This window comes from Pseudomonas sp. TE12234 (assembly GCF_054061835.1).
Genome location: NZ_JBSSEP010000014.1, coordinates 57,672 through 115,342 on the forward strand (window position 1 = coordinate 57,672; position 57,671 = coordinate 115,342).

Below are 57,671 nucleotides of genomic sequence, written 5' to 3' on the forward strand. Positions count from 1 at the left end.
ACTTGCGTGGGGTCATCAGCACCTTCAATGCCGGCGCCGAACAGATGCTCGGCTACCGCGCCGCCGAAGTGGTGGGGCACATGACCCTGGAAAACCTGCACTTGCCCCGGGAGCTGGAAGCACGTTCGGCGGAGTTGAGTGCACGTTATGGCAAACCGGTGCCAACCTGCCACGCGATGCTGGTCGAGGGCAGCGTGGAAGGCAATGTAGAGGGCGGCCACGAAGCGCAGGAATGGACGCTGGTACGGGGCGATGGCAGCCATCTGATGGTCAACATGCTGGCGACCCCGGTGCTGGATGAGCAGGGGTTGTGGGTCGGACACCTGGCGGTTTGCATCGACATCACCGAGCGCAAACGCGTGCATGAAGCGCTGGCGGCACGGGACGTCTTGCTGAAGAAGCTCAGCGCCCATGTGCCCGGCGGGATCTACCAGTTCAAGATGGAATTCGACGGTCGCTTCAGCGTGATCTACGCCAGCGACGGCATCCGCGAGATCTACGAACTTGATCCGGACGTGCTGCTGCTCAACGCCGAGGCGATCTTCACGCGAATTCATCCCCAGGACACCACCCGGGTCCGCGCTTCGATCCGGGCCTCTGCCGAGACCCTCAGCCACTGGCGCGAGGAGTACCGCGTACAGCTTCCCCAGCGCGGCCTGCGTTGGGTGCGCGGCGAGGCGACCCCCGAGGAGCTGCCCGGCGGCGGTGTGCTCTGGCATGGTTATATCTCGGACATCTCCGATTTGAAGCGGGTGGAAGAAGAGCTGCGCGCGCTGTCTGTCACCGATTCCCTGACCGGCATTCACAACCGTCGCTATTTCCAGGAACGCCTGACCAGCGAAATGGCCCGGGTCGAGCGCGGTGGTGGCGAACTCTCGGTGATCATGCTCGATATCGACCACTTCAAGCGCATCAATGACCAGTATGGCCATGCCGTCGGCGATCGGGTGTTGAAGGCGGTGTGCGAGCGCATCGGCCTGCGGTTGCGCCGCACGGACGTGTTCTGTCGTCTGGGTGGCGAAGAGTTCATGGTGCTTTGCCCGGACATTGGCGGCGAACAGGCTTATCTGCTGGCGCTGGAATTGTGGCAAAGCTTGCGCAGTGCACCGATCGACGAAGTGGGGGTGGTTACCGCGAGTTTCGGGATTGCCAGTTGGCGGGCCGGCGAGGGCGCCGATGCGCTGTTGCTGCGGGCGGACTCGGGGGTTTATGTGGCGAAACAGGAGGGGAGGGATCGAGTGCAGGGCGAGGCGGACTGACCCGACGCAATCCCTGTAGGAGCGAGCCCGCTCGCGATGGTGCATCAGCTACAGAGTTGTCGACTGACACACCATCGCGACCAGGCTCGCTCCTGCACTGGGTTTCGCGGCGTATTACAGCGCCGAGGCGGTCTGCGCCAGTTTTGGCTGGCGATACAGGTCCAGCAGCACCTGATCAAGCACCGACGAGGCGCCAAACGGTGCCTTGTCGTTGAGGATCGCCACCACGGCCCAGGTATTGCCGTTGACGTCGCGGCTGAAGCCGGCGATTGCGCGCACGGTATTCAGGGTACCGGTCTTGACGTGGGCTTCACCGCGCATTGCCGTGGTTTTCAGGCGTTTGCGCATGGTGCCGTCAGTGCCGGCAATCGGCATCGAGCTGATGTATTCGGCGGCGTAAGGGCTGTGCCACGCGGCTTGCAGCATCGAGGCCATTTCCCGGGCGCTGACGCGTTCGGAGCGGGACAGGCCGGAACCGTTTTCCATCACCAGGTGCGGTGCGGTGATGCCTTTCTTCGCCAGCCACTGACGCACCACACGCTGGGCGGCCTTGGCGTCGTCGGCATCGGCGTCGGTACGGAATTTCTGGCCCAGGCTCAGGAACAGCTGTTGAGCCATGGTGTTGTTACTGTATTTGTTGATGTCGCGGATGATTTCCGCCAGGTCCGGCGAGAACGCCCGCGCCAGTACCTTGGCGTCTTTGGGCGTTGGCGCCAGGACATCTTTGCCCTGGATGCTGCCGCCCAGTTCCTTCCAGATCGCGCGCACAGCGCCGGCGGTGTAGGTCGCATGGTCAAGCAGCGACAGGTAGGTCTGCGAACTGCAGCCTTCTCCCAACTGGCCACCCACGGTCACGGTCACGCTGCCATCGGCCTGGGGCACCGGGTTGTAGCGCACACCGCCGGTGCATTGTTTGGAGTTGATGGCCTTGACCTGATTGTCGATGCGGATGGTGGCAATCGGCGGCTCCACCGAAACCAATACCTTGCCCGAGTCGTTACGCGCAACGAATCGCAGGGCCTTGAGGTTGACCAGCAACGCATCGGGCTTGACCAGGAACGGTTTGTTTTCGTCGTTGCCGTCGTCATTGAACTCCGGCAGTTGCGGTTGCACGAAGAAGCTCTTGTCCAGCACCAGATCGCCGGTGACCTGGGTCACGCCATTGGCCCGCAGGTCGCGCATCAGCAGCCAGAGTTTCTCCATGTTCAGCTTCGGATCGCCGCCACCCTTGAGGTAGAGGTTGCCGTTGAGGATGCCGCCACTGAGGGTGCCATCGGTGTAGAACTCGGTTTTCCACTGATGGTTCGGGCCGAGCATTTCCAGGGCCGCGTAGGTGGTCACCAGTTTCATGGTCGAGGCCGGGTTGACCGACACATCAGCGTTGAAAACAGTCGGGGTGCCGGGGCCGGTGAGTGGAATCATCACCAGCGACAGGGCGTTGTCCTGCAATTTGCTGGCCTTGAGGGCTTTCTCAACGTTGGGCGATAACGCGGTGTTGATCGGATCAGCGTAGACGGGGAGGGCCAGGGGAAGGAGAAGACCGGCCAGGAGCAATGGACGCAACGATTTGATCATGTGAAATAAAACCCTACAGCCGAGGGGGAAAAGACGAGGGCATGAAAACAAATTCCCTCAGTGGTCATGAAAGTGTCGGCATTATGCCCCAAGGTGTTGTGGCTTGTGCCGTGCCTTGGCCCTCTAATCCGCTATTTTTTACCAATGGCAGGCCTGGCGCCGTTCAGAGGCGGGCAATCGGCGGCTTAAACTGCTAAAGTGCCGCCCGTTATTACTTAAGAGGATTGTTCCAATGGCGACTAACCGTTCCCAGCGTCTGCGCAAAAAACTGTGCGTCGATGAATTTCAAGAGCTGGGTTTCGAGCTGAACCTGGATTTCAAAGAAGATTTGGCTGATGAAGCCATTGATGCTTTCCTCGACGCGTTCCTGAAAGAAGCCATGGAAGCCAACGGTCTGGGCTATGTGGGCGGCGACGACTTCGGTCTGGTTTGCCTGCAGAAGCGTGGTTCGGTGACTGAAGCTCAGCGCGCCGCTGTTGAAGCCTGGCTCAAGGGCCGTAGCGAACTGACCGAAGCAACTGTCAGCCCGCTGATCGACGTTTGGTACCCGGAAAAGCCGATCAATCCGGTAGCTTGATGTTCTGAAAAGCGGCGACCCATGGGTCGCCGTTTTTTTGTAAGCGTCGCGATGAACCTCAAAGCGCTGCGAGGCGTCATGTGTCCAGCGTTATCGTTGACGACCATCGCGAGCAAGCTCGCTCCTACAAGGCTTTGCGCCAGTTCAGAATCAGCAGCGTCACCACCCCCGCGACAATCCCCCAAAACGCCGAACCAATGGAAAACAGCGTCAGCCCCGATGCCGTGACCATGAAGGTGATCAGCGCCGCTTCACGTTCCTTCACCTCGCTCATGGCAATGCTCAAGCCGTTGATGATCGAGCCGAACAGCGCCAGCGCGGCAATCGACAGCACCAGTTCCTTGGGCAGTGCGGCAAACAGGGCCGCCAGCGTCGCACCGAACACCCCGGCGATCCCGTAGAAAATCCCGCACCAGACAGCCGCCGTGTAGCGCTTGTTGCGGTCTTCATGGGCGTGCGGCCCGGTGCAAATGGCAGCGCTGATGGCGGCGAGGTTGATCCCGTGGGAGCCGAACGGCGCCAGCAGCAGCGAGGCGATGCCGGTGGTGGTGATCAGCGGTGAGGCCGGCACCGTGTAACCGTCGGCGCGCAGTACGGCAATGCCGGGCATGTTCTGCGAGGTCATTGCCACGACGAACAGTGGAATGCCAATGCTGATGGTCGCGGCCAGGGAGAAGTGCGGGGTGGTCCAGACCGGTGTCGCCGCTTCCAGGTGGAATCCACTGAAGTCCAGCAGCCCCATCAGTCCCGACAAGGCCGTACCGATCAGCAACGCGCCCAATACCGCATAGCGGGGGGACAGCCGTTTAACCACCAGGTAGGTGAAGAACATGCCCAGCACCAGCGCGGTGCGATGCTGGGCGGCGACGAAAATTTCACTGCCGATCTTGAACAGGATTCCCGCCAGTAATGCAGCCGCCAAGGACGCCGGGATTTTTTTCATCAGGCGTTCGAAGCTGCCGGTCAGCCCGCAGATCGTCACCAGCACGGCGCAGGTAATGTAGGCACCAATGGCCTCGCCGTAGCTCACGCCGCCAAGGCTGGTGATCAGCAGGGCGGCGCCAGGGGTCGACCAGGCAATGGTGATCGGCGTGCGATAGCGCAGCGACAGGCCGATGGAGCACACCGCCATGCCGATGGAGATCGCCCAGATCCACGACGAAATCTGCCCGCTGCTCAGGCCCGCTGCTTGCCCGGCCTGGAACATCAGCACCAGGGAGCTGGTGTAGCCGGTCATCATGGCGATGAAGCCGGCGACGATGGCGGAAGGCGATGTATCGGCCCATGGGCGCAGTTGCGTGTGCGTGGCGTCGCTCATGACGGTGATGTTCCTTGTTCTGATAAAGATGTCCGCCACACCACAATTCCATTGTGGGAACGGGCTCGCTCCCACAGGGATTCTGTGCAAAGGCGGATTCTGCGATTAAGCCTAAACTCAAACGTAACCAATCGTTGCGATACAGCGGAAGCGACAAACAGCCATACAGTCGTGTTGCCACCATTCATTGTGTACAATTGCAGTGTTTTTTACGCGATACTTGCCAGCGACCCACTGTGCCGTATTACAGTCACGGTCAATTCGCCGCAGTTCTCCCGACTCGAGTGCCCATGAACGAACAGTTGCAGCCCCTCAAGAAACAACCGCGAGCAGGCAAAGCCGGCCGCAGCGGTACCCAGGACGATATTGTCTATGCGCATATCTTCGAGGCGATCCTCGAACAGCGCCTGGCGCCCGGCACCAAGCTGAGTGAAGAAGCGCTGGGGGAAATTTTCGGGGTCAGCCGCACCATCATTCGTCGTGCACTGTCGCGCCTGGCTCATGAAGGCGTGGTACTGCTGCGTCCGAATCGCGGCGCGGTGGTGGCCAGCCCGAGTGTCGAAGAGGCCCGCCAGGTGTTCATGGCACGGCGTCTGGTAGAGCGCGCCATCACCGAACTGGCGGTGCAACACGCTACCGCCGAACAGATTGCCGAGTTGCGCCAGATGGTCAACGACGAGCGCGACAGCTTCTCCCGCGGCGATCGCGGTGCGGGCATCCGCCTGTCGGGCGAATTCCACCTGAAACTGGCTGAAGCGGCGAAAAACGCCCCGTTGATCAGCTTCCAGCGCAGCCTGGTGTCCCAGACTTCGCTGATCATCGCCCAGTATGAAAGCGGCAACCGTTCCCACTGTTCCTACGACGAACACACCCAGTTGATCGACGCCATCGAGGCGCGCAACGGTGAACTGGCAGTGGACCTGATGATGCATCACATGGATCACATCGACAGCAAACTCAACCTCGACGAAGAAAGCGCGTCAGATGATTTGCATGCGGTGTTTTCACATTTGTTGCAGACCAAGAAGCCTGGGCGTTCCACCGCAAAGCTCTGAAATACCGAGGCGGTCTCAAGGACACAAAAAATCCCCCGGTATCTGACGATCACGGGGGATTTTTTTATGCCTGTGAAACCTAGCGCTGATGCACCAGATTCCCCGCCGCATACGTCTGCAGCACGGTCCGGTCATCCCCCAGGGTCATCAACACAAACAGCGTCTCGGCGATGTTATTGGCCTGCTTCAGGCGATAGCCCAGCAGTGGCGTGGCGTTGTAGTCCAGCACCAGGAAGTCGGCGTCCGTGCCCGGCTGCAGGGTGCCGATCTTGTCTTCCAGGCGCAGGGCGCGGGCGCCGCCGAGGGTCGCCAGGTACAGCGATTTGAACGGGCTCAGACGCGCACCTTGCAGTTGCATGACCTTGTACGCTTCGTTAAGGGTTTGCAGCAGCGAGAAACTGGTGCCGCCACCGACATCGGTACCGATGCCGACATTGAGCTTGTGCTTCTCGGCCATCGGCAGATTGAACAGGCCGCTGCCGAGGAAGAAGTTCGAAGTCGGACAGAACGAAATGGCCGAGCCGGTTTCTGCCAGGCGCGCGCACTCGTCATCGCACAGGTGCACGCCGTGGGCAAACACCGAGCGCTTGCCCAGCAACTGGTAGTGATCATAGACGTCCAGGTAGCCCTTGCGCTCCGGGAACAGTTCCTTTACCCACTCGATTTCCTTGAGGTTCTCGCTGATGTGGGTCTGCATGTACAGATCGGGGTATTCGGTCAGCAACTGGCCAGCGAGGGTCAATTGTTCCGGGGTGCTGGTCGGCGCGAAGCGCGGGGTCACCGCGTAGTGCAGGCGGCCCTTGCCGTGCCAGCGCTCGATCAGCGCCTTGCTTTCGACGTAGCTGGACTCGGCGGTGTCGGTCAGGTAATCCGGGGCATTGCGGTCCATCATCACCTTGCCGGCGATCATCCGCAGGTCCAGCTGTTCGGCGGCTTCGAAGAACGAGTTCACCGATTGCGGATGCACGCTGCCGAACACCAGTGCGGTGGTGGTGCCGTTGCGCAGCAGTTCCTTGATGAAGATGTCCGCGACCTCATCGGCGTGGGCCTTGTTCGCGAATTGGCTCTCGCACGGGAAGGTGTAGGTGTTGAGCCAGTCCAGCAGTTGCTCGCCATAGGCGCCGACCATGCCGGTTTGCGGCAGGTGGATGTGGGTGTCGATGAAGCCCGGGGTGATCAGGGCATCCTGGTAATGGGTGATCTCGATGTCCGCCGGCAGGGTCGGCAGCAAGTCGCTGGCGTGGCCAAGGGCGCTGATCTGGCCGTTATCCACCACCAGCAGGCCGTCCTCGAAATACTCGTAGGAGGCTTCGATCCCGACTTCGGCGGGGTCGGCAATGCTGTGCAGAATGGCGGCGCGGTAGGCTTTGCGAGTCAAAGGCATGGTCATTCTCTATTTATGAAGCTCATCAGTTTGAGGCTTTCAGTTTTGTGGCCTGACTGCGGCGCGACACGGGCAGCAGTTTGGCAATCGGTTCGGCGTTGGCGGTCTGTTGGCCGAAATTGGCGTTATAGGTGGCGATGATTTCGCCGGCGATGGAGATGGCGATTTCCACAGGCAACTTGCCTTTGACTTCGCCGATGCCCATCGGGCAGCGCATGCGTTGCACGACGCTGCTGTCGAATCCGCGGTCGCGCAGGCGATGTTCGAACTTCACGCGCTTGGTCTTCGAGCCGATCAGACCGAAGTAAGCGAAGTCATTGCGCTTGAGGATCGCGGCGGTGAGTTCCAGGTCGAGCTGATGGTTGTGGGTCATGACGATGCAGTAGCTGCCGGCGGGCAGGTCGTCGATTTCGTCCACCGGTTCTTCGCTGACAATCTTGCGCACGCCGTGGGGGATCTGCTCGGGGAACTCCGCATCCCGCGAGTCGATCCAGCGCACCCGGCAGGGCAGGCTGGCCAGCAGCGGCACCAGTGCGCGGCCGACATGGCCGGCGCCGAACACGGCGATCTGCGCCTGGACCTGGCCCATCGGTTCGAACAGCAATACGGTGGCGCCACCGCAGCACTGGCCCAGGCTCGCGCCGAGGCTGAAGCGCTCCAGATGGGTGTCCTGCTTGCCGCTGGCGAGCATCTCGCGGGCGATCTGCATGGCCTTGTATTCCAGGTGCCCGCCACCGATGGTGTCGAACGTCTGGCTGGCACTGATGACCATCTTCGAACCGGCATTGCGTGGCGTCGAGCCGAGCTCTTCGATGATGGTCACCAACACGCAGGGTTCACCGCGGTTTTGCAGGTCGGCGAGGGCGTCGATCCAGTTGTACATGTTCACCTCGACATCTTCGTTGTCTGTTCGGGCCTCTTCGCTGGCAAGCCAGCTCCCACAGGGTTTGCGTCGATCGCATAAGCGCGATTCAGCGCCTGTCTGTGGGAGCTGGCTTGCCAGCGATGGCAGCGCCTCGGGCTTAGAGCGGAGCCAACTCGGTTTCAGCCTCGACAGCCTTCGCCACCTTCAACTGGCGCATCTGCTCACAGCCCCACAACACGCGTTCCGGGGTCGCCGGTGCATCGATTTTCGGTTGATGCTTGTAGTCGCCCAGGCTTGCCACGGCGTCCTTGATTGCACACCACGCGGCGATACCGAGCATGAAGGGCGGTTCGCCCACGGCCTTGGAGTGGAACACCGTGTCTTCCGGGTTCTTGCGGTTTTCCACCAGCTTCACCCGCAGGTCCAGCGGCATGTCCGCCACGGCCGGGATCTTGTAGCTGGCCGGGCCGTTGGTCATCAGCTTGCCTTTGTTGTTCCAGACCAGCTCTTCCATGGTCAGCCAGCCCATGCCCTGGATGAAACCGCCTTCGACCTGGCCGATGTCGATCGCCGGGTTCAGCGAGGCGCCGACGTCGTGCAGGATGTCGGTGCGCAGCATCTTGTATTCGCCGGTCAGGGTATCGACCAGCACTTCGCAGCACGCCGCGCCGAAGGCGAAGTAGTAGAACGGACGACCACGGGCCTGGCTGCGGTCGTAGTAGATTTTCGGGGTCTTGTAGAACCCGGTGCTCGACAGCGACACCTGGGCGAAATACGCCTGCTGGATCAGGGCCTCGAAGGTCAGGATGTGATCGCGAACCCGCACGTGGCCGTTGTGGAATTCCACGTCTTCTTCGCTGACCTTGTATTGCCGCGCGGCGAATTCCACCAGGCGCTGCTTGATGGTTTCGGCGGCGTTCTGCGCCGCCTTGCCGTTCAGGTCGGCGCCACTGGAGGCGGCAGTCGGTGAGGTGTTCGGCACTTTATCGGTGTTGGTCGCGGTGATCTGCACGCGGTCCATTTCCACCTGGAACACTTCGGCCACGACTTGCGCGACTTTGGTGTTCAGGCCCTGGCCCATTTCTGTGCCGCCGTGGTTCAGGTGAATGCTGCCGTCGGTGTAGACATGCACCAGCGCGCCGGCCTGGTTGAGGAAGCTGGCAGTGAAGGAAATGCCGAATTTCACCGGGGTCAGCGCCAGGCCTTTTTTCAGGATCGGGCTGTTGGCGTTGTAGCGGCGGATCGCTTCGCGGCGCTCGGCGTACTGGCTGCTTTCTTCCAGTTCGGCGGTCATTTCCTCGAGCATGTTGTGCTCGACGGTCTGGTAGTAGTGGGTGACGTTGCGCTCGGTCTTGCCGTAGTAGTTGGCCTTGCGCACGGCCAGCGGATCGAGGGCCAGATGACGGGCGATGGCGTCCATCACTTCTTCGATGGCGACCATGCCTTGCGGACCGCCGAAACCACGGTAGGCGGTGTTCGACGCGGTGTTGGTCTTGCAGCGGTGACCGTTGATGGTCGCGTCGCCCAGGTAATACGAGTTGTCGGAGTGAAACATCGCCCGGTCGACGATCGAGGCCGACAGGTCCGGTGAGCAGCCACAGTTGCCGGCCAGTTCCAGGGCGATGCCGTGCAGGCGGCCGGTGCTGTCGAAGCCGACGTCGTACTCGACATAGAAGGGGTGACGCTTGCCGGTCATCAGCATGTCTTCGACGCGCGGCAGGCGCATCTTGGTGGGCTGTCCGGTCAGGTGCGCGATCACCGCGCACAGGCACGCCGGGCTCGCTGCCTGGGTTTCCTTGCCACCGAAACCGCCACCCATGCGGCGCATGTCGACGACGATTTTATTCATCGACACATCCAGCACTTCGGCCACCAGTTTCTGCACTTCGGTGGGGTTCTGGGTCGAGCAGTAGACGATCATGCCGCCGTCTTCGGTCGGCATCACCGAAGAGATCTGGGTTTCCAGATAGAAATGCTCCTGGCCGCCGATGTGCAGCGTGCCCTGGATTCGATGTTCGGCGGTGGCCAGCGCAGTGGCTGAATCACCGCGTTGATGGGTGTGGCTGTCGAGTACGAAGTGACGCTTGCGCAGGGCTTCGACCACATCCAGCACCGGCTCCAGATCTTCGTATTCAATGATCGCGGCCATCGCCGCCTTGCGCGCGGTTTCCAGGTCTTTCGCGGCAACCGCGACCACCGGTTGACCGACGAACTGCACCGTATCGATTGCCAGCAGCGGGTCGCCCGGCAACAGTGGGCCAATGTCTTTCAGGCCCGGCAGGTCTTCGTGGGTGATGGCGATGCGCACGCCTTCAAAGGCGTAGCACGGCGCGGTGTCGATACTGATGATCCGGGCGTGGGCACGGTCCGACAGGCGGGCGTATACGTGCAACTGGTTCGGAAATTCCAGGCGATCGTCGATGTACTGCGCTTCACCGGACACGTGCTTGGCGGCGCTGTCATGCTTGACGCTGCGGCCGACACCGGTGGTCAGGTCCTTGGCGAACAGTTCAGCCAGTTCGGCCTGGGTCTTCTCTACGGCGTGATGATTAGACATAAGCGGTCACCCGAGTCTCGATGTGCGGTGTTTGCAGTTCGATGAAGTATTTGCGCAGCAGGTTCTGCGCGCTGAGCAGGCGATATTCCTTGCTGGCGCGGAAGTCCGAGAGCGGTGTGAAATCTTCGGCCAGGGCCGCGCAGGCACGTTCGACCGTGGCGCTATTGAAAGGCGCGCCAAGCAACGCGGCTTCACAGGCTACGGCACGTTTCGGAATGGCTGCCATGCCGCCGAAGGCCACGCGGGCGTCTGCGACCACTCCATTTTCCAGGCGAATGTTGAAGGCGGCACACACTGCCGAGATGTCATCGTCCAGGCGCTTGGAGACTTTGTAGGCGCGGAACAGTTTTTCAGCGCTGGCGCGCGGCACGATGATCTTCTCGATGAACTCGCTTTCCTGGCGGGCGGTGACGCGGTAATCGATGAAGTAATCCTCCAGCGCCAGGGTGCGGCGGGTTTCGCCCTTGCACAGAACGATTTGCGCGCCGAGGGCGATCAGCAGGGGTGGCGAGTCACCGATGGGCGAGGCGTTGCCGATGTTGCCGCCCAGGGTGCCCTGGTTGCGGATCTGCAAGGAGGCAAAACGTTGCAGCAATTCGCCGAAGTCCGGGTACTCGGCTTTCAAGGCGTCGTAGCAGTCGGAAAGGGCTGTGGCGGCGCCGATTTCCAGGCGATCCTCGAAGCGCTCGATGCGTTTCATTTCGGCGACGTTGCCGACGTAAATCATCACCGGCAGCGTGCGGTGGAACTGGGTGACTTCCAGCGCCAGGTCCGTGCCGCCGGCCAGCAGGCGGGCCTGTGGATAAGCGTCGTAGAGGTCGGCCAGGTCAGCCACGGTCAGCGGCACCAGGCAACGTTTGTCGCCACTGTTGAGTTCTCCGATAGCGGTCGGGGCAATGGCTTTGAGGCGGGCGATGGTTTCGGCTTCACGGGCGTCGAACTGGTCGGGCTGTTTAGCGCAGCAGGACTGTTGGGCCGCTTCCAGAATGGGGCGATAACCGGTGCAGCGGCAGAGGTTGCCGGCCAGGGCTTCGTGGGCTTTATGGGTGTCGGGTTCGTCGCTGTTCTTTTGCAGGGCGAACAGCGACATGACGAAGCCCGGCGTACAAAAACCACACTGTGAGCCGTGGCACTCGACCATGGCTTTCTGCACGCTGTGCAGCTCGCCTTTGTGCTTGAGGTCTTCGACGCTGATCAATTGCTTGCCGTGCAGGGACGACACGAAGGTCAGGCACGAGTTGAGGCTGCGATAACGGATGTGTTGGCGACCCTCGTCATCCGTTTGCAATTCGCCGACCACCACGGTGCAGGCGCCGCAGTCACCGCTGGCGCAGCCTTCTTTGGTGCCGGGTTTGCCCACATGGTCGCGCAGATAGTTGAGCACGGTCAGGTTCGGGTCCAGGGCGTGCTCGCTACGGAGTTCCTGGTTTAGTAAAAACTGGATCACGGAAGGCCTCGCAGACTCATTATTGTTGTTAACCGACTTGAACCGAATTTAGCAGGTCTGACTTTTCGGTCAATGATTTTCTGACTTAAAGGTCAGGAAATCGCATTTTGTCGATCGACAACCGGTTTCTTCATTATTGACCCTTGCGGGATAGCCTGCTTTTTTGCGCGAATCGTGCCAAAAACCACCGGGCGGGCCCTGCGCCATGTCGTATCAATTGCGCTACACTGCGCCGCCTGTACAGATCGAAGAGTTTGAAGGGACAACCATGACGTTCAAGGCGCCGGACAGCCTCGCCGAGCAAATCGCTCACCACCTCGCCGAACGCATCATTCGCGGCGAAATGAAGCCCGGAGAGCGCATCCAGGAGCAGAAGGTCACGCTGGCACTCAATGTCAGCCGCGGCTCGGTTCGCGAGGCCCTGCTGATCCTTGAACGCCGACACCTGATCGCGATCCTGCCGCGACGTGGCGCCCATGTCACCGAACTCACCGCGCACAAGGTGCAGAGCCTGTGCACGCTGATGAGCGAGATGTACATCCTGCTGGGCAATGCCGTGGCCAATGGCTGGCAAGTCCAGGCCGACCTGGCGCCGTTCGTGCAGATCCAGCAGCGCCTGAGCAGCGATTTCGAGCGCCAGGACATTCGCAGCTTCGTCGATGACAGTTTCAGCGTGATGCGCGCCGCGTATCCGTTTGCCAACAACCCGTACCTGCAGGAAACCGTCGAGAACCTGCAGCCGGCCATGAGTCGGGCGTATTTTCTCGCCCTGGACCAGCGCAAAGCGTCGATGAGCGAGTTTCTGGAGCTGTTCGAACGCTTGCTTGCCGCCGTGATCGCCCGTGACTTTGCGCAGATTCGCCTGGTGCTGACGGCTTACGCCCAGCGCAGTTGCGATCTGGTGGTCTCTGCCCTGACGGACGCTTAAGCGTGCGGCTCAAGTGCATCAAGCTGGCGGGGTTCAAATCCTTCGTCGATCCGACCACGGTGAACTTCCCCAGTAACATGGCGGCGGTGGTCGGGCCCAATGGTTGCGGCAAGTCGAACATCATCGACGCCGTGCGTTGGGTCATGGGCGAGAGCTCGGCCAAGAACCTGCGCGGCGAGTCGATGACCGACGTCATCTTCAACGGCTCCACCAGCCGCAAGCCGGTGAGCCAGGCGAGCATCGAACTGGTGTTCGATAACTCCGACGGCACGCTGCTCGGTGAATACGCTGCTTACGCGGAAATTTCCATTCGGCGCAAAGTCACCCGCGACAGCCAGACCACCTATTACCTCAACGGCACCAAATGCCGGCGCCGTGACATCACCGATATTTTCCTCGGCACCGGCCTCGGCCCGCGCAGCTACTCGATCATCGAGCAGGGGATGATCTCCAAGCTGATCGAATCCAAGCCCGAAGACCTGCGTAACTTCATTGAGGAAGCGGCGGGCATCTCCAAGTACAAGGAGCGCCGGCGCGAGACTGAAAACCGCATCCGCCGCACCCACGAAAACCTGGAGCGCCTGACCGACCTGCGCGAAGAGCTCGAACGCCAGCTCGAACGCTTGCACCGTCAGGCCGAGGCCGCCAAGAAGTATCAGGAGCTCAAAGGCGAAGAGCGGCAGCTCAAGGCCCAGCTGTCGGCCCTGCGTTGGCAGGATCTGAACGCTCAGGTCGGCCAGCGCGAAGCGGTCATCGGCACCCAGGAGATCAGTTTCGAGGCGCTGGTGGCCGAGCAGCGTAACGCCGATGCCAGCATCGAGCGTCTGCGCGACGGGCACCATGATCTTTCCGAGCGCTTCAATCTGGTGCAGGGGCGCTTCTATTCGGTCGGTGGCGACATCGCCCGGGTCGAGCAGAGCATCCAGCATGGTCAACAGCGCTTGCGCCAGTTGCAGGATGATTTGAAGGAAGCCGAGCGCGCGCGTCTGGAAACCGAGTCTCACCTGGGCCACGACCGCACCTTGCTGCTGACCCTCGGCGAAGAGCTGGACATGCTCACCCCCGAGCAGGAAGTCACCAGCGCTGCCGCCGAAGAAGCCGCCGCCGCGCTGGAAGAGTCCGAAACCACCATGCGCGGCTGGCAGGAGCAGTGGGACACCTTCAACCTGACTGCCGCCGAACCGCGACGTCAGGCCGAAGTCCAGCAGTCGCGAATCCAGCAACTGGAAACCAGCCTTGAGCGTCTGGCTGATCGCCAAAAGCGTCTTGGCGAAGAGCGCGCCTTGTTGTCGGCGGACCCGGAAGACGCGGCGATCATGGAACTCAGCGAGCAACTCGCTGAATCCGAGGCGACCCTTGAGGATTTGCAGACCAGCGAAGAAGCTCAGGTCGAGAAGCTAGAGCAGTTGCGTCAGCAATTGCAGCAAGCGCTGACGGCGCAGCAGCAGGCCCAGGGCGATTTGCAGCGCCTCAACGGTCGACTGGCCTCCCTGGAAGCCTTGCAGCAAGCCGCCCTCGATCCGGGCACCGGCACCGCCGAATGGTTGCGTGAGCAGAACCTGGCCGATCGCCCGCGTCTGGCCGAAGGGCTGAAGGTCGAAGCGGGTTGGGAGCTGGCGGTGGAAACCGTGCTCGGTGCCGACCTGCAAGCCGTGCTGGTGGATGATTTCAACGATTTCGATCTGTCCGGATTTGCCCAGGGTGATCTGCGTTTGCTCAGTCCCGCGACCGATGGCGTGCGCGTGCCCGGCAGTTTGCTCGACAAGGTCGAGGCGCAGATCGATCTGTCGCCGTGGCTGGGGCAGGTCAAACCGGTGGACAGCCTCGAACAGGCATTGGCCTTGCGTGGTCAGTTGGCGGTCGGCCAGAGTCTGATCAGCCGCGACGGGTACTGGGTCGGTCGGCACTTTTTGCGGGTGCGCCGCGCCAGCGAAGCGGAAAGCGGCATGCTGGCCCGAGGGCAGGAAATCCAGAAGCTGGGCCTTGAGCGCGAAGAGCGCGAAGCCGCGGTTGAAACCCTGGAAACCGAATTGCAAAACCTGCGGGCGCAGCAGCGTCAGCAGGAAAACGGACGCGAACACTTGCGTCGTTTGCTGCAGGACGAGGCTCGTCAACAAGGCGAATTGAAAGCCCAGTTGTCGGCCGGAAAAGCCAAGGCCGAGCAGTTGACCTTGCGCCGCACGCGTCTTGATGAAGAAATCGAGGAGTTGGGCGAGCAACGGGCCCAGGAGCACGAAAACATCGGTGAAGCGCGCATCCAGTTGCAGGAAGCCCTCGACGCCATGGCGCTGGACACTGAGCAGCGTGAGTTGCTGCTGGCCCAGCGCGACAGCTTGCGTGAGCGTCTTGACCGGGTGCGGCAGGAAGCGCGGCAGCACAAGGATCACGCTCATCAATTGGCGGTACGCCTCGGATCGCTCAAGGCGCAGCACGATTCGACGCGCCAGGCACTGGAGCGTCTGGAGATGCAGTCCGAGCGCCTGACCGAAAAGCGCGAGCAATTGAGCCTCAATCTGGAGGAGGGCGAGGCGCCACTGGAGGAGCTGCGCCTGAAGCTTGAAGAGCTGCTCGACAAGCGCATGACCGTCGACGAAGAACTCAAGACCGCGCAGATCGCTCTCGAGGATGCCGACCGCGAGCTGCGCGAGGCCGAGAAGCGCCGTACCCAGGCCGAGCAACAATCCCAGCTGATTCGCAGCCAGCTGGAAACCCAGCGCATGGAATGGCAAGCCCTGACCGTGCGGCGCAAGGCATTGCAGGACCAGTTGCTGGAAGACGGTTACGACCTGCACGGCGTACTCGCCACGCTGACACCTGAAGCCAACGAGAAAGACGCCGAGGAAGAACTGGAACGCATCGCGGCGCGGATTCAGCGCCTGGGTGCCATCAACCTCGCGGCCATCGACGAATACCAGCAACAATCCGAGCGTAAACGTTACCTGGATGCGCAGAACGACGATCTGGTCGAAGCGCTCGACACCCTGGAGAACGTGATTCGCAAGATCGACAAGGAGACCCGTAACCGCTTCAAGGATACCTTTGATCAGATCAATGGCGGTTTACAGGCACTTTTCCCAAAAGTTTTCGGTGGAGGCCGCGCGTATTTGGAACTGACGGGCGAAGATCTACTCGATACAGGGGTGACGATCATGGCGCAGCCGCCAGGAAAGAAGAACAGCACCATCCATTTGCTCTCAGGTGGCGAAAAAGCCCTGACCGCATTGGCCCTGGTTTTTGCGATCTTCAAGTTGAATCCGGCGCCGTTCTGCATGCTCGACGAAGTTGACGCACCACTGGATGACGCTAACGTTGGACGCTACGCACGATTGGTCAAAGAAATGTCGCAGACCGTGCAGTTCATCTATATCACCCACAACAAGATCGCCATGGAAATGGCCGAGCAATTGATGGGGGTGACGATGCATGAGCCTGGTTGTTCGCGACTGGTAGCGGTGGATGTCGAGGAGGCGATGGCGATGGTGGACGCCTGATGACGGCGTGTATCAGGGTAGACAAGACGTTTTACTGGCCTGGACTTGCTGGCCAATCGACATAATCGCTGAAGCCAGCGTGACAAGCGGTGTAAAGTTACCTTTGGTCGTGCTAGTTTAATGTCAATTTTTCGTATACGTGGGCAAAACGCCTGTCAGAACATAGAGTTGGCGCCACGTTTTAAAGCGGTTTACAGGTTGTAAACCCCTTATTTTTCAGCATTTTTTATAGAGGCACGGGATTACATGGAAATCGGTCTGCGCGAGTGGCTGATCGTCATCGGCATTATTGTCATTGCCGGTATTCTTTTCGATGGCTGGCGCCGTATGCGCGGCGGCAAGGGAAAACTGAAATTCCGTCTTGACCGAAGCCTGTCCAACCTGCCGGACGAGGACACCAGCGCCGAGCTCTTGGGCCCGCCTCGGGTGCTGGACACCCACAAGGAACCGCAACTGGACGAGCAGGATCTGCCGTCGGTGAGCATGCCGGCCCGCGAACCGCGTGAATCGGGTTCCAAGCGCGGCAAGCGTGGTCATGGCGAACCTTCGCAAGGTGACATGAACCTCAGCCTGGACCTGGATGGCGGCCCGAGCTTCAGCAGTCGCGACGACGATTTCGTCGAAGATGCCAAGGCAGCCCCTGCGGTCAGCGACAAGGATCATCCACAAGCCGAAGAAGTGCTGGTCATCAGTGTGATCTGCCGTGACGCAGCCGGCTTCAAGGGCCCGGCCCTGTTGCAGAACATTCTGGAAAGCGGCCTGCGGTTTGGCGAAATGGACATCTTCCACCGTCACGAAAGCATGGCGGGCAACGGTGAAGTCCTGTTCTCCATGGCCAACGCGGTGAAGCCGGGTGTCTTTGATCTGGACGACATCGATCACTTCAGCACGCCGGCGGTGAGCTTCTTCCTGGGTCTGCCAGGTCCGCGCCATCCGAAGCAAGCCTTCGACGTGATGGTGGCGGCGGCACGCAAATTGTCCCAGGAGCTGAACGGCGAGCTCAAGGATGACCAGCGCAGCGTGCTGACGGCCCAGACCATCGAGCACTACCGTCAGCGTATCGTCGAGTTCGAACGTCGCGCCCTGACCCAGAAACGCTAGGATCGCTGTTGTGGCGAGGGAGCTTGCTCCCGCTCGGCGGCGTAGCCGTCGTAAATCCTGCAAACTCGTCGTACCTGGCACAATGAGGCGGATGGCCTTGGGGCCGCTTCGCGGCCCAGCGGGAGCAAGCTCCCTCGCCATCTCCATTGCCTTGAGCGAGTGTGATTAAGAATATTGAGCAGCCTCGGCTGCTCTTTTGCTTTATGAGAGAACACCCATGACTGCCGCCAAAAACCGCATTCTAGAGCTGCGCGCCGAGCTGGATCAGCACAACTATCGCTATCACGTGCTGGACGAGCCGAGCATTCCGGACGCCGAATACGATCGGTTGTTCAACGAGCTCAAGGCGCTCGAAGCCGCCAACCCGGAACTGATCACCAGTGACTCGCCAACTCAGCGAGTGGGCAGCGCGGCGCTGTCGGCGTTCACTCAGGTGCGCCACGAAGTGCCGATGCTCAGCCTCGGCAACGCCTTCGAAGAAACCGACATGCGTGAATTCGACCGCCGGGTGACCGAAGGGCTGGATCTGCCGGCCGGTGATCTGTTCGGTGGCGGCGCGGCGGTCGAGTACAGTTGCGAGCCGAAGCTTGATGGTCTGGCGGTCAGTTTGCTGTATCAGAACGGCGTACTGGTGCGTGGCGCAACGCGCGGCGACGGCACCACCGGCGAAGACATCAGCGTCAATGTGCGCACCGTGCGCAACATTCCCCTCAAGCTGCACGGCACCGGCTGGCCGGCCACGCTGGAAGTGCGCGGCGAAGTGTTCATGTCCAAGGCTGGTTTCGAGCGGCTCAACGCCACGCAACTGGAAGTGGGTGGCAAGACCTTCGCCAACCCGCGTAATGCGGCGGCGGGTAGCCTGCGTCAGCTGGATTCGAAGATCACCGCCAATCGCCCGCTGGAATTCTGCTGCTACGGCATCGGCCAGGTGTCCGCCGATATCGCCGATACGCACATCGGTAACCTGCAGCAGCTCAAGGCCTGGGGCATGCCGATCAGTCATGAGCTCAAGCTGGCGAACGGCATCGACGCATGTCTGGATTACTACCGTGACATCGGTGAGCGGCGCAATGCACTGCCTTACGAAATCGACGGCGTGGTGTTCAAGGTCAACAGCATTGCCTCCCAGCGCGAACTGGGTTTCCGCGCTCGCGAACCGCGTTGGGCCATCGCCCATAAATTTCCGGCCATGGAAGAGTTGACCGAGCTGCTCGACGTCGAATTCCAGGTCGGACGCACCGGCGCCGTCACGCCCGTGGCCCGCCTGAGGCCAGTCAAGGTGGCGGGTGTCACCGTGGCCAACGCGACGTTGCACAACATGGACGAAGTTGCGCGCCTGGGGCTGATGATCGGCGACACCGTGATCATCCGCCGTGCTGGCGACGTGATTCCGCAAGTGGTTCAAGTCGTGCTTGAGCGTCGTCCGGACGATGCGCGGCCGGTTCATATTCCCCAGCAATGCCCGGTGTGCGGCTCCCATGTCGAGCGCACGCAACTGATCAAGCGCAGCAAAGGCCGCGAGACCGTCAGCGAAGGTGCGGTGTATCGCTGTGTCGGTCGACTGGCCTGTGGCGCGCAACTGAAGCAGGCGATCATTCACTTCGTTTCCCGTCGCGCGATGGACATCGAAGGCCTGGGCGAGAAGAGTGTCGAGCAACTGGTGGACGAAGGTCTGGTGAGTTCGCCGGCCGATCTGTACGCCCTGACGTTCGAGCAGATCGTGGATCTGGAAGGCTTTGCCGAGCTGTCGAGCAGGAACCTGCTTGGCGCCATCGAAGACAGCAAGAAGCCGGGTCTGGCACGGTTCATCTATGCCCTGGGGATTCCCGATGTCGGCGAGGAGACAGCCAAGGTGCTGGCGCGCTCCCTGGGTTCGCTGGAGCGGGTACAACAGGCTCTGCCGCAAGTGCTGACGTACTTGCCGGATGTCGGGCTGGAAGTCGCCCACGAGATTCACAGCTTCTTCGAAGACGAGCATAACCGGCAGGTGATCGCCAATTTGCTCAAGCACGGTTTGCAAATACAGGATCAGGGCGAACTGGGCGCCGAATTTGCCGCCAGCACGACATTGGGCGGCTTTCTCGACAAGCTGAACATTCCTTCGGTCGGGCCGGGCGGTGCACAAAAGCTCGCCGACAAGTTTGGTTCGCTGCAAGCGGTCATGAGTGCCGACTGGCTGGATATGCGTCAGGCGTTGCCGGAGAAGCAGGCCAGCTCGGTCCGCGAATTTTTCGCGATCGAGGAACATCGCCAATTGGCCGAGTCTGCCGAAAAACAACTGGCCGACTTCGGCATGCATTGGCACAGCGAGAAGAAGGTCGTCGAAGGCTTGCCGCTGGCCGGTCAGACCTGGGTGCTGACCGGCTCGCTGGAGCTGATGAGCCGCGATGTGGCCAAGGACAAGCTGGAAAGCCTTGGCGCCAAAGTGGCGGGCTCGGTGTCGGCCAAGACCCATTGCGTGGTCGCCGGGCCGGGCGCCGGGTCGAAATTGACCAAGGCCAATGAGCTGGGGCTGAAGGTGCTGGATGAAGAAGCGTTTGTCGGATTCCTGAGCGGGCACGGTATTTCGGTCTGACGCCATTCGCTGGCAAGCCGGCTCCTGCAAGGACGACGCAGTTCATTGCAGGCGCGGGCTTGCCAGCGAAATCGGTATCAGCCCCTTTGAAAGTCACGGGAACGATCGACGGCCAATCATGATCTAGTCTTGGCAAGCCCCAGGGAGAGATCGTCATGTACCGCTACTTCGACCAGCTCAGCTCGCGCATCGCTGCGCCTGTCATCGGCGAAAGCTCACGCAATAGCAAGGTCTGGCCGTGTCGTTGCGGGCAGTCATTGTTCTTTCGCAACAGCCAGTGCCTGGCCTGTTCGGCGGCGTTGGGTTATCACCCTCGGCTCAGTCGTGTCTCTTCATTGCAACCGGGCGCGATAACTGACACCTGGTCGCTGGATGCCGCCCCTGCCGCCGGCGTGTTCCGTCGGTGTGCCAATCTCGACTCCCCGGCGGCCTGTAACTGGCTGCTGCCCGCCAATGATCACGATGCCTTGTGCATGGCCTGTAGCCTGAATCGCACCATCCCTGATCTGTCATTGGCCGAAAACCATGAACGCTGGTGCAAAGTCGAAACTGCCAAGCGGCGCCTGATCGCGCAGTTGGTCAGCCTCGGATTGCAGGTCATCCCGAAAACCGTCGACGAGGACACCGGCCTGGCCTTTGACTTTATCGGCGTGAACCTCGAGGGCAAGCCACCGACCACGGGCCATGCCAACGGCTTGATCACGCTGGATATCAATGAGGCCGACGACGCCCATCGCGAACGGGTACGCGTGCAAATGCACGAGCCCTATCGCACCCTGCTCGGGCATTTTCGTCACGAAGTCGGGCATTACTACTGGGACCGGTTGATCGCCGGCAGCGATTGGCTCGAAGCCTTTCGCGGCCTGTTCGGTGACGAGCGCGCCAGCTATGCCGAGGCCCTGGAGCAGCATTATCAGCAGGGTGCACCGCTCGACTGGCAGCAGTTTTACGTCAGCGCCTACGCCACCATGCATCCCTGGGAAGACTGGGCGGAAACCTGGGCTCACTACCTGCATATGATGGACGCGGTGGATACCGCGCTGGGGTTTGGCATGAGTGCCCGGGAAATGGATTTCGACTACCAGCCGTTCCCTTCAAGCACCCTTTATGATCCGCAGCATCCCGGTGCCGAGGCGTTCCTGTCCTTCGTCAATGCCTGGATCGAGCTGGCCGGCATGCTCAATGAACTGTCGCGCAGCATGGGGCAGCCGGATTTTTACCCTTTTGTATTGCCGCCGGCGGTGATCACCAAACTTCATTTCATTCACCTGGTCATCCAGCGCGAGGGCGGCAGGGCAGACGAGGTGCTGCAGGACCTGTAGGAGCGAGCTCGCTCGCGTAGAACGTGAACGCGACGCTTACCTTCAGGCAACACACGTCACCGCCAACGTCTATCGCAAGCAAGCTCGCTCTTGCACGGGCTGATTTTTATCGTTGGCGCATGTCCTTGACCGGACTGATATTTTTTATCCGAAACCAACGGTTGTAACTTCGCCGCAGATAGGTACAATGGCGCGGCTCGCCGTCAGGTGAGCGTCGTTATGGTGACCCCATCGGTCCCCCCGCAACGATCAGCCGTGAACCCGGTCAGGCCTGGAAGGGAGCAGCCGCAGCGGTGACATTGTGTGCCGGGGTGTGGCTGGTGGGGTTGCCTCCATAACGCACCGCGAGCCCTCTCTCGCGTTATCTATTCGAATACCCTCTTTATTGCGCTGCCATGGATTTTGTCCATCGCGGCTTGTCATCGTTCGTGATTGACAGATCAGGCATAAATAAAAAGGAGGCCGACCTGTCGTACCAGACAAGTCGGCCTCCTTTTTTATTTTTCTGCCACTAAGGCTTGGACAAGGCCTGGTCAACCGCTGCAATCAGCTTTCCCAGGTCCTTTGGGGTGGCTTTATGAATGACTTCGAACAAATACGCCCGCTGTTCGTCTTCATCGCCCAAATCTGCGAAAAAGGCTTTCAGCTTCACGCCCAGCACGTCGGCTAACTGGAACAGGACATCCACGCTGGGGGTATAGGTGCCGGTTTCGAAGCGGCTGATGGTTTTGGGGTCAAAACCGGTTCTTTCGCCAAGTTCAGCCTGAGTAAGCCCCGCGACCTTGCGGTAGCGCCGAATGGCTGGACCCAAACTTGAAATTTGCATTACTTAATTCCCATTTAGAATCAAGAACTTAACGATAGATTTTTGCATTAGGCAACTGCATGATCCATCACCTTGCTTTGCAAAATGTGATGTGTTTCGTAGAATTGCCGGTCAGTTAGGGCTTTCAGTGACCGGTTTTCAGAAGTTTGAATAATGTGAAAAAGCCAGCATGGCACGCGCTCGCACGGTTGCGTACGCGTTAAACCGGCTCTGAAAACCTGCCGAATTTACCATTGTTGACGTTGCTCCCTTAAGCGGGTTCCATCGCCAGCAACAGCGAGTCTGACTCATGGATGAGAAGTACCGCAGGGCGGTCGATGCCGCTGCTATTTTTTCCGAGACCGATCTCTCCGGCCGGATTACCCACGTCAACGATCAGTTCTGCGCAGTCTCCGGCTACAGCCGTGAGGAACTGCTCGGGCAGAACCACCGCATGCTCAATTCGGGCATGCACTCCACGGAGTTTTTTGCCGGCATGTGGCGCACCATCGCCCTGGGTAACGTGTGGAAGGGCGAAATCTGCAATCGCGCCAAGGACGGCAGCCTGTATTGGGTCGAAAGCACCATGGTGCCTTTGCTCGATAGCGCCACCGGGCGGGTCGAGCGTTATGTCTCCATTCGTTTCGACATCAGTGAAAAGCATAAATTGCTGCATTCGCTGCAATGGCGGGTCGGGCACGATGTGCTGACCGGATTGCCCAATCGCGCGTATCTCTCGGACATGCTGGACCAGGCGCTGGAGTTCTCGCGCCAGGAGAGTATTCCGCTGGCGGTGTGCATGCTCGATCTCGATGGCTTCAAGGCCGTCAACGATAGCTACGGGCATGCCAGTGGCGATCTGTTGCTGGTGGAAGTGGCCCGGCGCCTGCGCGGCATCGTGCGTGGCGAGGATGTGGTGGCGCGGCTGGCAGGTGACGAATTCGTGCTGATACTGCGTTATGTGCGCGACTTGCCGGACCTGCGTGCGGCGTTGAACCGGGTGCTGGGGATCATCTCGGCGCCGTACTCGCTGCATGGCAAGGACGTCAACGTGTATGCCAGCATCGGCGTCACTCTGTTCCCCCACGACAACGCAGATGCCGAAACCCTGTTGCGCCACGCGGATCAAGCCATGTATGTGGCCAAGCAGAGCGGGCGCAAGCGCTTTCATTTGTTCGACGTATCACGGGACCGGGAGGGCAGGGCCAAGCACCAGACCGTCGAGCGGGTGCGCCAGGCACTGGCCGCCAACGAATTGCGTCTGCATTTCCAGCCCAAGGTCAACATGCGCCGTGGCGAGGTCGTCGGTTTCGAAGCACTGCTGCGCTGGGAGCATCCGCAGGACGGCCTGGTGGCGGCGAAGGAGTTTCTGGCGCTGGTTGAAGAGACGGACCTGATCATCGATATCGGTGAATGGGTGATGGATCAGGTGCTGTCGCAACTGGATCGTTGGCAACAGGCCGGGCATGACTGGCCGGTGAGCATCAACATTGCCGCGCGGCATTTCCAGCGGGTGGATTTTGTCGAACGGCTCGCCAGCCTGCTGGCGAGACATGCGCAGGTCGCACCGCAAAGGCTGGACCTGGAAATCGTCGAGTCGGTCGCCATCGAGAACATTCAACACGTCAGCGATTGTTTGCGCGCCTGCCAGGCGCTGGGGGTGCAGTTCTCACTGGGCGATTTCGGTACCGGTTATTCATCCCTGAGCTACCTCAAGCGCCTGCGCACCCAAACCATCAAGATCGACAAGTCTTTTGTGCGCGACATCCTGCATGACCGCGACGACCTGGCCCTGACCACCGCGGTGATAGGCCTGGCGCGGGCGTTTGGTCGGCAGGTGATCGCCGAAGGGCTCGAAAGCGCCGAGCACGGTGAGTTGTTGCTGCAACTGGGCTGTGAAGTGGCGCAGGGCTATTACATTGCCCGGCCGATGCCGCCTGCAGACATACCGGACTGGGTCGCCGGTTTTGTCGTGCCAGCACAATGGCGGGCTCTGGAAGTCAGTCGCTGAATTCTGTGAGAACGAAGGTGCCCGCTGCCACAGGTTATGGGGCGAGTTCGGATCTACCGCCGATGTAGAGGCGAATGATGTCGTCGATCTCGCCGGACATTTTCATGCGCAGCAAGGTGCGCAGAATCCTTTGCACCGGCACCTCGGGGGCGTTGCGCACGTAGCAGCCCACATGCTGGACCTGCAGCACCGCGACACTCTGCAGTTGTTGCTCCGGCATCAGGCGCTGATTGAACCATTCCAGCGACCATTGATTGCTGACGGCATACCGGTTGCGGCCCGCCTGGAGCTTTTCCAGCACCTGTTCCTGGTTGCGCGCGTCGTCGCGGTGCAACTGGTTGTTATCGAACAGCGGTTGCAGGGTCGGGTAGCTATAGCCGAGCACGGTGCCGATGGACTGGTGCGATAAATTCGCCGGCGTCACCGAAGCGGGGCCAGGAGGGCGACTGACCAGGATGTCGGGCTGGGTCCAGAGCGGGATGCTCCAGATATAGTCGCCGGACTGGTTTGGCATCCAGGACTGCGCGGCATAGCAGCGGATATCGACTTCGCCCTGTTCCATGGCGCTCTGAACCCGGGTCCGGGGCAATACATGAAACTCCGCCGGGACGCCGACCTGGGTCGCGAGGCTGAGCATGACGTCGTACAGAATGCCCTGGGTCGGCCGCCCACGGTCCAGTTGCAGCATCGGCATCGCCCAACTGTCGGGCACCACAAAACGCAACGGCGCATCGGCGGCCGCTCCGTTCAGGCTGATCAACAGCAGTGCCCCCAAGGCCAGCCGCATAAATGCTCCGATGAATCTTTGAAACAAAAAGCCCCCAAAGTGCAGCTTAGCCAGATTAGACGAGCGCACCGGATGCAATTTTGGCCTTGCTCCGCTAGCATTAGCCGCTTCAGCTTCCTTCGTTGCGACGGTTTTCGATGAGTTATCAGGTTCTTGCACGTAAATGGCGTCCGCGCTCGTTCCGCGAAATGGTCGGCCAGACCCATGTGCTCAAGGCTCTGATCAATGCCTTGGACAGCCAGCGGCTGCACCACGCCTACCTGTTCACCGGTACGCGCGGGGTCGGCAAGACCACCATCGCGCGAATCATTGCCAAATGTCTGAACTGTGAAACAGGTATCACTTCAACGCCTTGCGGCGAATGCTCGGTGTGTCGCGAAATCGATGAGGGCCGTTTCGTCGACCTGATCGAGATCGACGCCGCGAGCCGCACCAAGGTCGAGGACACCCGCGAACTGCTCGATAACGTGCAGTACGCGCCGAGCCGTGGACGCTTCAAGGTCTACCTGATCGACGAAGTGCACATGCTCTCCAGCCATTCCTTCAATGCGCTGTTGAAAACCCTCGAAGAGCCGCCACCCTACGTCAAGTTCATCCTGGCGACCACTGACCCGCAGAAACTTCCTGCAACGATTCTCTCGCGGTGCCTGCAGTTCTCCCTGAAGAACATGACCCCGGAGCGTGTTGTCGAGCATTTGACCCATGTGCTGAGCGTCGAGAACGTGCCGTTCGAAGACGATGCACTGTGGCTGCTGGGCCGCGCCGCCGATGGGTCGATGCGTGACGCCATGAGCCTGACCGATCAGGCGATTGCCTTCGGTGAAGGCAAGGTCATGGCCGCCGATGTGCGGGCGATGCTCGGGACCCTCGATCATGGGCAGGTCTACGACGTCCTGCATGCCCTGATTGAGGGTGATGCCAAGGCCTTGCTCGAGGCCGTTCGTCACCTGGCCGAACAAGGCCCGGACTGGAATGGCGTGCTCTCGGAAATTCTCAATGTGCTGCACCGTGTCGCCATCGCCCAGGCCTTGCCTGAAGGCGTCGACAACGGCCATGGCGACCGGGACAGAGTGCTGGCACTGGCCCAGGCGTTGCCGGCCGAAGACGTGCAGTTCTATTACCAGATGGGACTGATCGGCCGTCGCGACCTGCCCCTGGCGCCGGACCCCCGAGGCGGCTTCGAAATGGTGCTGCTGCGAATGCTCGCCTTCCGGCCCGCCGACACCGCGGATGCCCCGAGGCAAACGCTAAAGCCAGTGGGGATCAGCCAGGCCACAGTTGATTCCGCCAAATCCGTGGCTGCCGCGCCCGTTGTTGCGCCGGTAGTCGCTGCGGCAGTTGCACCTCTGGCGCCCGCGCCTGTCGTCACTCCGGTAGCGCCGCCTGAGCCGGTCGCGGTGCCCGAGCCCGAGCCGGTGGTTGAGGCGGTCGTGGTCGAAGAAGTGGTCGACCTGCCGTGGAATGATCCGGTCGAGCCGGCAGACGTTCAGCAGCCTGCCGTCGAGCCGGTACTGGAAACCGCCAGCGAGCAACCGGAATTGCCGCCGATGCCGTTGCCGACGCCCGACAGCGTGGTGCCGGATGCGCCGGAGTGGGTCGCCGCACCGATTCCGGAGCCTTCGGTGGCCGAGGTCGATGCCGCCACACCCGGCATGGATCTGGACGACGAGCCGCCGCTGGATGAGGATTACATCGAGCCGGACATGGATTCCGCCTACAGTTACCTCGACGAACTGGCCAGTGAGCATGCCGCCGAGCCTGCTGCCGAACCTGAGCCCGAGCCTGCCGCCGCGCCGGCCACGGGACTGGCCCTGCAATGGCTGGAACTGTTCCCGAACCTGCCGATCTCCGGCATGACCGGCAGCATCGCCGCCAACTGCACGCTGATCGCCGTTGATGGCGACCATTGGCTGTTGCACCTGGACCCGGCCCACAGCGCCCTGTTCAACGCTACCCAGCAACGCCGCCTCAACGATGCGTTGAATCAGTACCACGGGCGTACGTTGACCCTGACCATGGAACTGATCAAGCCCGAGCAGGAAACCCCGGCCCAGGCCGCGTCGCGCCGGCGTGCCGATCGTCAGCGCGAGGCCGAGGAGTCGATCCATGGCGATCCGTTCATCCAGCAAATGATGCAGCAGTTCGGTGCGGTGATCCGTAACGATACTATTGAACCTGTCGAAGCTCTGGTCAGTCAGGGCTAATAACTGAGGGCGTTCGGTCAGCAAGGCCGGGCGCTGTTTTTATCCAAGTACTTTTGAGGTGATTCCCATGATGAAAGGTGGCATGGCCGGCCTGATGAAGCAGGCACAGCAGATGCAGGAAAAAATGGCCAAGATGCAGGAAGAGCTGGCCAATGCCGAAGTCACCGGTAAGGCTGGTGGCGATATGGTCACCGTGGTGATGACCGGTCGTCACGATGTCAAGCGCGTGACCATCGACCCAAGCCTGGTCGAAGGCCTGAGCGAAGATGACAAGGAAATGCTGGAAGCGGTGTTCGCCGCAGCCGTCAACGACGCTGTGCGCAAAATCGAAGCCAACAGCCAGGACAAAATGTCCGGTATGACCGCTGGCATGCAACTGCCACCGGGCATGAAACTGCCGTTCTGATTTCGTCTTCGGGCGTCAGATGAGCGACAAGAAATGCCAGGCATCGAGCCTGGCATTTTTGTTTCCGGCTTCCCGGGATGGCGTCGACCCGGTAAAACTGAACAATCATCGAACGCGCCACCGCCACAAAGGTCTTCTCCCTAACCACTGAATTCAACGATCAAGGAGACGCTGCCATGTCTGACCCCATGACCCTCAACCAACGTATCGTCCTGGCCTCGCGCCCTGTCGGCGCGCCAACGCCGGAGAATTTCCGCCTGGAGCGGGTCGCGCTGCCCGAGCTGGCTGACGGACAGGTGCTGCTCAAGACCCTTTATCTGTCGCTGGACCCTTACATGCGCGGGCGCATGAGTGACGCGCCGTCCTACGCCGCGCCGGTGGAAATCGGTGGCGTGATGACTGGCGGAGCTGTCAGCCGCGTCGAGCGCTCGCTCAATCCGAAGTTTCAGGAGGGCGATCTGGTGGTCGGCGCCACGGGTTGGCAGAGCCACAGCATCAACGACGGTCGTAGCATCATGCCTCTGCCGGCGGGTCTGCCGAGCCCGTCGATGGCCCTGGGCGTCCTCGGCATGCCGGGCATGACCGCATACATGGGATTGATGGACATCGGCCAGCCCAAGTCCGGCGAGACGCTGGTGGTCGCGGCCGCGTCGGGTGCGGTCGGCTCGGTGGTCGGGCAGGTGGCGAAGATCAAGGGCCTGCGCGTGGTGGGCGTGGCCGGTGGCGCCGAAAAGTGCCGCTATGTAGTCGAAGAGTTGGGCTTCGATGCCTGTATCGATCACAAGAGCCCGACCTTCGCCGAGGAGCTGGCCCAGGCCTGCCCCAACGGCATCGATATCTATTATGAAAACGTCGGCGGCAAGGTGTTCGACGCGGTCGTGCCACTGCTCAATCCCAAGGCGCGGATTCCGCTGTGTGGGCTGATTGCGTCGTACAACGCCAGCGAGGCGCCGAGCGGTCCGGATCGCCTGCCGCAATTGCAGCGCACACTGCTGACCAAGCGCGTGCGAATTCAAGGTTTCATCGTCTTCGACGATTACGGTGACCGTCAGCCGGAATTTGTCAGCGCCATGGTGCCGTGGGTGCGCGATGGCAAGATCAAGTTCCGCGAAGACGTGGTCGATGGTCTGGAGCAAGCGCCCGAGGCATTTATCGGTCTGCTGGAAGGACGCAACTTCGGCAAGCTGGTGGTTCGGGTCGCCAAAGACTGACGCCGCAATTTGACGCTAATCAGAGGCGCGGGTATAAACCGCGTCTCGTTGTTTTGTCGGATTTTTCCCCCATGAGCTTCAGCCCTTTGATTCGCCAACTGATCGATGCCCTGCGAATTTTGCCAGGTGTCGGTCAGAAAACCGCCCAGCGCATGGCGTTGCAGTTGCTCGAACGTGATCGCAGCGGCGGCTCGCGCCTGGCACTGGCCTTGAGTCAGGCCATGGAAGGCGTCGGTCATTGCCGTTTGTGCCGCACCCTGACTGAAGATGACCTCTGCCCGCAATGCGCGGACACCCGCCGTGACGACACCTTGCTCTGCGTGGTGGAAGGGCCGATGGATGTCTATGCCGTGGAGCAGACCGGGTTTCGCGGTCGCTACTTCGTGCTCAAGGGCCACCTGTCGCCACTCGACGGGTTGGGGCCTGAGGCCATCGGCATTCCGCAGTTGATGGCGCGGATCGAGGAGGCGGGCACGTTTACCGAAGTCATTCTCGCCACCAACCCGACGGTGGAAGGCGAAGCGACCGCCCATTACATCGCCCAGTTGCTCAGCAGCAAAGGCCTGATCGCCTCGCGCATCGCCCATGGCGTGCCGTTGGGTGGCGAGCTGGAGCTGGTGGATGGCGGGACGCTGGCGCATTCGTTTGCCGGGCGTAAGCCAATCAGCTTGTAATGTGTGTCGTTTGGGGTGACGTCATCGCGAGCAGGCTCGTTCCCACAGTGATTTGGGTACGCCGCGAATCCAATGTGGGCGTCGCCTCGGTCCCCTTGATTCACACAATCCTGTTGAAAACCAAGCAAGCGCTCGGTTAACGTCGGCGAACCCTTCAGTGGAGTTCGCCGATGTCTGCCTTTCAGGAATACTTCGACCCCAGCCACCAATTGGTCCGCGACAGCGTCAGACGTTTCGTCGAGCGCGAGATTCTTCCGGACATTGACCAGTGGGAAGAAGCTGAAAGCTTCCCCCGCGAGCTCTACCTCAAGGCCGGTGCGGCGGGCATCCTAGGCATCGGTTACCCCGAGAGCCTGGGAGGTAGCCACGAAGGCGATCTGTTCGCCAAGGTCGCCGCCAGCGAAGAGTTGATGCGCTGTGGTTCGGGTGGCCTGGTGGCGGGGCTTGGCTCGCTGGACATCGGCCTGCCACCGATTCTCAAGTGGGCCAGGCCTGACGTCCGTGATCGGGTTGTGCCACAGGTGTTGTCCGGCGAGAAAATCTGCGCCCTGGCCGTCACCGAACCCGGTGGCGGTTCCGATGTTGCCAACCTGCAAACCCGTGCCGTGCGTGACGGCGACGTTTACCGGGTCAGCGGCAGTAAAACCTTCATCACCAGTGGCGTGCGCGCGGATTTCTACACAGTCGCGGTGCGAACCGGTGAGCCGGGTTTCGCCGGCATCAGTCTGTTAATGATCGAAAAGGGCACGCCCGGTTTCAGCGTGGGGCGTCAGTTGAAGAAAATGGGGTGGTGGGCGTCAGACACTGCTGAATTGTTCTTCGATGATTGCCGGGTGCCCGTAGGCCATTTGATCGGCGGCGAGAACATGGGCTTCGCTTGCATCATGGGCAACTTCCAGAGCGAGCGCCTGGCCTTGGCCTTGATGGCCAACATGACGGCCCAGCTGGCGCTGGAGGAAAGCCTGAAATGGGCACGGGAGCGTGAGGCCTTTGGCAAGCCCATCGGCAAGTTCCAGGTGATCAAGCACCGCCTCGCCGAAATGGCCACGGCACTGGAAGTGTCGCGTGAATTCACCTACCGCCAGGCCGCGAAAATGGCCGCAGGGAAGAGTGTGATCAAGGAAATTTCCATGGCCAAGAATTTTGCGACGGACACGGCGGATCGCATCACCTCGGACGCGGTGCAGATTCTGGGTGGCATGGGTTACATGCGCGAAAGCCTGGTGGAGCGGTTGTACCGGGATAACCGGATACTTTCGATCGGCGGCGGTACGCGGGAAGTGATGAACGAGATTATCAGCAAGCAGATGGGGCTCTGAGGCTTGCGGTGTAACGACTGACGCCATCGCTGGCAAGCCTCCTACAGAGATCTGCGCCGTACACAAATCCTGTGGATGACAAAGAACCCTGTGGGAGCTGGCTTGCCAGCGATGGCGTCAGTGCAGGCGCCGCTTACCTGTCAGTCAGCGCAAACTGCGTCAGGCAGAACGTCGGAATCCCCATGTCTTCCAGGCGCTGCGAACCGCCCAGCTCCGGCAAATCAATGATCGCCGCCGCTTCATGCACCCGTGCCCCCATGCGCCGAATCAGGTTCGCCGCAGCAATCAGGGTGCCGCCGGTGGCGATCAGGTCATCGAACATCACCACCGAATCACCTTCGCAAAGACTGTCCGCGTGCACTTCGAGGAAGGCTTCGCCGTATTCGGTCGCATAGCCTTCGGCCAGCACATCGGCGGGCAGTTTGCCTTGCTTGCGGAACAGCACCAGCGGCTTGTTCAACTGATAGGCCAGCACCGAACCGATCAGGAAACCACGGGCATCCATGGCGCCGATATGGGTGAAATCAGCCTCGACGTAGCGGTGGGCGAAGCTGTCCATCACCAGGCGCAGGGCCTTGGGCGACTGGAACAGCGGGGTGATGTCGCGAAAAATCACCCCCGGCTTGGGGAAGTCGATCACGGGGCGAATGAGGGATTTGATGTCGAAGGAGTCGAAGGCCATCGTCAAGGTGTCCTGGCAGGGCTGCAAACGGCGCAGTATACCCGCGGCTGAAAGGGTTCGCTCAACCGCGGATCGAGATCAGCCTTCGATCGAGCCGCCAGCCAGCGCACAGAGCTGGATCGGATCGAGAATCTGGATCTCCTTGCCTTCAGCGGCGATCAGTTCGTTCTGCTGGAAGCGCGTGAACACCCGCGATACGGTTTCCACCGCCAGGCCCAGGTAGTTGCCGATTTCATTGCGCGACATGCTCAGGCGGAACTGGTTGGCCGAGAAACCACGGGCACGGAAACGTGCCGACAGGTTGACCAGGAAGGTCGCGATGCGTTCGTCGGCCGTCTTTTTCGACAACAACAGCATCATCTGCTGATCGTCACGAATCTCGCGACTCATCACCCGCATCAGCTGGCGGCGCAGCTGCGGCAGTTGCAGGGCCAGTTCGTCGAGGCGTTCGAAAGGAATCTCGCACACCGACGTGGTTTCCAGCGCTTGCGCCGACACCGGATGTTTCTCGGTGTCCATGCCCGACAAGCCCACCAGTTCACTCGGCAAGTGGAAACCGGTGAGCTGTTCTTCGCCGGCATCGCTCAGATTGAACGTTTTCAGCGCACCGGAGCGTACGGCGTAAACGGAGTCAAAGGTGTCACCCTGGCGAAACAGAAACTCGCCCTTTTTCAGCGGGCGGCCACGTTTGACGATTTCGTCCAGGGCATCCATGTCTTCCAGGTTCAGTGAAAGTGGCAAACACAGCGGGGCCAGGCTGCAATCCTTGCAATGGGCCTGATTATGAGCTCGCAACTTTACTGGCTCAGACATTTCTTCAATCCTTGTGGGAAAACACGCATAAGACGTAAGGGTAACCCACCGAAGGACATTGAGGCCAGCGTACGGCGGATTTGCCGTAAGGGCTTAGATCACACGGGAAAACCGTTGGCGATTGTGATGTTCCAGATACGCATCAAAGACCATGCACACCGAACGCACCAGCAGGCGGCCGGCAGGCAGTACGGTGATCCGTTCACTGTCGAGTTCGATCAGGCCATCCTTGGCCATGTCGTGCAACTGAGGCCAAAGTTCGCCGAAATAACCCTGAAAATCGATATTGAAGTCTTGCTCGATCTGGGCGAACTCCAGGTTGAAAGTGCAGATCAGCTGCTGAATGACCGCACGCCGCAGCCGATCATCGGCGTTGCACAACAGGCCGCGGCTGGTGGCCAGCTGTGAGGAGGCCAAAGCGTTCTGGTACTGATTCAGGTCGCTGCTGTTCTGGCAGTACAGGTCGCCGATCTGGCTGATGGCCGACACGCCCAGCCCGATCAAGTCGCAATGCCCGTGGGTGGTGTAGCCCTGGAAGTTGCGTTGCAGGGTCGATTCTTCCTGGGCAATCGCCAGTTCATCGTCGGGCAGGGCGAAGTGGTCCATGCCGATGTAGCGATAACCGGCAGCGGTCAGTTGTTCGATGGTGCGCTGCAGCATTTCCAGCTTCTGCGCCGGTGTCGGCAGTTCGTTGCTGTTGATCCGACGCTGTGGCAAGAAGCGTTCCGGCAGGTGCGCGTAGTTGAATACCGAAAGACGATCCGGTTGCAGGTTGATGACTTCTTCGACTGTGCGGGCGAAGTTGTCCGGGGTCTGTCTCGGCAGGCCGTAAATCAGGTCGATGTTGATCGAACGAAACTGCAGGGTGCGGGCGGCGTCGATCACCGCGCGGGTTTCTTCGAGGCTCTGCAGCCGATTGACGGCGCGTTGCACCGCCGGGTCGAGGTCTTGCAGGCCGATGCTGACGCGGTTGAATCCCAGCTCACGCAGCAAGCCCATGGTCGACCAGTCGGCCTCGCGTGGGTCGATCTCGATACCGTAGTCGCCGGAATCGTCGTCCAGCAAGTTGAAGTGTTTGCGCAAATGCGCCATCAGCTGGCGCAATTCATCGTGGCTGAGAAAGGTGGGCGTGCCACCACCGAAGTGCAGTTGCTCGACTGTTTGCGCGGGGTCGAGGTGGCAGGCGATCAACTGGATTTCCTGCTCCAGGCGCTGCAAGTAGGGCAGGGCGCGGCCACGATCCTTGGTGATGACTTTGTTGCAGGCGCAGTAGTAGCAGATGTTGGCGCAGAACGGCACGTGCACATACAGCGACAGCGGGCGCTGGGCCTTGCGGCTGTCGCGCAGGGCGTGAAACAGGTCGAACGTGCCAACCTGGCTATTGAATTGTACGGCGGTCGGATAGGAGGTGTAGCGCGGTCCCGCCAAGTCATAACGGCGGATCAGATCGGTATCCCAACGAATGGCGTCGAGCATCATGCGGGCGTTCCCCCGGATAGGCTGGCAGTGTCGGCGAGTCTAGGGTCTGCGTCGTTGAGGCATCTTGATTTGCGTCAAGGGTCAGGGTTCGTGTTGTCGGTGCGGGCCTCATCGCGAGCAGGCTCCCACATTTGCAATGCATTCCCTGTGGGAGCGAGCCTGCTCGCGAAGGGTACACCGCCGATCTAATGCCCCATGAGCCAATGCTGATGCGGTCCCGGCAAGGTCCAGATACCAAACAGGATCACCAGCAATCCTCCCGCCATGCGCACACTGCGCTTGCGCAACAGCGCCGTCACTCGCTCGGCCGCCAGCCCGGTGGCGAGCAGCACCGGCCAGGTGCCCAGCCCGAACGCCAGCATCAGCACTGCACTGTCGAGCGCGTTCCCCTGACTGGCCGACCACAACAAGGTGCTGTAAACCAGGCCGCACGGCAACCAGCCCCAGAGCGCGCCCAACAGCAGCGCACGGGGCACGCTCGACACGGGCAAAAGTTTGTTGGCAACCGGCTGGATATGCCGCCACAGGCCGCGCCCGAGGCTTTCGATGCGGGTCAGGCCGCTCCACCAGCCCGCGAGGTACAGGCCCATCGCGATCAACAGCAAACCGGCGAGCACGCGCATGAACATCGCCGCCGGACTGTTGGCTACCGCCCAGCCCGCCAGACCGATCAGCAGGCCGGCGGTGGCATAGCTGAGAATTCGCCCAAGGTTATAAGCCAGCAGCAGGCGAAAACGTCGGCTGCGCTGTTCCTTGGGGATCGCCAGGGTCAATGCGCCCATCAGGCCGCCGCACATGCCCAGGCAATGACCGCCACCGAGCAGACCCAGAATCACCGCCGACACCAGCAGTGGCGCCAATTCAAGCATGGGGCGGCGCCTTGTCGTCGGGGTTGGCGGCATGACTGCCGGCTTCGTCGACTGCGGCGGTGTGGTTCGGATCCTGGTCGTCGAACAGGATGCTGTGGGCCGGGCCGTCGAGGTCGTCGTACTGCCCGCTGTCGACCGCCCAGAAGAAGATGTAGACAGCGATGGCCACGATCAGCAGGGCAGCCGGGATCATCACGTAAAGAGCTGGCATCTGGACTCCATGCCCGTTGCGGCTCAGGCCGGCAGCGGACGGGTTTGTGGCGTGCTGCTGGTGGCGGGCGCGCTCGGCAGGCGAGTCAGGCGCAGCGCGTTCAGCACCACGGTCAGGGAACTGATGGACATACCGACCGCGGCCCATACCGGAGTGATCCAGCCGAGGGCGGCGAACGGCAGCATGAGGCCATTGTACAGCCCGGCCCACAGCAGGTTCTCGATGATTACCCGACGGGTGCGCCGAGCCAGGCTGAAGGCCTGCACCAACGCGTCGAGTCGATTGGACAACAGCACCGCGTCCGCACTGGTTTTTGCCAGATCGGTGGCCGAACCCATGGCCACGCTGATGTCGGCAGCGGCCAGCACCGGTACGTCGTTGACCCCGTCACCGAGCATCAACACCTTGCGACCTTGCTGGTGCAGCTGTTGCAGGACTTGCAGTTTGTCGTCCGGGCGCAAGCCGCCGCGGGCTTCGTCGATACCGAGTTCGGCGGCGACACTGGCGACCATCGGCGAGCTGTCGCCCGACAGCAACAAGGTGCGCCAGCCACGCGCCTTGCAGGCATCCAGCAGGGCGCGGGCATCGGCACGCAAGCGGTCGTCGAGGACCAGCCACGCCAGCGGCCCCTGGCTATCGCCCAGGAGCAGCCATTGCCCGGCTTCATCCGGCATCGACGGCAGGGCGGCGCCACTGAGTTCGCAGACAAAACCGGGTTGGCCAATGCGCAAACGCTGTTCGCCGACCCGCCCTTCGAGGCCGAGGCCGGGCGTGCTGTGCACGTCTTCGGCGGCCAGTGGCGCACGGCCAAAGGCGCGGGCAATCGGGTGTTCGGAGCGGTTTTCCAGCGCGGCGGCGAGGCTCAGGCATTGACCGCTGTCGAGGGCGCCAAGGGGACGGATCGAGCGCAGCGTCAGGCGTCCTTCGGTGAGGGTGCCGGTCTTGTCGAAAATCACTGTATCGATCTGGTTCAGGCCTTCGAGCACATGGCCGCGCGTCAATAACAGCCCCAGCTTGTGCAACGTGCCGGTGGCCGCGGTGAGCGCCGTCGGCGTGGCCAGGGACAGGGCGCATGGGCAGGTCGCAACCAGCATCGCCAGGACAATCCAGAATGCCCGCGACGCATCCAGCTCCCACCACAGCAAGCCGATCGCGGCGGCGGCGATCAGTGACAGCAGGAGGAACCATTGCGCCGCGCGGTCGGCGATTTCCGCCAGTCGCGGCTTTTCGGCCTGGGCGCGGTCCAGCAGGCGGACGATGGCGGACAGACGAGTGTCCTGACCCAGGGCCTGGACTTCCACGGTCAACGCACCTTCGACGTTCAGGGTGCCCGCGGTAACCGCATCGCCTGTGGTCCTGGCCTGCGGCAGGTATTCGCCGGTGAGCAGCGATTCGTCGATGCTCGACTGGCCTTCGAGGATCTTGCCGTCGGCCGGGAGAACCGCGCCGGGGTGCACCAGCACCTGGTCACCGACGCGCAGTTCGCTGAGCAGGATGCGTTCACTCTGACCGTCGGCACTCAGGCGCAGGCACGAGGCTGGCAACAGATTGACCAACTGTGCGGTGGCGGCGGCCGTACGTTCCCGGGCGCGGCGTTCCAGATAACGCCCCGCCAGCAGGAACAGCGCGAACATGCCGACGGCGTCGAAGTACAGCTCACCCACGCCGGTGATCGAGGTCCAGATCCCGGCGAGGTAGGCGCTGCCAATGGCCAGTGACACCGAAACGTCCATCGTCAGGTGGCGAGTGCGCAGGTCGCGCATGGCCCCTTTGAAGAAGGGCGCGCAGCTGTAGAACACGATCGGGGTGGTGAGGAACAGCGCAACCCAGCGCAGGATCGTGTGCAGCTCGGGGCTGAGGTCGATGTTGAATTCCGGCCAGGTGGCCATGGTCGCCATCATCGCCTGGAACCACAGCAGTCCGGCGACACCCAACTGACGCAGGGCCAGACGGTTTTCGCTGGCCAGTTGTTCGCTGGCGCGGTCGGCCTGATAGGGATGGGCGGCGTAACCGATGTGGCGCAACTCGCCGAGCACCTGACTGAGCGGCAATTGGGCATCGGCCCAACGGACGTGCAGGCGATGGTTGGACAGGTTCAAGCGCGCTTCGGCCACGGCTGGCAACGCACGCAGATGTTTCTCGATCAGCCAACCACAGGCGGCACAACTGATGCCTTCCATCAGCAACGTGGTTTCGGCGAGTTCGCCTTCGTGGCGGACAAAGGGTTGCTGAACATCCGCGCGGTCGTACAGGGCCAGTTCGTCCACCAGTTGCACCGGTAGCGCTTCGGGGTTGGCCGACGCTTCGCTGCGATGCTGGTAATAGCTTTCCAGTCCACCGGCGACAATCGCCTCGGCCACCGCCTGACAGCCCGGGCAGCAGAACTCGCGGGTTTGCCCCAGGACCGCCGCGGTGAATCGGCTGCCGGCCGGGACGGGCAGGGCGCAGTGGTAGCAGGGGATTGGGGTGGTCATGTCGGTCGTTATGAAAACCAATGTGGCGAGGGAGCTTGCTCCCGTTCGGCTGCGAAGCAGTCGTAATGCTGAATACTCGCAATTTCTGAAAAAACCGGTCTGCAGGCTTTAGGGGCGCTTCGCACCCCAACGGGAGCAAGCTCCCTCGCCACATCGCAGGTGCTTTATTTTTTCAGGTCTTCCGCGCCTTGCAGTGGTTCGTCACCGAGCAGCAGATCCTTGTCATGGCTGATCAGTTCTTCTTCGAACAGGCGCCATGTGTGGTCGTCCTGAGTGCCGAGCAATTCGACAAAGCGCCGGCCTTCGATCTTGTCGCTCAACTGGCCAATATAGCGACCCTGTTCGGTCTCACTGCGGGTCAGGACAATCTTGCGGTCCTTTTCCGGCTGGGTCGGCGAGATCAGGTTCAGATCCACGGTTTTCGGCTGGCTGTTGCCGCTCAAGCGCAGGTCGACTTCCCCCGTCACGTCATCCAGGTGAAGGTTGGCACGCATCTTTAGCGTCTGCGCCAGCAGTTCACGGTCGAGGGAACGGTTGATGCCTTTGCCGGCCTCGTAGTAGTTGTCGTTGACCAGGTTGTCCGGGTGGTTCACCGCAATGGTCACCATGGACAGGGTCAGGGTCACCGAGCAAGTCAGAATCCCGATGATGATCCACGGCCAAAGGTGCTTGTACCAGGGGCTTGCGGCGTTTGCTGCGGGCATGTTCAGTCTCTCAACGATTTTGGGGGCCGATGAATCGGCTCTTGGCTTCTACGTGGATGCTGGCGTCATCGGCATCCTTGAGGATGAATTTCACCTCGTTGGTGCTCGACGGCAGGTGTTCTGGCGCCACGGACAGTTCGGCCGGCTGGCTGATGATATCCCCGGCCGCCACCTTGATCTCGCGCCGGCCTTGCAACTTCAGGTCCGGCAAGCCGGTGGCTTCCAGCACATAGGTGTGGTCGCGCTGATCCTTGTTCATGATCTTCAGGCTGTAGACGTTTTCGATCCGCCCTTCGGCGTTTTCACGGTACAGCACGCGATCCTTGCTGACGTCGAAACCCACCAGCGAACGCATGAAAAACGCAGTGACCAGCAAACTGATCATCGCCAGCAGCACCACGGCGTAGCCGATCAGGCGCGGACGCAGTTTATGGGTTTTCTGCCCGGACAGGTTGTGCTCGGTGGTGTAGCTGATCAGGCCGCGCGGGTATTCCATCTTGTCCATGATGCTGTCGCAGGCATCAATGCACGCGGCGCAACCGATGCACTCGATCTGCAGGCCGTCGCGAATGTCGATGCCGGTCGGGCAGACCTGAACGCACATGGTGCAGTCGATGCAGTCGCCCAGGCCCTGGGCCTTGTAGTCGACGCCTTTCTTGCGCGGGCCACGGCTTTCGCCACGACGTGGGTCGTAGGACACGATCAGCGTGTCCTTGTCGAACATCACGCTCTGGAAGCGTGCGTACGGGCACATGTAGATGCACACCTGCTCGCGCAGCCAGCCGGCATTGCCGTAGGTGGCGAGGGTGAAGAATCCGACCCAGAAATACGACCAGCCATCGGCTTCGCCGGTAAAGAAGTCGATAACCAACTCACGGATCGGCGAGAAGTAGCCGACGAAGGTCATGCCGGTTACAAAGCCGATCAGCAGCCACAGGGCGTGCTTGCTGAATTTGCGCAGAAACTTGTTGGCGCTCATGGGCGCCTTGTCGAGCTTGATGCGCTGGTTGCGGTCGCCTTCGGTGACCTTTTCGCACCACATGAAAATCCAGGTCCAGACGCTCTGCGGGCAGGTATAGCCGCACCAGATCCGCCCGGCGTACACCGTAATGAAGAACAGGCCGAAAGCGCTGATGATCAAAATGCCCGAAAGCAGGATGAAGTCCTGCGGCCAGAAGGTCGCGCCGAAAATAAAGAATTTGCGCTCCGGCAGATTCCACCAGACGGCCTGATGGCCGCCCCAGTTCAACCAGACCGTGCCGAAATACAACAGAAACAAAAAGGCGCCGCCCATCATTCGCAAGTTGCGGAACAGGCCGGTGAACGCACGGGTGTAGATTTTTTCTCGAGAGGCGTAGAGATCGACGCTGTTGTTCGCGTTTTTGTTGGGCGGTGTGACGTCGTGTACCGGAATCTGGTTGCTCATCATTGCATCCCACGGCAGTGGAAAAATGCCTCGGTCAGTGCGTGCCGACCGCGGTCAAAGAGAGGTGTTGCAGTGGCGCAATGATACGCCTGTCGCTCTAGCCCAAGGGTGCGACCTTTGGTCGCGTTGGGTGAAATTCATAGATGGTGTAGCGAATGTAACAAAACATGATGCAGGTCAATTGACATGTGCAGTATAGCTGTCCGGTCGTGGGGTGGTGACAACGTCAGCCCCTGGCGCGGCAACAGGGGCTGTGTGATCGGGATCTTGTCTTGCGGTTACAAAAAAAAGACCCCGTCAAATGACGGGGTCTTTTGTGTTGCGTCCAGCGTTCGCCTTACTGAGCGTCCGCCGCCGGAGCCTTCTCACCGTGAGACAGGCTGTAGACGTAAGCGGCCAGCAGGTGAACCTTGTCGTTACCCTGCAGTAGCTCTTGCGCAGGCATCTGGCCCTGACGGCCGTAGCGGATGGTCTGCTGCAGTTGAGCGAAGCTCGAACCGTAGATGAACGCGGCAGGGTGGGTCAGGTTGGGGGCGCCCATTGCCGGGGTGCCTTTGCCTTCCGGACCGTGGCAAGCCACGCAGTTGGCCGCGAACAGTTTCTGGCCGGCAACCGGGTCAGCCTTGGTGCCTTCCGGCAACTTGCGGCCATCGAGGTTGGTCACCACGAACGCGGCAACGTCAGCAACGCCTTGTTCGCCAATCACTTCAGCCCACGCCGGCATGACCGCGTGACGGCCACCCATGATCGTGGTCTTGATGGTTTCCGGCTCGCCGCCCCAGCGCCAGTCGGCGTCGGTCAGGTTAGGGAAGCCGTAAGCGCCTTTGGCGTCGGAACCGTGGCAAACCGAGCAGTTGGAGGCGAACAGGCGGCCACCCATCTTCAGGGCTTGCGGGTCCTTGGCGACTTCTTCGATCGGCATGGACGCGAATTTGGCGAAGATCGGGCCGAACCTGGCGTCCGACTTGGCCATTTCCTTTTCCCACTCGTGAACGCCGGTCCAGCCAGTCTGGCCGTTGGCGAACGCGGTCTGCTTCTCGTTATCCAGGTAGTTGTAACCCGGCAACAGCCCCTTCCAGTTGCCCAGGCCCGGGTACAGCACCAGGTAGCCCAGGGCGAAGATGATGGTGCCCACGAACAGCATGAACCACCATTTCGGCAGCGGATTGTCGTACTCCTCGATCCCGTCGAAGGAGTGTCCAACCGTCTCTTCGGTCGCCTCGGTGCGCTGGCCCTTGCGGGTCGACAGCAGCAGCCAGGTCAGGGAAAAGATCGTACCGAGACTGAGGACTGTGACGTACAGACTCCAGAATGTAGTCATTCTTTGTTACTCCTAGAAGCTTGCTCGACGTGCTTGATGGCTTCGGGATCATCCGCGAAAGGCAGCAAGGTCGCGTCTTCAAACTCCGACTTGCGCTTGGGGCTGAAAACCCACAACGCCAGACCGATAAAGGCAACCATCACGACAACGGTGCCCAGGCCGCGAATCATCCCGATATCCATTTAGATCACCGTTTGCTTTTGATGATGGTGCCCAGGCCTTGCAGATAGGCCACCAGCGCGTCCATTTCGGTTTTGCCCTTCACAGCATCCTTGGCGCCGGCGATGTCTTCGTCGGTGTAAGGGACGCCGAGCGTGCGCAAGACTTCCATTTTCCGGGCAGTGTCCTTGCCGTCGAGCTTGTTTTCCACGAGGAACGGGTAGGCCGGCATTTTCGACTCGGGCACGACGTTGCGCGGGTTGTACAAATGCGCACGCTGCCAGTCATCGGAGTAACGACCGCCGACGCGGGCCAGGTCCGGACCGGTACGCTTGGAGCCCCACAGGAACGGGTGATCCCAGACGCTTTCACCGGCCACCGAGTAGTGACCGTAACGTTCGGTCTCGGCGCGGAACGGACGGATCATCTGCGAGTGGCAGCCGACGCAACCGTTGGCGATGAAAATGTCACGACCTTCCAGTTCCAGCGCCGGGCGAGGCTTCATGCCTTCGACCGGCTTGTTGGTGACGTCCTGGAAAAACAGCGGAACGATCTGGGTCAGGCCGCCGACGCTGACGGCGATAACCATGAAGAAGGCCAGCAGGCCAATGTTCTTCTCGACTGCTTCATGCTTCATCAGTGAGCTCCAACTACAGCAATCTGTTCGGCGGCTTCAGCTTCAGCCGGGTTCGAGGCGCGTACGGTACGGAATACGTTGTAGGCCATGAACAGCATGCCGGTGGCGAAGAATGCACCTCCCAGTGCGCGGACGATGTAACCCGGGTGGCTGGCTTGCAGTGCTTCGACGAACGAGTAGGTGAGGGTGCCGTCATCGTTGATTGCACGCCACATCAGGCCCTGGGTGATGCCGTTGACCCACATCGAAGCGATGTACAGAACGGTACCGATGGTCGCGAGCCAGAAGTGCGCGTTGATCAGGCCGGTGCTGTGCATCTGCGCACGACCGAACAGTTTCGGGATCATGTGGTAGATCGCGCCGATCGAGATCATCGCCACCCAGCCCAGGGCACCGGCGTGTACGTGGCCGATGGTCCAGTCGGTGTAGTGCGACAGCGAGTTCACGGTCTTGATGGCCATCATCGGGCCTTCGAAGGTCGACATGCCGTAGAACGCCAGGGACACGACCAGGAAGCGCAGGATCGGGTCGGTGCGCAGCTTATGCCAGGCGCCCGACAGGGTCATCATGCCGTTGATCATGCCGCCCCAGCTCGGAGCCAGCAGGATGATCGACATGGCCATGCCCAGGGACTGGGCCCAGTCCGGCAGCGCGGTGTAGTGCAGGTGGTGCGGGCCGGCCCAGATGTACAGGGTGATCAGTGCCCAGAAGTGCACGATGGACAGGCGATAGGAGTAGATCGGACGTTCGGCCTGTTTCGGCACGAAGTAGTACATCATCCCCAGGAAGCCGGTGGTCAGGAAGAAACCTACGGCGTTGTGGCCGTACCACCACTGGATCATCGCGTCCGTGGCGCCCGAGTAGGCGGAATAGGACTTGAAGAAACTGACCGGCAGGGACGCGTGGTTGACGATGTGCAGCATCGCGGTCACGACGATGAAGGCACCGTAGAACCAGTTGCCCACATAGATGTGCTTGGTCTTGCGCTTGACGATGGTGCCGAAGAACACCAGGCCGTAGGTGACCCAGACAATGGCCAGCAAAATGGCCAGCGGCCATTCCAGCTCAGCGTATTCCTTGGTGGTTGTGTAACCCAGCGGCAAGGTAACGATGGCGCCGACGATCACTGCTTGCCATCCCCAGAAGTGGAAGGCAGCGAGGCTGTCGGAAATCAGTCGCGTTTGGCAGGTTCGCTGCACGACATAATAAGAAGTGGCAAACAGTGCACATCCACCGAAGGCGAAAATCACCAGGTTGGTGTGCAACGGGCGCAGGCGTCCAAAAGTCGTCCACGGCAGACCGAAATTCAATTCCGGCCATACGAGCTGTGAGGCGATGAAGACACCGAGCCCCATGCCAAGGATCCCCCAGACCACCGTCATGATGGCGAACTGGCGGACTACCTTATAGTTATAAGCAGTCGGACTGATTGCTGTGCTCATTCTAAGGTTCCACGGTTTGGGTGTTTTATTAGGATTAAAAATCGGCCGCAAGTATGTAGAAAGCAGGGGGTCATTGCAACGCGCCATGACCTGGATCAATGCTTTCAAATGCTGATTCTGCGGCCTTTCCATGCGCCGCGTAGGGACAAAATTGCACACCGGCAAAGTGTCCCGCCGGACTAAATGGGCGAGGGGGTCAGGTCACATGTAACGGGGTGTGTTCAAACGCAAGGATCAGGTGACCGATGGCAATTCGCGCGACAGCCGGTATCTACCAGCCTTTGCGGCCTGTCATCGAGCTGAATCCGTCGAACACATCGGTTAGGGTCGACCTGGAACCGGTACTTGCCAGTCCGCATCGGAGCAAGCTTAGACCCGAATCTGGCGAACCGAAAGGAAGACTGAATGAGGGTGCGACAATGGGTCGCAAAGGGGCAGGAAGCTGCCGCATTCCGGAGAATGCGGCAGTAGAGCGGTCACCGATTACTCGGCTTTGCCTTCGGCCTGCAAGCGCTCGGTGCCGGCAGCGTGAGACAGGCTGTACACATACGCCGCCAGCAATTGAACCTTGTCGTTACCGAGCAGTTCGCTTTGCGCTGGCATATGGCCCTGGCGACCATGGCGGATGGTTTGTTGCAACTGCGCCAGGCTTGTACCGTAGATAAAACCGGCCGGGTGCGTCAGATTCGGCGCACCCATGGCTTCAGTGCCCTGGCCGTTTGCCCCGTGGCAGGCTACGCAGGTGGTGCTGAACACTTGCTGTCCGGCTTGCAGATCCGCACCGCTGTCGGCGGCCAGCGGCAGGCCGGCCAGTTCATGGCGCACGTAAGCCGCGACGTTTTTCACCCCGGTTTCACCAAGGATTTCACCCCAGGCCGGCATCGCTGCCATGCGTCCACCCATGATGGTGGTTTTGATCGTGTCGGGGGTGCCGCCCCAGCGCCAGTCGCTGTCTGTCAGGTTGGGGAAGCCGAATGCGCCCTTGGCATCCGAGCCGTGGCATACCGAGCAGTTGGAGGCAAACAGGCGGCCGCCCATTTTCAACGCTTGCGGATCCTTGGCCACGTCTTCCAGTGGCATGGCGGCGAATTTGGCGAAGATCGGTCCGAACTTCGCATCAGCCCTGGCCATTTCCTTTTCCCATTCGTGCGCACCGGTCCAGCCGTTTTCGTAGCCGGGCAGGATGCCCTTCCAGTTGCCCAGGCCCGGATAGAGAATCAAGTAGCCGACGGCAAACACCAGGGTGCCGGCGAACAGCATGAACCACCACTGCGGCAACGGGTTGTCGTACTCCTCGATGCCGTCGAAGCTATGGCCCATGGTCTGGTCGACGCTGCCCTTGGTTTCACCCTTGCGAGTGCCGATCAGCAGCCAGGTCAGGCCGATCAGGCTGCCGATGGTCAGTACGCAGATCCACGTACTCCAGAAGGTGGTCATGGCCGGGTACTCCTTGTTGCGGATTCTTGGGGGGGGACACTGTCGGGTTGTGGCTCGTCGGCGAACGGCAACAGGCGCGCTTCGGCGAACTCCGGATTGCGCTTGCCGTTGAACACCCAGAGCGTCAGGCCGACGAAAGCCACGAACACCACGACCGTGCCCAGGCCGCGAATCATTCCACTTCTTATTTCAAAGACCATGGCTCACCTCTTGCTCTTGATCGCAGTGCCGAGCACTTGCAGGTAGGCGACCAGGGCATCCATTTCCGATTTGCCCTTGAGCGATTCGGTCGCGCCGGCGATGTCTTCGTCGGTGTACGGCACGCCCAGGGTGCGCATGGCGCGCAGCTTGGTCTCGGTGTGGCTGCTGTCGAGCGCGTTGGCCACCAGCCATGGGTAGGCCGGCATCTTCGATTCCGGCACGACGTTGCGCGGGTTGTACAAGTGCGCGCGGTGCCAGTCATCGGAGTAACGTGCGCCGACCCGCGCCAGGTCCGGTCCGGTGCGTTTCGAGCCCCACAGGAACGGGTGATCCCAGACACTCTCACCGGCCACCGAGTAGTGCCCGTAGCGTTCGGTCTCGGCACGGAACGGGCGGATCATCTGCGAGTGGCAGCCGACGCAGCCTTCGCGGATATAGAGGTCGCGGCCTTCGAGTTGCAGCGCGGTGTAGGGCTTCATGCCTTCCACCGGTTTGTTGGTCACGTCCTGGAAGAACAGCGGGACGATCTGGGTCAGGCCGCCGATGCTCACGGCAAAGATCATCAACAACAGCAGCAGACCGACGTTTTTTTCGATTGTTTCGTGTTTCATGGCGGACTCCTCAGGCCATCTGCGCGGCAGCGGCAACGTCGGCAGGCTGCGAGGCCCGCACGGTGCGCCAGGTGTTGTAAGCCATCAGCAACATGCCGCTGAGGAAGATCGCCCCGCCCACCAGCCGTACGATGAAGCCCGGATGACTGGCCGCCAGGGTTTCGACGAAGGAGTAGGTCAGCGTTCCGTCTTCATTGACTGCGCGCCACATCAGGCCCTGGGCGATGCCGTTGACCCACATGGAGGCGATGTACAGCACGGTGCCGATGGTGGCGAGCCAGAAGTGCGCGTTGATCAGGCCGATGCTGTGCATCTGTGGGCGACCGAAGACTTTCGGGATCATGTGGTACAGCGCGCCGATGGAAATCATCGCCACCCAGCCGAGTGCGCCGGCATGGACGTGGCCGATGGTCCAGTCGGTGTAGTGGGAGAGGGCGTTGACGGTCTTGATCGCCATCATCGGCCCCTCGAACGTCGACATGCCGTAGAACGCCAGGGACACCACCAGGAAGCGCAGGATCGGGTCGCTTCGCAACTTATGCCAGGCCCCCGAGAGCGTCATCATCCCGTTGATCATCCCGCCCCAGCTCGGCGCCAGCAGGATCAGCGACATCACCATGCCCAACGATTGCGCCCAGTCCGGCAGCGCGGTGTAGTGCAGGTGGTGCGGACCGGCCCAGATATAAAGGGTGATCAGCGCCCAGAAGTGCACGATGGACAGGCGATAGGAATACACCGGGCGTTCGGCCTGTTTCGGCACGAAGTAATACATCATCCCGAGGAAACCGGCGGTGAGGAAAAAGCCCACGGCGTTGTGCCCGTACCACCACTGCACCATGGCATCGGTCGCACCGGAATATATCGAGTAGGACTTGGTGAGGCTCACCGGCAGCTCAAGGTTGTTGACGATGTGCAGAATCGCCACGGTGATGATGAACGCACCGAAGAACCAGTTACCGACGTAGATGTGCTTGGTCTTGCGCTTCATGAGCGTGCCGAAGAACACCACGCCATAGGCGACCCAGACAATGGTGATCAGGATATCGATCGGCCATTCCAGCTCGGCGTACTCCTTGGAGCTGGTGTAGCCCAGCGGCAGGCTGATGGCGGCCAGCAGGATCACCAGTTGCCAGCCCCAGAAGCAGAACGCGGCGATTTTTGGCGCGAACAGTTGGGTCTGGCAGGTGCGCTGCACGGAGTAGAACGAACTGGCGAAGAGGGCGCAGCCGCCGAAGGCGAAGATCACCGCGTTGGTGTGCAGCGGGCGCAAGCGGCCGAAACTGGTCCACGGCAAATTGAAGTTGAGTTCGGGCCAGACCAACTGGGCAGCGAGAAAAACCCCGAGCCCCATGCCGACGATGCCCCACACCACCGTCATAATGGCGAATTGGCGGACCACCTTGTAGTTGTAGGCGGTACTGATAGAAGTGTTCATGGTTCCCCATCCACGGTTCAGCCGAAGTGGGCGCTTGCGCAAGGCAGTGTCCCCTTCGCCTGGAGTTATAGGCAGACTAAAAGCGAGGCAAGCATGGACAAGAAGCACAAGGCCGGTATTGACGGGGATCAATGGGCGCAGTGCGTGCGGGATCATGGATGGCTGTGGAATGCCGCCGTGGCGCCGGCTTCGGCGACGCTGATTCTGGCCCATGGTGCCGGTGCGCCGATGGACAGCGACTGGATGAGTGACATGGCTGCACGCCTTGCCGCACAGGGCGTCAACGTCTTGCGCTTCGAATTTCCCTACATGGCGCAGCGGCGTGTCGACGGCGGCAAGCGCCCACCGAATCCGGCACCGAAGCTGCTGGAGTGCTGGCGCGAGGTATACGCCGTGGTGCGACGCCATGTCGCCGGGCGCCTGGCCATTGGTGGCAAGTCCATGGGCGGGCGGATGGCCAGTTTGCTGGCGGATGAAATGGGGGCCGATGCGCTGGTGTGTCTGGGGTATCCGTTCTATGCCGTGGGCAAGCCGGAGAAGCCGCGTGTGGAGCATCTGGCTGAGTTGAAAACGCGGACGTTGATCGTGCAGGGCGAGCGAGATGCATTGGGCAATCGCGAGACGGTCGAGCGGTATGCGCTGTCACCGAGTATCGAACTGATGTGGCTGGCGGCGGGGGACCATGATTTGAAGCCGTTGAAGGCCTCAGGGTTTACCCATGAGGAGCACCTGGCGGCTGCGGCGCAGAAGGTTGCATCATTCCTTCAGTGAGGCTTTGTTGAGACGCTGATAAGCCCATCGCGAGCAAGCTCGCGATGAGGGACTGCCAGGCAGCATCACGTTCACAGACTCAAAAAAAACCCGGAAGCTTTCGCGATCCGGGTTTTGTTTTTCCAGCAGCTATCAGCGATTGAACCGCTCCACCAACGAATATTGGGTATTCGCGGTCTTGGTCAGCTCTTCGCTCAGCAGCGCCGAGTTCTGTGCCTGTTCCGAAGTCTGGTCGGCGAGGGTGGAAATGTTGCTGATGTTGCGGCTGATTTCCTCGGCGACCGCGCTTTGCTCTTCGGTCGCGGCAGCGATCTGGGTGGTCATGTCGGTGATGTTGGCCACCGCTTCGCTGATGCCGACCAGGGCCTGGTCCGCTTCCAGCACCCGCGCCACACCTTCTTCCGCCTGACGATGCCCGGCTTCCATGGTCTGCACCGCCGTGCCGGCCGTTTGCTGGAGCTTGGCGATCAGGGCGTGAATCTGTCCGGTGGATTCGCTGGTGCGTTGCGCCAATTGGCGCACTTCATCCGCCACTACCGCAAAACCACGACCCATCTCACCGGCGCGGGCCGCTTCGATGGCGGCGTTCAGCGCCAGCAGGTTGGTCTGGTCGGCGATGCCTTTGATCACATCGACCACACCGCCGATTTCGTCGCTGTCCTTGGCCAGTTGGGTCACGGTCTGTCCGGTTTCCCCGACCACCACCGACAGGCGCTGGATGGCTTCGCGGGTTTCCCCGGCGATGTCACGGCCACGCCCGGTCAGGCGATTGGCTTCCTGGGTGGCGTCGGCGGTGCGTTGCACGTGGCTGGCGACTTCCTGAGTCGTGGCGGCCATCTGGTTGACGGCAGTGGCCACCTGTTCGGTTTCGACGCGCTGGCGCTCCAGGCCCGAGGAACTGTTGTGGGCCAGGGTGTCGGACTGTTTCGCCTGGTCGGTCAGGTGCTCGGCGGTGTCCTGCAAGCGGGTCAGGCAGGTTTTCAGGCGGGCTTCCTGGCTGAGGATCGACATCTCCAGGCGCGCCTGGGCACCGCGGCTGTCGGTGTACATCTGTGCGATCAGCGGGTCCGAGGTGGTCTGCTCGGCCAGTTGCAGCAAACGCTTAATGCCGCGTTGCTGCCAGCTCAGGCCCATCAGGCCCAGTGGCACCGAGAGACCGGCGGCCAGGGCAAACCCCCACTGGGAGTTCAGCGAGGCACCGATCATGAAGCTCAACTGGCTGACCAGAATGAACGGCAGCCAGTCTTGCAGGATCGGCAACCATTTATCGGTGGAAGGAATGGCCGGCTTGCCCTGATTGATGCGTTGGTAGAGCGCTTCGGCACGGCGGATCTGTTCCGCAGTGGGCTTGACCCGCACCGACTCGTAACCGATCACCTGATTGCCTTCGAAGATCGGCGTCACATAGGCGTTGACCCAGTAGTGATCACCGCTCTTGCAGCGATTCTTGACAATGCCCATCCATGGCAAGCCTTGTTTGAGTGTTGCCCACATGTGCGAGAACACCGCGGCCGGAACGTCGGGGTGACGAACCAGGTTATGCGGCGCACGGATCAGTTCCTCACGGGAAAACCCGCTGATTTCGACGAAGTCGTCGTTGCAGTAGGTGATCAGTCCCTTGGCATCGGTGGTGGAAATCAACCGTTGCTGAGCCGGGAAGGTCCGTTCGCGTTGTGTGATGGGCTGGTTGTTACGCATGGCTTTTCAATCCGCAAGGCTTTCAAGAGTTGTCGGCTGCGTCGCGAATTTGTTGAATTTTTTTTTGCGGAACCTGATGCGTGTCGCAAATTCGCCGCGAAAATGAAGGTCGAGCCGCCGGGCGGCTGCGCTTTTCAGGTTTCCCTTGATGGGATCCAAGCGTATGATCCGCGGCTGTTTTGCGTGGGTGTTTGCTGCGGTCAAGGTTGGCTCAGTACATGGCCCTAAAGGTTTCGCCGGGTTTCCAGCATTTACATTAATGGAATTTGATTGTTGTTCAGCTTTGGAAAAGGGCTGGGGATAAAGGGTTAGTTTCAATGCTTAAAAAAGTTGCAATCATAGGGACGTCGTTCAGGTTTCCAGGATCTACTTCTGCAACTTTTTGGCCGCAACTGCTGGACCGGCGAAGCTTCATTACCCAAGCAGATTTTTCCCGCTGGTCCAAAGACGAATTCTTGCACCCGGACAAGGCAAACCCTGCAACGTCCTACACCTTTGCTTCCGGATCCCTGGGCGACATATCGACCTTCGACGCCGGATTCTTCAATATTTCGCCTCGTGAAGCGGCGGTCATGGACCCTCAGCAGCGCTTGTTGCTGGAGCTTGGCTGGGAATTGTTCGAGAACGCCGGCGTCAAGCCGTCGAGCCTGCGTGGCAGTGATTGCGGGGTGTACCTGGGCATTGCCAGCACCGACTACGGCTATCGCCTGGCCCATGACCTGTCGATGGTCGATGCCACCACCGCCACCGGCAATACCTTCAGTATCGCGGCCAACCGGTTGTCCTTTTTCTACGACCTGCAAGGTCCGAGCATGGCCATCGACACGGCATGCTCTTCTTCGTTGATCGCGTTTCACCAGGCTTGCCAGGCCATTCAGAGCGGCGATATCGAGCAGGCGATCACCGGCGGGATCAGCCTGCACCTGCATCCTTTCGGCTTCCTGATTTTTTCCAAGGCTTCGATGTTGTCGCGCACCGGGCAATGCCACGTGTTCGATGAGGCGGCGGACGGCTATGTCCGTTCCGAAGGCGCCGGACTGTTCTACCTGAAGGATTACCACAAGGCGATCGAGGACGGTAACCAGATCCTCGCGGTCGTTGCCGGCACGGCGGCCAATACCGATGGGCGCAAGTCGAGCCTGACGGTCCCGAATGCGGATGCACAGATTGCCCTGATGAAACAGGCTTACGATTCGGCAGGCATCAATGCGGCCGACATCGATTACCTGGAGGCTCACGGCACGGGCACGCCGGTGGGCGATCCCATCGAGAGCCGGGCCATCGGCGAGGCGCTGGGCCAGCAACGCCCATCGGATCAGCCACTGCTGATCGGCTCGGTCAAAAGCAACATTGGCCACCTCGAGGCCGCCTCTGGCGTCGCCGGCCTGATGAAGGCGCTGCATTGCGTGATCGAGCGCAAGGTGCCGGCGACCATTGGCATCAACAAGCTCAATCCGAACATTCCTTTCGCTGATCTCAACCTGAGGGTGGTCACCGAAACCCAGGCCCTCAAACCCACTGGAAAACTGGTGGTCGGGGTCAACTCCTTCGGGTTCGGCGGGGCCAACGCCCACGTGATCCTGGAGAGCCCGCCACCGGCAGCGCCAGCTGCGAGCCAGGCGCAACACTCTGTGCCGCTTGTGGTTTCGGCCAAGGACAGCGCAGCCCTGAGCGAGCAGTGTGAACAGCTTGCGCAGTTCATGTCCGCGCCGGACGCACCGAGCCTCTACGACGTCGCCTACCAATCGCTGTGCCGCCGCGAATTGCACCCGCAAAGGGTTGTGGTACTCGGTGCGCAAGCGCAGGGCAGCGCACAGGCGCTGCTGGATTTCGCCACTGAACCTGGCGTGCCGGCTCTGTCGGCGGTCCTGGAAAGTGGCCGCGCCGTGGAGCAGGCCAACGGTCCGGTATTCGTTTACTCCGGCAATGGTTCGCAGTGGCAGGGCATGGGCCGGTCCTTGCTGGCCGACCCGGTGTTCCATCAGGCGGTTGCCGAGCTGGACGCGATTTTCCAACCCTTGTCCGGTTATTCGTTGATCGCGGAACTGGCGGGTGAGCTGGGCGACGACCGTTATCCGCTGACCGAGTTTGCCCAGCCGGCGCTGTTTGCATTGCAGGTGGGTGTTACCCGCATGCTGGCGGAAAAAGGTGTCGTGCCGGTGGCCGTGATCGGCCACAGCGTGGGTGAAGTCGCGGCCGCCTGGGCGTGCGGCGCGTTGACACTGAATGACGCCACGGCCGTGATCTACCATCGCAGTCGCCTGCAAGGCTTGACCAAGGGCTGCGGCCAGATGTCGGCGGTCGGCTTGTCGGGTGACGACACCGCGAGCCTGTTGCAGACACTTGGCCTGGACAGCGAGTTGGTTGTCGCCGGCGATAACAGTTTCAAAGGGGCGACCGTCGCCGGCTTGCCGGCAGCCCTGGATACCCTGGAGAGCGCCCTGACCGAGCGTCAGGTGTTCGCCCGCCGCCTGGGTCTCGATTATGCGTTCCACTCGCCGGCCATGGAGGTGATAGCCGATCAGGTGGTCGCAGCCTTGAGCGATATCGTTCCGGGACCTGCGCGTATTCCCCTGTATTCGACCGTGACCGGCCACCTGCTGGCTGGCGAATGCCTGGACGCCGAATACTGGTGGAAAAACATCCGTTATCCGGTGCTGTTCAAATCAGCCAGCGAAGCGCTTGTCGAGCAGGGTTACAACGTATTCGTTGAAGTCGGGCCACACCCGATCTTGCGTGCCTATGTGACCGACGCACTGAACAGCCAGGAACGGGAAGGTGTCGTGATTCCGACCGTGCTGCGCGGCGACGAGTCCCTGCAGTCCATCGACCGCACCCTGGCGAAGGTGCTGATTGCCGGTGTCGACATCGATCTGCAATGCCTGTTTTCCGCTCCCGGGCGTTTCGTGCAGTTGCCCAATTACGCCTGGCAGCGTGAACGTCTGTGGGTTGGCGAGTCGCCGGAATCGAGCGGCAAGCTGCAGCGTGAGCGCGTGCACCCGCTGCTCGGTTACCCGTTGCCGGAACACGAATTCACCTGGGACAACCGCCTCGATACGCAACTGTTCCCGTCACTGGGCGACCACATGGTGGGCGACTCGGTGTTGTTTCCGGGGGCAGGCTTTACCGAGCTCGCACTGGCTGCTGCCTTGCAGTATCAACCCGGCGAATTCGTTGAAATCGAAGAACTGGAGATTCACAGCCCGCTCTTGCTGCATGCGGAATTCAGCAAGAAAGTCCGGGTGACGGTCGATAGCAGCGACGGCACCGTTTCCATTGTGTCGCGTACCACCGCCCAGGCTGAGCCGTGGGTGCAGCATGTGGTCGCCAGGCTGCCCGGCGAGGCGCGCGGCGTCCTGCTGGCCTGTGCTGCGCCGGCCTTGCCGGCACGTGCACCGGATTTCACTTCGTCCGGGCACCTGGCGCTGACCCGTGCCGTCGGCCTCAATTATGGTCCGGCCTATCAGGCGGTGGAGGCCGGCTGGATCGAGGGCAACCAGGTGTTGGCGCGCTTGGCGGTCCCGACCCCGATCGAAGCAGAACTGGCCAGCCTGAATCTGCACCCGGCGTTGCTGGACAGCGCCTTCCAGTTGATCACCCAGCTGTTGAGCCAGGAGGCCGGCAGCCGCAAAGGTCTGGCCTTTATTCCGGTGAAGCTGGGGCGCATCGCCTTTGCCGCCGGCAGCCTGCCGCCTTGTCTGGCCCAGGTCAGCCTGGTGAAACGCTCGGAGCATTCGCTGCTGGCGGATTTCACCCTGTACGACGCCGACGGCCGCGCGGTCATCTGCATCAAGGACGCGCGTTTTCGTGGGGTGCGACTGCACAAGGATCGCAGCGGCGATATCAAGCTGGCGGATTTTGTCGGGGTTGCCAAACCCTATCCCGCCAATGAACGCGCCGTGCCCACGGCCGGTTCAGGGTTGCAGGCATTGCTGCAGCAGCACCTGGACACTGTCGCGGATGAGCCCGGGCTCGTGCGGTATGCCCATGAAATCGACCCCTTGCTCGACGGTTTGTGCGCCAGCTTCCTGCTCGAAGCCATCGACAAACTCGGCGGTGAACTGACCCGCCAGCAGTACGCCACCTGGAACGCCGGTCGTTATCTGGATCATCTGCTTGCACAAGCGGTGGAGGATGGCAGCCTGGTCGCGGTCGGTGATGACACCTGGCAATTGGCCGATCAGGGCGAGCGCGCGAGTGCCCAGGACATCTGGCAGGAACTGTTCCGCAGTTACCCCGAGCATTTTCAGATCATTCATTCGGTTGGCCGTATCGGCATGCACCTGCTGGAGCTGATGAGCGGCCAGGTGGAGCTGGCGCAGTTGTTGCCACGGGAAACCACGCCCGCCGTATTGACCCGTCTGGTGCTCGGCGCTGGCGGCTACCACGCGGTGCTGGGTGGTGTGCGCGAGCACATCGCCCAACGGTTGCGTGCCCTGCCTGACGGGCAGCGCTTGCGAATTCTCGAGCTGGGCTTCGAAGGCGCGCCATTGGCGGCCGATCTGTGTGTTGGCCTGGATTTCGATCGGGTCGACTATCAGTACGTGGCTCGCAACATTGAAGCGCTGTCGATGCTCCAGGCTGACGTCCCGGACCTTCAGGTGCTGAACCTGGAAGACGCGGAAAAAGTGGCCCGGGTGCCGGCCAATGACTTCGATTTGCTCCTCGTCGCCACCGACCTGGCACCACTGGAAGCACTCAGCCAGGGCTTGCAACAGGCGAGCGCCAGGTTGGGTGCCAGGGGCGAAGTGCTGCTGCTGGCGCAACACCCTGCGCGTTGGGCCGACTTCACTTTCGGCGCCGAGCCTTCCTGGTGGCTGGCCCGTCAGGGGCAGCAGGCACTCTCGGTGCAGCAGACCCCGGGTTTCTGGCAACAGGAATTGCGGCGTCATGGGCTGACGGTAGCCGAGCCCCTGGAGTTGATTCCGGACATGGCATCCGGCAGCTATTTGCTGGTGGCCGCCAGGGACAACGCGAAGCCCCTCGCGGTTGCCCCGGCGTATCCGCACCAACGCTGGATGCTGGTCGCCGACGAGCAAGGGCCTGAAGGCCCGTTGGCCGAGGCGCTGGCCACGATCCTGCGCGAGCAGGGTCAGGACGTCGCGCTGCTCGTGCCGGGCTCGGCCGCAGTACTGACGCAACAGTTGAGTGCAGGGCCGGCGGCTCAGCACATCGTGATGCTCGCCGGTCTGTTCGCCTCCCAGGGGCTGGATGCGCAGGCGGATCGCTGCATGCTGGCGGCGTCCATCACTCAGGCCTGTGAGTCGGCCGGCATCGCCGCCGACTGTTGGTTGCTGACCTCGGGCGCCGCTGTTCATCTGCTGCCCCCAGGCGCTGCGCAGGAAACGACGGTGACTCATATCGCCGATGCGGCCTTGTGGGGTTTCGGTCGGACCCTGAGCAACGAAGCGGTCGGCTGCCGTGTCCGTCTGCTCGATCTGGCAATGGGCGCCGACGCCGGGCACCTGGCCACGGCGCTGCTCAATGCCGATGAAGAAACCGAACTGGCGATCAGCGCGGCGGGCGATCGCTATGTCGCACGGCTGCGAGTCCAGCCCGATGAATGGCCGCAAGACGGCACGCCGCAGGTGCCGGCGCAGATCAAGCTCGGGTTCGACTTGCCGGGACAACTGCGTCATTTGCGCTGGGAAGCAGGGGAGCCAAGGCTACCGGCTGACGACCAGCTGGATATTGAGGTTCAGGCGACCGGTCTGAATTTCCGTGATGTGATGTATGCATTGGGCCTGCTCTCCGATGAAGCGATTGAAAACGGCTTCTCGGGTCCGACGCTGGGCTTTGAATTTGCTGGCGTGGTGCGCGGCAAAGGGGCGTTGGTCGAGGGTGATTTCCAGCCGGGCGATCGCGTCGTGGGCTTCGGTCCGTCGAGCTTCGCCAATCGCCTGGTGACCAATGCCAACGCGGTGGCGCGCATTCCTGAAGGCATGTCCTTCGAGGCTGCGGCGACCATCCCGAGTACCTTCTTTACCGTGTACTACGCCGTGCATCACCTGGCGCGCCTCGAACCGGGCGAGAAGATCCTGATTCACGGTGCTGCGGGCGGTGTGGGGATTGCGGCGATCCAGATTGCCAAATGGTGCGGCGCCGAAATCTATGCCACCGCCGGCAGCGACGAAAAACGCGATTTCCTGCGGCTGATGGGGGTCGAGCATATTTTCGACTCGCGTTCGCTGGCCTATGCCGATGACATCCTGGCCATCACCGATGGCCGAGGTGTGGATGTGGTGCTCAATTCGCTGGCGGGCGAGGCGATCAATCGTAACCTGCGGGTTCTCAAACCCTTTGGCCGCTTCCTCGAACTGGGCAAGCGGGATTTCTACCAGAACACCAGGATCGGCTTGCGCCCGTTCCGCAACAACATCAGTTACTTCGGCATCGACGCCGACCAACTGATGAGCGAGCGCCCGCAACTGACCCGTCGACTGTTCGGCGACATGATGGAATTGTTCCGCGACGGCCTTTTGAGCCCGTTGCCGTACCGTGCCTTCGATGCCAATGAAGTGGTCGAAGCCTTCCGCTACATGCAACAGGCACGGCAGATCGGCAAGATCGTGGTGACGTACCGCACGCCGATTCGAGGTGTTGTCGCGACATCGATGGCGCCCGCACCGACGTTGTCACTGGCTGCGCAGGGCAGCTATCTGGTCACCGGCGGGCTCAGTGGTTTCGGCCTGCGCAGCGCGCAATGGCTGGTGGAAAAAGGCGCCCGGCACCTGGTCCTGCTGGGTCGACGTGGCGCCGCGACGGAAGAGGCGCAACCCTTGTTGGCGATGTGGCGCGAACAGGGCATCGAGGTCCAGGCACTGGCCTGTGACATCACCGATCGCGCACAGCTGCTGTCCGTCATGTCGCGTATCCAGGCCAGCGGCCAGCCGTTGCGTGGCGTGGTGCATGCGGCAACGGTGTTCGATGACGGCTTGATTCGCAATCTGACCCGTGAACAACTGCAGAGCGTTCTGGAGCCCAAGGCCAAGGGGGCGCAGTACCTGCATGAATTGACGGCCCATTTGCCACTGGACTTCTTCGTGCTGTTCTCCTCGGCAACCACCCTGTTCGGTAATCCGGGGCAGGCCAACTATGTGGCCGCCAACCATTGGCTCGAAGCATTGGCGCGCCATCGCCTGGCGCTTGGTTTGCCGGCCACCAGTGTGCTGTGGGGGGCCATCGATGATGCGGGGTTCCTCGCCCGCAACCAGGACATCAAGGACGCCTTGCAAAGCCGCATGGGTGGTGCGGCCCTGCAGTCGCAGGCGGCGTTGCAAACCCTGGAACGCTTGCTGTTGCAACGCCGTTCGGGCCTGGGCGTGCTGGAGCTGGACTGGAAGGCGTTGTCGCGCTTCCTGCCAGCCGCCGGTTCCCCCAAGTTCAATGAACTGGCGAGGTTGCACGGTGGCGAGCAGGACGAAGAAAGCGATGCCGACGATATCCAGCGGCTGCTGGCGGAAATGGACGACCCCGAGCTGATCGAGCTGTTCAATGAAATGCTCAAGCAGGAAATCAGCGAAATCCTGCGTATACCCACCAGCAAACTGGATATCACCCGACCGCTCCAGGAGTTGGGGCTGGACTCGCTGATGAGTGTCGAGCTGGTGGTCGCGGTCGAGGAGCGGTTCGGTGTGCGTCTGCCGGTCATGGAACTGAGCGAAGCGTCGAACATCGGCAAGATCACCGTGCGCATCCTTGAGCTCTTGCGCGGCAACCAGGACGGTGATGTGCAAGCGGATGGCGAAAAAAACCTGCAGTCCCTGGCGAGCGAAACGTTCTCGCGTCATGGCGTCGACATCTCCCATGACGACATCGCGCAACTGAGCGATGGCCTCGACGCCCAGGGTTCCAAACTTTCACGCTTGATTAATTGATCCGGACCATGACCCATAAAACCTCGCCCGGGCTTGCCACTTCGATGAAGGACAAGCTGATCCAACAAGCCCTGGAACGGCGTCTGCGCAAAACCGGCGATGGCGCACCAAGCCCATCGCTGGAAGGTTTCAAGGGCACTCCGAAGGAGGCGTTCGGGCAGTTCTGCCGATTTGACCAGTTCCCCGGCTATCAGCAGCTACGCATCATGCTCGACGGCGCCGCGCGCTTTGGCCTGGCCAATCCGTTCTTCAAGCTGCATGAAGGATTGGCGGGGGCTGAAACCGTCATGGGTGGCAGCCGCTATGTGAATTTCGCGAGCTACAACTACCTGGGGTACTCGGGTCACCCGGTAGTCGCCGAGGCTGCCAAGGCCGCCATTGACCAGTACGGCACCTCGGTATCGGCCAGCCGTCCAGTGTCGGGCGACCGTCCGATTCATCGCGAGCTGGAGCAGGCATTGGCTCGCCTCTATGAAGTGGACGATGCCATTACCTTCGTCAGTGGCCATGCGACCAACGTGACCACCATCGGTTACCTGTTCGGCCCACGGGA

The 57,671-nt window shown here is 61.2% G+C and carries 43 protein-coding genes and 1 other RNA gene (2 of these 44 cut by a window edge); 18 read left to right on the plus strand and 26 right to left on the minus strand.

Annotated elements, in window-relative coordinates; translation table 11 throughout:
• Positions 1 to 1,259, plus strand: the 3' portion of a protein-coding gene (locus ACVWYU_RS20760; RefSeq protein WP_457373559.1) for a sensor domain-containing diguanylate cyclase. 1,153 nt of this gene lie to the left of the window's left edge; the window shows 1,259 of its 2,412 coding nt (coding positions 1,154-2,412); its start codon lies off the left edge, out of view; it ends in the stop codon at positions 1,257 to 1,259.
• A gap of 114 nt (positions 1,260 to 1,373) precedes the next feature.
• Here the strand turns inward: ACVWYU_RS20760 and dacB are convergent, their stop codons facing one another.
• Complete coding sequence (dacB, locus tag ACVWYU_RS20765; RefSeq protein WP_090323947.1) at positions 1,374 to 2,834, minus strand: D-alanyl-D-alanine carboxypeptidase/D-alanyl-D-alanine endopeptidase; 1,461 nt, start codon at positions 2,832 to 2,834, stop codon at positions 1,374 to 1,376.
• Between the two features lie 232 nt (positions 2,835 to 3,066).
• On the opposite strand from dacB, the gene ACVWYU_RS20770 reads away from it, so the two are divergent.
• Complete coding sequence (locus tag ACVWYU_RS20770) at positions 3,067 to 3,411, plus strand: YggL family protein (protein ID WP_007941073.1); 345 nt, start codon at positions 3,067 to 3,069, stop codon at positions 3,409 to 3,411.
• 124 nt (positions 3,412 to 3,535) lie between these two features.
• On the opposite strand, the gene ACVWYU_RS20775 is transcribed toward ACVWYU_RS20770, so the two are convergent.
• Positions 3,536 to 4,729 (minus strand): benzoate/H(+) symporter BenE family transporter, encoded by a 1,194-nt coding sequence (locus ACVWYU_RS20775; protein WP_090323945.1) that lies wholly within the window; start codon positions 4,727 to 4,729, stop codon positions 3,536 to 3,538.
• Positions 4,730 to 5,019: 290 nt separating this feature from the next.
• Between ACVWYU_RS20775 and ACVWYU_RS20780 the strand changes: the two genes are divergently transcribed.
• Positions 5,020 to 5,784: a GntR family transcriptional regulator gene (locus ACVWYU_RS20780; protein ID WP_090323944.1), complete on the plus strand. Its 765-nt coding sequence runs from the start codon at positions 5,020 to 5,022 to the stop codon at positions 5,782 to 5,784.
• A 79-nt stretch (positions 5,785 to 5,863) separates the two neighbouring features.
• On the opposite strand, the gene guaD is transcribed toward ACVWYU_RS20780, so the two are convergent.
• The 4 genes from guaD to xdhA all read right to left on the minus strand — a co-directional run bounded on the left by guaD (position 5,864) and on the right by xdhA (position 12,037).
• Positions 5,864 to 7,168: a guanine deaminase gene (guaD, locus tag ACVWYU_RS20785; RefSeq protein ID WP_457373560.1), complete on the minus strand. Its 1,305-nt coding sequence runs from the start codon at positions 7,166 to 7,168 to the stop codon at positions 5,864 to 5,866.
• 25 nt (positions 7,169 to 7,193) lie between these two features.
• A complete protein-coding gene (xdhC, locus tag ACVWYU_RS20790) occupies positions 7,194 to 8,051 on the minus strand; it encodes a xanthine dehydrogenase accessory protein XdhC (protein ID WP_247256099.1) in 858 nt (285 codons plus the stop codon).
• Between the two features lie 139 nt (positions 8,052 to 8,190).
• The gene (xdhB, locus tag ACVWYU_RS20795; RefSeq protein ID WP_457373561.1) at positions 8,191 to 10,590 is read right to left on the minus strand and encodes a xanthine dehydrogenase molybdopterin binding subunit; all 2,400 of its coding nucleotides are present in this window, start codon (positions 10,588 to 10,590) and stop codon (positions 8,191 to 8,193) included.
• Positions 10,583 to 12,037, minus strand: coding sequence for a xanthine dehydrogenase small subunit (gene xdhA, locus ACVWYU_RS20800; protein ID WP_457373562.1), 1,455 nt, complete (start codon positions 12,035 to 12,037; stop codon positions 10,583 to 10,585). Before xdhA ends, xdhB begins: the two co-directional genes overlap by 8 nt.
• Before the next feature lie 268 nt (positions 12,038 to 12,305).
• On the opposite strand from xdhA, the gene ACVWYU_RS20805 reads away from it, so the two are divergent.
• From ACVWYU_RS20805 to ffs, 6 genes are all read left to right on the plus strand, one after another.
• A complete protein-coding gene (locus tag ACVWYU_RS20805) occupies positions 12,306 to 12,965 on the plus strand; it encodes a GntR family transcriptional regulator (RefSeq protein WP_247256150.1) in 660 nt (219 codons plus the stop codon).
• Between the two features lie 2 nt (positions 12,966 to 12,967).
• Entirely contained in the window at positions 12,968 to 16,456 is a 3,489-nt protein-coding gene (smc, locus tag ACVWYU_RS20810) for a chromosome segregation protein SMC (RefSeq protein WP_457373563.1), read from the plus strand.
• A 246-nt stretch (positions 16,457 to 16,702) separates the two neighbouring features.
• Entirely contained in the window at positions 16,703 to 17,557 is an 855-nt protein-coding gene (gene zipA, locus ACVWYU_RS20815) for a cell division protein ZipA (protein WP_090323935.1), read from the plus strand.
• Between the two features lie 217 nt (positions 17,558 to 17,774).
• Positions 17,775 to 20,132 (plus strand): NAD-dependent DNA ligase LigA, encoded by a 2,358-nt coding sequence (ligA, locus tag ACVWYU_RS20820; RefSeq protein ID WP_457373564.1) that lies wholly within the window; start codon positions 17,775 to 17,777, stop codon positions 20,130 to 20,132.
• A gap of 155 nt (positions 20,133 to 20,287) precedes the next feature.
• Complete coding sequence (locus tag ACVWYU_RS20825; RefSeq protein ID WP_457373565.1) at positions 20,288 to 21,454, plus strand: zinc-binding metallopeptidase family protein; 1,167 nt, start codon at positions 20,288 to 20,290, stop codon at positions 21,452 to 21,454.
• A 229-nt stretch (positions 21,455 to 21,683) separates the two neighbouring features.
• An RNA gene (ffs, locus tag ACVWYU_RS20830) (signal recognition particle sRNA small type) lies at positions 21,684 to 21,780 on the plus strand.
• A gap of 185 nt (positions 21,781 to 21,965) precedes the next feature.
• Here the strand turns inward: ffs and ACVWYU_RS20835 are convergent.
• Positions 21,966 to 22,280, minus strand: coding sequence for a helix-turn-helix domain-containing protein (locus tag ACVWYU_RS20835; protein WP_090323930.1), 315 nt, complete (start codon positions 22,278 to 22,280; stop codon positions 21,966 to 21,968).
• Positions 22,281 to 22,569: 289 nt separating this feature from the next.
• On the opposite strand from ACVWYU_RS20835, the gene ACVWYU_RS20840 reads away from it, so the two are divergent.
• Positions 22,570 to 24,270 carry a putative bifunctional diguanylate cyclase/phosphodiesterase gene (locus ACVWYU_RS20840; RefSeq protein WP_390956832.1) on the plus strand — a complete coding sequence of 567 codons (1,701 nt, stop codon included), beginning with the start codon at positions 22,570 to 22,572 and terminating at the stop codon, positions 24,268 to 24,270.
• Between the two features lie 34 nt (positions 24,271 to 24,304).
• On the opposite strand, the gene ACVWYU_RS20845 is transcribed toward ACVWYU_RS20840, so the two are convergent.
• Positions 24,305 to 25,057 (minus strand): substrate-binding periplasmic protein, encoded by a 753-nt coding sequence (locus ACVWYU_RS20845; RefSeq protein WP_090323926.1) that lies wholly within the window; start codon positions 25,055 to 25,057, stop codon positions 24,305 to 24,307.
• A gap of 137 nt (positions 25,058 to 25,194) precedes the next feature.
• Here ACVWYU_RS20845 and dnaX point away from each other — a divergent pair, with 137 nt between their 5' ends.
• The 5 genes from dnaX (at position 25,195) to ACVWYU_RS20870 (ending at position 30,871) form a co-directional block, all read left to right on the plus strand.
• Complete coding sequence (gene dnaX, locus ACVWYU_RS20850; protein WP_390956831.1) at positions 25,195 to 27,261, plus strand: DNA polymerase III subunit gamma/tau; 2,067 nt, start codon at positions 25,195 to 25,197, stop codon at positions 27,259 to 27,261.
• Positions 27,262 to 27,328: 67 nt separating this feature from the next.
• Positions 27,329 to 27,667: a YbaB/EbfC family nucleoid-associated protein gene (locus tag ACVWYU_RS20855; protein WP_008028561.1), complete on the plus strand. Its 339-nt coding sequence runs from the start codon at positions 27,329 to 27,331 to the stop codon at positions 27,665 to 27,667.
• A gap of 176 nt (positions 27,668 to 27,843) precedes the next feature.
• Positions 27,844 to 28,878 (plus strand): NADP-dependent oxidoreductase, encoded by a 1,035-nt coding sequence (locus tag ACVWYU_RS20860; protein WP_457373566.1) that lies wholly within the window; start codon positions 27,844 to 27,846, stop codon positions 28,876 to 28,878.
• A gap of 71 nt (positions 28,879 to 28,949) precedes the next feature.
• The gene (gene recR / locus ACVWYU_RS20865; RefSeq protein WP_057715679.1) at positions 28,950 to 29,552 is read left to right on the plus strand and encodes a recombination mediator RecR; all 603 of its coding nucleotides are present in this window, start codon (positions 28,950 to 28,952) and stop codon (positions 29,550 to 29,552) included.
• A 170-nt stretch (positions 29,553 to 29,722) separates the two neighbouring features.
• Positions 29,723 to 30,871 (plus strand): acyl-CoA dehydrogenase family protein, encoded by a 1,149-nt coding sequence (locus tag ACVWYU_RS20870; protein ID WP_247256089.1) that lies wholly within the window; start codon positions 29,723 to 29,725, stop codon positions 30,869 to 30,871.
• 133 nt (positions 30,872 to 31,004) lie between these two features.
• Here ACVWYU_RS20870 and ACVWYU_RS20875 read toward each other — a convergent pair whose 3' ends face one another.
• From ACVWYU_RS20875 to ccoN (ACVWYU_RS20950), 16 genes are all read right to left on the minus strand, one after another.
• Entirely contained in the window at positions 31,005 to 31,553 is a 549-nt protein-coding gene (locus tag ACVWYU_RS20875) for an adenine phosphoribosyltransferase (protein WP_457373567.1), read from the minus strand.
• A gap of 78 nt (positions 31,554 to 31,631) precedes the next feature.
• Complete coding sequence (gene fnr, locus ACVWYU_RS20880; protein WP_247256088.1) at positions 31,632 to 32,366, minus strand: fumarate/nitrate reduction transcriptional regulator Fnr; 735 nt, start codon at positions 32,364 to 32,366, stop codon at positions 31,632 to 31,634.
• Between the two features lie 93 nt (positions 32,367 to 32,459).
• Positions 32,460 to 33,842, minus strand: coding sequence for an oxygen-independent coproporphyrinogen III oxidase (gene hemN / locus ACVWYU_RS20885; protein ID WP_390960006.1), 1,383 nt, complete (start codon positions 33,840 to 33,842; stop codon positions 32,460 to 32,462).
• Positions 33,843 to 34,030: 188 nt separating this feature from the next.
• On the minus strand, positions 34,031 to 34,714 hold the full coding sequence (locus ACVWYU_RS20890) for a sulfite exporter TauE/SafE family protein (protein WP_457373568.1): 684 nt from the start codon (positions 34,712 to 34,714) through the stop codon (positions 34,031 to 34,033).
• Positions 34,707 to 34,925: a cbb3-type cytochrome oxidase assembly protein CcoS gene (gene ccoS, locus ACVWYU_RS20895; RefSeq protein ID WP_090323916.1), complete on the minus strand. Its 219-nt coding sequence runs from the start codon at positions 34,923 to 34,925 to the stop codon at positions 34,707 to 34,709. The genes ACVWYU_RS20890 and ccoS overlap by 8 nt, the downstream gene beginning before the upstream one ends.
• Before the next feature lie 23 nt (positions 34,926 to 34,948).
• The gene (locus ACVWYU_RS20900) at positions 34,949 to 37,399 is read right to left on the minus strand and encodes a heavy metal translocating P-type ATPase (RefSeq protein WP_457373569.1); all 2,451 of its coding nucleotides are present in this window, start codon (positions 37,397 to 37,399) and stop codon (positions 34,949 to 34,951) included.
• Between the two features lie 164 nt (positions 37,400 to 37,563).
• A complete protein-coding gene (locus ACVWYU_RS20905; protein ID WP_247256085.1) occupies positions 37,564 to 38,103 on the minus strand; it encodes a FixH family protein in 540 nt (179 codons plus the stop codon).
• A 10-nt stretch (positions 38,104 to 38,113) separates the two neighbouring features.
• Positions 38,114 to 39,529 carry a cytochrome c oxidase accessory protein CcoG gene (ccoG, locus tag ACVWYU_RS20910; protein ID WP_090323912.1) on the minus strand — a complete coding sequence of 472 codons (1,416 nt, stop codon included), beginning with the start codon at positions 39,527 to 39,529 and terminating at the stop codon, positions 38,114 to 38,116.
• Positions 39,530 to 39,866: 337 nt separating this feature from the next.
• The gene (ccoP, locus tag ACVWYU_RS20915) at positions 39,867 to 40,850 is read right to left on the minus strand and encodes a cytochrome-c oxidase, cbb3-type subunit III (RefSeq protein WP_390956825.1); all 984 of its coding nucleotides are present in this window, start codon (positions 40,848 to 40,850) and stop codon (positions 39,867 to 39,869) included.
• Positions 40,847 to 41,032 carry a CcoQ/FixQ family Cbb3-type cytochrome c oxidase assembly chaperone gene (locus ACVWYU_RS20920; RefSeq protein WP_003175465.1) on the minus strand — a complete coding sequence of 62 codons (186 nt, stop codon included), beginning with the start codon at positions 41,030 to 41,032 and terminating at the stop codon, positions 40,847 to 40,849. The genes ccoP (ACVWYU_RS20915) and ACVWYU_RS20920 overlap by 4 nt, the downstream gene beginning before the upstream one ends.
• A gap of 5 nt (positions 41,033 to 41,037) precedes the next feature.
• Positions 41,038 to 41,646, minus strand: coding sequence for a cytochrome-c oxidase, cbb3-type subunit II (gene ccoO, locus ACVWYU_RS20925; protein WP_090323910.1), 609 nt, complete (start codon positions 41,644 to 41,646; stop codon positions 41,038 to 41,040).
• Positions 41,646 to 43,088, minus strand: a complete 1,443-nt coding sequence (gene ccoN / locus ACVWYU_RS20930; protein WP_090323908.1) for a cytochrome-c oxidase, cbb3-type subunit I — start codon at positions 43,086 to 43,088, stop codon at positions 41,646 to 41,648. Before ccoN (ACVWYU_RS20930) ends, ccoO (ACVWYU_RS20925) begins: the two co-directional genes overlap by 1 nt.
• Before the next feature lie 483 nt (positions 43,089 to 43,571).
• Positions 43,572 to 44,525 (minus strand): cytochrome-c oxidase, cbb3-type subunit III, encoded by a 954-nt coding sequence (gene ccoP / locus ACVWYU_RS20935; RefSeq protein WP_457373570.1) that lies wholly within the window; start codon positions 44,523 to 44,525, stop codon positions 43,572 to 43,574.
• Positions 44,522 to 44,725 (minus strand): cbb3-type cytochrome oxidase subunit 3, encoded by a 204-nt coding sequence (locus ACVWYU_RS20940; protein WP_457373571.1) that lies wholly within the window; start codon positions 44,723 to 44,725, stop codon positions 44,522 to 44,524. Before ACVWYU_RS20940 ends, ccoP (ACVWYU_RS20935) begins: the two co-directional genes overlap by 4 nt.
• 3 nt (positions 44,726 to 44,728) lie before the next feature.
• Entirely contained in the window at positions 44,729 to 45,337 is a 609-nt protein-coding gene (gene ccoO / locus ACVWYU_RS20945; RefSeq protein ID WP_047531409.1) for a cytochrome-c oxidase, cbb3-type subunit II, read from the minus strand.
• A 10-nt stretch (positions 45,338 to 45,347) separates the two neighbouring features.
• Positions 45,348 to 46,772: a cytochrome-c oxidase, cbb3-type subunit I gene (gene ccoN, locus ACVWYU_RS20950; protein ID WP_457373572.1), complete on the minus strand. Its 1,425-nt coding sequence runs from the start codon at positions 46,770 to 46,772 to the stop codon at positions 45,348 to 45,350.
• 93 nt (positions 46,773 to 46,865) lie between these two features.
• On the opposite strand from ccoN (ACVWYU_RS20950), the gene ACVWYU_RS20955 reads away from it, so the two are divergent.
• A complete protein-coding gene (locus ACVWYU_RS20955) occupies positions 46,866 to 47,543 on the plus strand; it encodes an alpha/beta family hydrolase (RefSeq protein WP_457373573.1) in 678 nt (225 codons plus the stop codon).
• A gap of 132 nt (positions 47,544 to 47,675) precedes the next feature.
• Here the strand turns inward: ACVWYU_RS20955 and ACVWYU_RS20960 are convergent, their stop codons facing one another.
• Both ACVWYU_RS20960 and ACVWYU_RS20965 read right to left on the minus strand, forming a co-directional pair.
• On the minus strand, positions 47,676 to 49,241 hold the full coding sequence (locus ACVWYU_RS20960; RefSeq protein ID WP_457373574.1) for a methyl-accepting chemotaxis protein: 1,566 nt from the start codon (positions 49,239 to 49,241) through the stop codon (positions 47,676 to 47,678).
• 6 nt (positions 49,242 to 49,247) lie between these two features.
• Positions 49,248 to 49,445, minus strand: coding sequence for a hypothetical protein (locus ACVWYU_RS20965; protein WP_457373575.1), 198 nt, complete (start codon positions 49,443 to 49,445; stop codon positions 49,248 to 49,250).
• A gap of 113 nt (positions 49,446 to 49,558) precedes the next feature.
• Between ACVWYU_RS20965 and ACVWYU_RS20970 the strand changes: the two genes are divergently transcribed.
• Together ACVWYU_RS20970 and ACVWYU_RS20975 are read left to right on the plus strand one after the other, a co-directional pair.
• Positions 49,559 to 57,118 (plus strand): SDR family NAD(P)-dependent oxidoreductase, encoded by a 7,560-nt coding sequence (locus ACVWYU_RS20970; RefSeq protein WP_457373576.1) that lies wholly within the window; start codon positions 49,559 to 49,561, stop codon positions 57,116 to 57,118.
• Positions 57,119 to 57,126: 8 nt separating this feature from the next.
• Positions 57,127 to 57,671, plus strand: partial view of an aminotransferase class I/II-fold pyridoxal phosphate-dependent enzyme gene (locus ACVWYU_RS20975; RefSeq protein ID WP_457373577.1) — the 5' end (the start) only. Its footprint extends 805 nt past the window's final position; only the first 545 of its 1,350 coding nucleotides appear in the window; the start codon lies at positions 57,127 to 57,129; the stop codon falls past the right edge of the window.

What these genes read in the sequence shown, in the direction of transcription:
- dacB (WP_090323947.1), bottom strand. Translation starts at nt 2,834, where the DNA reads ATGATCAAATCGTTGCGTCCATTGCTCCTGGCCGGTCTTCTCCTTCCC.
- ACVWYU_RS20770 (WP_007941073.1), top strand. Translation starts at nt 3,067, where the DNA reads ATGGCGACTAACCGTTCCCAGCGTCTGCGCAAAAAACTGTGCGTCGAT.
- ACVWYU_RS20775 (WP_090323945.1), bottom strand. Translation starts at nt 4,729, where the DNA reads ATGAGCGACGCCACGCACACGCAACTGCGCCCATGGGCCGATACATCG.
- ACVWYU_RS20780 (WP_090323944.1), top strand. Translation starts at nt 5,020, where the DNA reads ATGAACGAACAGTTGCAGCCCCTCAAGAAACAACCGCGAGCAGGCAAA.
- guaD (WP_457373560.1), bottom strand. Translation starts at nt 7,168, where the DNA reads ATGCCTTTGACTCGCAAAGCCTACCGCGCCGCCATTCTGCACAGCATT.
- xdhC (WP_247256099.1), bottom strand. Translation starts at nt 8,051, where the DNA reads ATGTACAACTGGATCGACGCCCTCGCCGACCTGCAAAACCGCGGTGAA.
- xdhB (WP_457373561.1), bottom strand. Translation starts at nt 10,590, where the DNA reads ATGTCTAATCATCACGCCGTAGAGAAGACCCAGGCCGAACTGGCTGAA.
- ACVWYU_RS20805 (WP_247256150.1), top strand. Translation starts at nt 12,306, where the DNA reads ATGACGTTCAAGGCGCCGGACAGCCTCGCCGAGCAAATCGCTCACCAC.
- zipA (WP_090323935.1), top strand. Translation starts at nt 16,703, where the DNA reads ATGGAAATCGGTCTGCGCGAGTGGCTGATCGTCATCGGCATTATTGTC.
- ligA (WP_457373564.1), top strand. Translation starts at nt 17,775, where the DNA reads ATGACTGCCGCCAAAAACCGCATTCTAGAGCTGCGCGCCGAGCTGGAT.
- ACVWYU_RS20825 (WP_457373565.1), top strand. Translation starts at nt 20,288, where the DNA reads ATGTACCGCTACTTCGACCAGCTCAGCTCGCGCATCGCTGCGCCTGTC.
- ACVWYU_RS20835 (WP_090323930.1), bottom strand. Translation starts at nt 22,280, where the DNA reads ATGCAAATTTCAAGTTTGGGTCCAGCCATTCGGCGCTACCGCAAGGTC.
- ACVWYU_RS20840 (WP_390956832.1), top strand. Translation starts at nt 22,570, where the DNA reads ATGGATGAGAAGTACCGCAGGGCGGTCGATGCCGCTGCTATTTTTTCC.
- ACVWYU_RS20845 (WP_090323926.1), bottom strand. Translation starts at nt 25,057, where the DNA reads ATGCGGCTGGCCTTGGGGGCACTGCTGTTGATCAGCCTGAACGGAGCG.
- dnaX (WP_390956831.1), top strand. Translation starts at nt 25,195, where the DNA reads ATGAGTTATCAGGTTCTTGCACGTAAATGGCGTCCGCGCTCGTTCCGC.
- ACVWYU_RS20855 (WP_008028561.1), top strand. Translation starts at nt 27,329, where the DNA reads ATGATGAAAGGTGGCATGGCCGGCCTGATGAAGCAGGCACAGCAGATG.
- ACVWYU_RS20860 (WP_457373566.1), top strand. Translation starts at nt 27,844, where the DNA reads ATGTCTGACCCCATGACCCTCAACCAACGTATCGTCCTGGCCTCGCGC.
- recR (WP_057715679.1), top strand. Translation starts at nt 28,950, where the DNA reads ATGAGCTTCAGCCCTTTGATTCGCCAACTGATCGATGCCCTGCGAATT.
- ACVWYU_RS20870 (WP_247256089.1), top strand. Translation starts at nt 29,723, where the DNA reads ATGTCTGCCTTTCAGGAATACTTCGACCCCAGCCACCAATTGGTCCGC.
- ACVWYU_RS20875 (WP_457373567.1), bottom strand. Translation starts at nt 31,553, where the DNA reads ATGGCCTTCGACTCCTTCGACATCAAATCCCTCATTCGCCCCGTGATC.
- fnr (WP_247256088.1), bottom strand. Translation starts at nt 32,366, where the DNA reads ATGTCTGAGCCAGTAAAGTTGCGAGCTCATAATCAGGCCCATTGCAAG.
- hemN (WP_390960006.1), bottom strand. Translation starts at nt 33,842, where the DNA reads ATGCTCGACGCCATTCGTTGGGATACCGATCTGATCCGCCGTTATGAC.
- ACVWYU_RS20890 (WP_457373568.1), bottom strand. Translation starts at nt 34,714, where the DNA reads ATGCTTGAATTGGCGCCACTGCTGGTGTCGGCGGTGATTCTGGGTCTG.
- ccoS (WP_090323916.1), bottom strand. Translation starts at nt 34,925, where the DNA reads ATGCCAGCTCTTTACGTGATGATCCCGGCTGCCCTGCTGATCGTGGCC.
- ACVWYU_RS20900 (WP_457373569.1), bottom strand. Translation starts at nt 37,399, where the DNA reads ATGACCACCCCAATCCCCTGCTACCACTGCGCCCTGCCCGTCCCGGCC.
- ACVWYU_RS20905 (WP_247256085.1), bottom strand. Translation starts at nt 38,103, where the DNA reads ATGCCCGCAGCAAACGCCGCAAGCCCCTGGTACAAGCACCTTTGGCCG.
- ccoG (WP_090323912.1), bottom strand. Translation starts at nt 39,529, where the DNA reads ATGAGCAACCAGATTCCGGTACACGACGTCACACCGCCCAACAAAAAC.
- ccoP (WP_390956825.1), bottom strand. Translation starts at nt 40,850, where the DNA reads ATGACTACATTCTGGAGTCTGTACGTCACAGTCCTCAGTCTCGGTACG.
- ACVWYU_RS20920 (WP_003175465.1), bottom strand. Translation starts at nt 41,032, where the DNA reads ATGGATATCGGGATGATTCGCGGCCTGGGCACCGTTGTCGTGATGGTT.
- ccoO (WP_090323910.1), bottom strand. Translation starts at nt 41,646, where the DNA reads ATGAAGCATGAAGCAGTCGAGAAGAACATTGGCCTGCTGGCCTTCTTC.
- ccoN (WP_090323908.1), bottom strand. Translation starts at nt 43,088, where the DNA reads ATGAGCACAGCAATCAGTCCGACTGCTTATAACTATAAGGTAGTCCGC.
- ccoP (WP_457373570.1), bottom strand. Translation starts at nt 44,525, where the DNA reads ATGACCACCTTCTGGAGTACGTGGATCTGCGTACTGACCATCGGCAGC.
- ACVWYU_RS20940 (WP_457373571.1), bottom strand. Translation starts at nt 44,725, where the DNA reads ATGGTCTTTGAAATAAGAAGTGGAATGATTCGCGGCCTGGGCACGGTC.
- ccoO (WP_047531409.1), bottom strand. Translation starts at nt 45,337, where the DNA reads ATGAAACACGAAACAATCGAAAAAAACGTCGGTCTGCTGCTGTTGTTG.
- ccoN (WP_457373572.1), bottom strand. Translation starts at nt 46,772, where the DNA reads ATGAACACTTCTATCAGTACCGCCTACAACTACAAGGTGGTCCGCCAA.
- ACVWYU_RS20955 (WP_457373573.1), top strand. Translation starts at nt 46,866, where the DNA reads ATGGACAAGAAGCACAAGGCCGGTATTGACGGGGATCAATGGGCGCAG.
- ACVWYU_RS20960 (WP_457373574.1), bottom strand. Translation starts at nt 49,241, where the DNA reads ATGCGTAACAACCAGCCCATCACACAACGCGAACGGACCTTCCCGGCT.
- ACVWYU_RS20970 (WP_457373576.1), top strand. Translation starts at nt 49,559, where the DNA reads ATGCTTAAAAAAGTTGCAATCATAGGGACGTCGTTCAGGTTTCCAGGA.